The sequence below is a fragment of the Amycolatopsis acidicola genome (genome assembly GCF_007713735.2).
GTDB classification, from domain to species: Bacteria; Actinomycetota; Actinomycetes; order Mycobacteriales; family Pseudonocardiaceae; genus Amycolatopsis_E; species Amycolatopsis_E acidicola.
Window position 1 is genome coordinate 1 of record NZ_VMNW02000033.1, and the last position, 56130, is coordinate 56130.

A 56130-nucleotide genomic window follows, 5' to 3' on the forward strand; every position below is an offset into this window, starting at 1 on the left:
ACCCTCAACCCGAACAGCAAGACGTCAAAACCCCAGCCTCCCCGGTCACCACATAAACCTCCCAGGGCTCCTGCCCGGGACCATGCACCCAGACCTTGTCCTGCACGGCATAGCAACAAGCAACCCCCTCCTCGCGCGCAGTGTCCAGCCCCTCCCCGGCCAACTTCTCCGCCGCGGCCGACACCTCGGCAGCGGAACCCACCTCCACCCCAAGGTGGTCCAGCACGGTCGACTGCCCGGCCTCCCCCTCCAGCAACACCAGCTTCAACGCAGGATCCTCGAGCGCGAAATTCGCGTACCCGGGCCGCACCTTCGCCGGCTCGGCCCCGAAAAGCCGCCGGTAGAAGTCGATCGACCCGGCCAGATCCCCGACCCGCAGAGCGAGCTGCACGCGCGACATCAGCCACCTCCATATCTAGAAACCTATCTAAACAGCAGCTTGCGCCTCTGGATAGATGACTGTCAAGATAGACAGATGCCGAAACAACTGCCGATCACCGCGACCGGCGCGTGCTGCTCACCCCTGGCCCGGGAACCGCTGTCCGCCGATCAGGCCGTGGAGCTGTCCCAGTTGTTCAAGGCGATGTCCGATCCGGTGCGGCTCCGGCTGCTCTCGCTGATCGCCTCCCACGCCGGCGGCGAAGCGTGCGTGTGCGACCTGACCGACGCGTTCGACCTCACCGGCCCGACGATCTCCCACCACCTCAAGGTCCTCCGCGAGTCCGGCCTGATCACCGGCGAACGCCGGGGCACCTGGATCTACTACCGCGTGCACCCGGAGGTCCTGGCCCGCCTGTCGGCCGTACTGGTCCCCGGCAATACGGGCGTCCTGGCGTGACCACCACCGGAACCACGCCGGCACGGGTCGTCGCGCGACTGTCCACACTGGACCGTTTCCTGCCGCTGTGGATCGCCGCCGCGATGGTGCTCGGACTGCTCGCCGGGCGGGCGATTCCCGGCCTGGCGGGCGGGCTGGGCGCGGTGAGCGTGGCCGGGGTTTCGCTGCCGATCGCGCTCGGGCTGCTGGTGATGATGTACCCGGTGCTGGCGAAGGTCCGCTACGACCGTCTCGGCACCGTGACCAGGGACAGGCGGCTGCTGTGGCCTTCGCTGGTGCTGAACTGGGTCGTCGGCCCGGCACTGATGTTCGCGCTCGCGTGGCTGCTGCTGCCGGACCTGCCCGAGTACCGGACCGGGCTGATCATCGTGGGACTGGCCCGCTGCATCGCGATGGTGATCATCTGGAACGACCTGGCGTGCGGCGACCGCGAGGCGGCCGCGGTGCTGGTCGCGCTCAACTCGGTGTTCCAGGTCCTCGCGTTCGGCCTGCTCGGCTGGTTCTACCTCGCCGTCCTGCCCGGCTGGCTCGGCCTGGAGACGAGCACGCTGACCGTGCCGGGATGGCAGATCGCGAAAAGTGTCCTGATCTTCCTGGGCATCCCGCTCGCCGCCGGCTACCTCACTCGCCGCGCCGGCGAGCGGGCGCGGGGCCGCGCCTGGTACGAAACCTCGTTCCTGCCCCGGATCGGGCCGCTGGCGCTCTACGGGCTGCTGTTCACCATCGTGATCCTCTTTGCGCTGCAAGGGAATCAGATCACCGGCCACCCGCTCGAGGTCGCCAGGATCGCGCTGCCATTGCTGGTCTACTTCGCCGTGATGTGGGCGGGGTCGTACGCGCTGGGCCGCGCGCTCGGGCTGGGCTACGAACGCACCACGACGCTGGCGTTCACCGCCGCGGGCAACAACTTCGAGCTCGCCATCGCGGTCGCGATCGCCACTTTCGGCGCCACCAGCGGCCAGGCGCTCGCCGGGGTCGTCGGCCCGCTGATCGAAGTGCCGGTGCTCGTCGCGCTGGTCCACGTCTCGCTGGCGCTGCGCCGCCGGTCCCCGGAGGTCCCCCGATGACCACACCCGAAGTGCTGTTCGTCTGCGTGCACAACGCGGGCCGTTCCCAGATGGCCGCCGCGCTGCTCGATCACCACGCCCAGGGCCGGGTGACCGTCCGCTCGGCCGGGTCCGCGCCCGCCGCGGAGATCAACCCGGCCGTCGCCGAGGTCATGGCCGAGCTGGGTCTCGAAGTGGCCGGGGAGTTCCCCAAGCCCCTGACCACCGGTGCCGTCGAAGCCGCGGACGTCGTGATCACGATGGGCTGCGGCGACGCCTGCCCCGTGTTCCCGGGAAAGCGCTATCTGGACTGGCAGCTCGACGATCCGGCCGGACTGCCCGCCGCCAGGATCCGCCCGATCCGCGACGAGATCGACCGGCGCGTGCGCGCGCTGCTCGCCGAACTGGTCCGCGACGCCTGACCCGGGTCCCTTCCCCCCGCGACACTTCATCGTCTATCGTCGATGAACGATGGAGCTGATCGACCGGGCGACCGCGGAGACCTACGCCGGCTGGTTCCGCGCCCTCGCCGACCCCACCCGCGTGCAGATCCTGAACCTGCTCGCCGCCGCGGGCCGTCCGATGACCGTCGGGGAGATCGTCGAGGACGTCCCCATCGGGCAGTCCACGGTCTCCGCGCACCTGAAAGTGCTGACCGCGGCCCGTTTCGTGCTCGCCGAGCCACGAGGCACCGCACGGCTGTATCGCGTCAACCAGCGTTGCGTGTCCTGCTTCCCCACCGCGGCCGACGTCGTCATGGGACGCGCCGCGATGCCGTTCACGGAGGTCAGATGCCGGTGACGGACCCCGGCCACCACGCCGTCGACGGCCTGCCCGACGAGATACTCGCCGGTGCGGTCGCCATCACCGAACTGCGCCCGGAGCACGCGGAGGAAGTGCTCGCCATCTACCAGGCCGGGCTCGACACCGGTGACGCCAGCTTCGAAACCACCGCCCCCGGCTGGGCTGCCTGGGATCGCGCGCATCTGCCCGGGCACCGGTTCGTCGCCGTCGACGGGGGCGGCCGGGTCCTCGGCTGGACGGCGGTGGCGCCCGTTTCGGGCCGCTGCGTCTACGCCGGGGTGGTCGAGCACAGCGTCTACGTGCGCGCGGGGCTGCGCGGCCAGGGTGTCGGCACCGCGTTACTGGCCGCGCTCGTCGAATCCACTGAGCGTGCCGGGATCTGGACCATCCAAAGTGGACTCTTCGCCGAGAACGCCGCCAGCCGGGCGCTCCACCGCCGCGCGGGGTTCCGGGAGCTCGGCGTGCGCGAACGCATCGGCAGGCACCGCGGACGCTGGCGCGACGTGATCATGATCGAACGGCGCAGCGGCCGGGCCGGAACCGGCTGACGGCCCGCCGGGTGCCCGGCGGGCCGTCAGCCCGGTGTCACAGCTCGTTCCCCCAGTAGTACCGGGCGGTCATCTCCACCAGCTGCAGCTTCGCATGCTCCTGGTCTTCGGTCAGCGCGCCGGTGAAACCGCCGTTGGTGGACAGCGCGATGTCGTCGATGGGCACGATCTCGGCAGCCTTGTCCACGAGGTCCAGCAGCTCGTCCACCGATTCCGGCGCCGGGTCGGTGACGTCCACGATCCCCAGCGAGATCACCAGCCCGGCGGGCAGCAGCTCCAACGGGAACCCAGCGTTCAGGAACTCCACGCAGACCTTGCCGAAGGGCTGGCGCTCCAGGAAGGTCCGGACCGCTTCAGTGTCGTAGCCCTGGCTGAAGTCGGCCGCCGCCGAGGTGGTGATGTCCAGGCACACCCGGAAATCCTCCGGCACCTCCAGTCCGGCAAGGACGGCCGAGTCCGCCGCCAGCATCTCGTCGAGCAGGCTCGCCGGGTCCAGCCCCAGCTCCCGCGCCCGCGCGGCACCCGCCACCGACAGCAGGAAGCTGTATACCGGGTTGTGTAGCTGGATATACACGATCCCTTCGCCCGCCAGCGCCGCGATCTCGTCCCGGACGATCCCGGCCAGCGCCTCCCCCGCCGCGCGATCACCGCCGTCGACCGCCAGGACCCAGCCGGGCGCGGGCAGCGACAGCATCAGCGGGTGGCCGGTCACGCCGGACAGGAACCGGGCTTCGTCCTCCGCCAGGCGGTTTTTCCGCACCGGGACCGTCTTGAGTGGACGGACCTCGGCCGCCAGCCGCGGCCCCAGCAGCGAAGCGACGGCGCCGCCGTCCTCGGCCGGGCCGAAGCCCTCGACGTTGTCGTACACGACGGAAAGCGCGTGGCGGCGCCGGAACTGCCCGTCGCCGACCGCTTGCACGCCGACCCGCCGCTGCATCCGCACCGCGTTCTCGATCGCGGCGTCCTCCGCCGCGCGCAGGTCCGGCGAGGCCGGCGCGTGCACGGCCCTGGCCTCGGCCAGCTCCGCGGGCGGCGCGAGCGTCACGTGGTGGTCGATGTGGTACTTGAAATCGTCAGCCACGGCCGTTGGCCTCCTGCTTCGCTCCGGCCCACGCGGGGAAGTCCGTGGCGAACCCGGCGGCGGCGATGACCGACTCGCACACCGCCTGGTCCTCCTCCGGGCTCCCGCCGGAAACCCCGACCCCGCCGAGGATCTCGCCGTCCCGCTTCAACGTGTAGCCGCCCAGGGTGGCGACGATCGGCTGGTGCCCCATCCGCGCCACCTGGCTGAAGAACACCGGGTCGCTGCTCGACCAGTTCTTCAGCATCGCGGTCGGCCGCTGCATCACCGCCGCCGAGTACGCCTTCGCCAGCGCGATACTCGGGGTCATCGGGCGGGCGCCGTTCATCCGCTCGAGCGCCACCAGATAACCGCCGTAGTCGACCACCGCGATCGACAGCGCCTTGCCCAGGGCCAGCGCCTGGGCGCGCGCGTCCGCGATCAGCTGCTGGGCCTCTTCCAACGTGGGACCACTCATCCGTACACCCTTCCCAGAAAACGTTCCAGCGCCGCGTTGAACAACTCCGGGGCCTCCCAGTACATCGAGTGCGGGGCCCCCTCCACCAGCTCCAGCACCGAGCCGGTGACCTCCTTCGCCGCCGCGCGCACGGTTTCGGCGCTGAGCACGGCGTCCTTCTCGCCGGCGAGGAAACAGACCGGTATACCCGACCCGCTGACCTCGGCGGCCGTGGGCCCGTCCGCGTTGAGGTTGCGCAGATCCGCCATCTTCGCCGTGTTGAACGTGCCCATCTGGCGGAACAGGAACGTCAGGTCCGGGCGCGCGGCCCGGAACTCCGGCGACAGCAACCTGTCCAGCACCGGCAGCTGTTCCGCCTTCGCCCGGTCCGCTTTCACGCGCGCGGCCAGCTCCTCGTCGGCGATCCCGCCGAGCGAGTGCGCCAGCACGACACCGGCCGCGCGATCCGGCTCGCGCAGCGCCGCGCGCAACGCCGCCGCCGCGCCGATCGACTGGCCGACCAGCACCGCACGGTCCACATCGGACTCCCGCAGCACGGCGAGGATGTCGTCGGGGAACGCGCGGCTGTCGAACTCGTCCATCCCGGAATCCGATCGCCCGAACCCGCGCAGGTCCAGCGTCAGCACCGTGTACCGGGCCGCCAGCACCGGAACCTGCTGCCACCAGGCCGCGTGATGCCCGCCCGAACCGTGCACGAACGCGACGGCCGGGCCACTGCCGTGGCTTTCGTAGTAGACCCGGGTACCGTCCTCGGAAGTGGCGTAGGGCATCAGTTCTCCGTCCCGCTCTGGGCCCGCGCCGGCACGGGGCCGCTCAGCGGCGGGCGCCGGTGGTGGTAGACCAGCTCGATCATGGTGTGGTCGGGGTCGTGGATGTAGCAGAACTTCGACTGGTTCTCCGGCCGTTCGATCGGGCGGGTGTGCCGGATGCCGAGTTCCTTCAGATGGGCCAGGAACCCGTCCCAGTCCTCGACTTCGACCGCGAAGTGGTAGGGCGCCATCCGGTCCATCTCCTCCACCGGGGTGAAGTGGAGGTCGAAGTTCCCGCGCGTCATCAGCACGACGCGGGTGTTGCTCTTGGGCGTGATCGCCTTCATCCCGAACACCTCGGCGTACCACTTCTTGGTCCGCTCGGGATCCGTGGTCGGGAAGTTCACGTGGTGGATGTAGGCGGGGCGGTTGCTCATCGGTCCTCCTCCAGGACGATCGGGTTGCGCAGCGTCCCGATGCCGGTGATGGACACGGCGAGGGTGGTGCCCGGGACCATTTCCACGGTCGCGTCGGTGCCCATCCACAGCACGTCACCGGGACGCAGGGTGATGTAGCGGGAGATCTCGCGGATGTAGTCGTAGGGGTCGAAGATCATCGCGCCGGTGTCGAACCCGGCCACCTCCGTGCCGTCGACGGCCACGGTGGTCCGCGCGGTCAGCGGGTCGGTTCCGGTTTCGATCCACGGCCCCATCGGTTTGAACGTGTCGCTGTTCTTGGCGCGCCAGAAGGTCCGGTCGCCGTGCTGCCATTCGCGGGCGCTGACGTCGTTGCCGATGGTCCAGCCGAACACCGCGGCCGCGGCCTCGTCACGGGAGCAGCGCCGCACGCTCCGCCCGATCACCGCGACCAGTTCGGCCTCCGACTCGAACCGGCCCGTGCAGTCGGCGGGTTTGACCACGGCCTCGCCGTGGCCGATCAGCGCGCCCTGTGCCCGGTAACCGACCTCCGGCCGTTCGGGCAGGACCGCCTTCGACGACTCCCGCACGTGCGCGGTGTAGTTGAACCCGACGGCGAAGAACGTCGGCGGCAGCACCGGCGGCAGGAGGCGGGCGTCGTCCAGCGCCACCCGCTCCCCGGTCCGCCGGTACTCGCCGAACGGCGTGCCGTCGACGAGTTCGATCTTGTCCTCGGTGACGAGCCCGAACGGCTCGCGGCCACCGTGGGCGATCCGGCACCAGCGCATCAGAGCACCAGCTTGTGCGAGACGCGTTTGGTCACCAGGTACCCGTCGAGGCTCTCCGAACCGCCCTCGCGCCCGTACCCGCTTTCCTTCCAGCCGCCGGAAGGAGCCTGCGGCACCGAGCCGCCGGTGTGGTTGATCGACAGGATGCCGGCCTCGAACCCGCGCACCAGCGCGTCGGCGTGGTCGGCGCGGTGCGTGAACCCGTAGGCCGCGAGCCCGTACGGCAGCGCGTTCGCCCGCTCGATCACCTCGTCCAGCTCCTCGAAAGGCAGGATCGGCGCCAGCGGCCCGAACGGTTCCTCGCTGAGCAGGTCCGCCTCCGGTGGCACCTCGGCCAGCACCGTGGGCCGGTAGAAGAATCCAGGGCCGTCCACAAAGGACCCTCCGGTGAGGACTTTCGCGCCGCGGTCACGGGCATCGGTGACCAGCCGGTGCACGGCGTCCCGGCGGCGGGCGCTGATCAGCGGGCCCATCCCGGTGCCGGGTTCGAGCCCGTTGCCGACCTTGACCGCCTCGGCGGCCTCGACGAACGCGGACGTGAACTCATCGGCGATGCTGCCGTGCACGAAGAACCGGCTCGGCGAGGTGCACACCTGCCCGGTGTTGGCGAACTTCCCGCGCGCGCACGCCCGCGCCGCCGCCACCGGGTCGACGTCCGGGCAGACGATCACCGGGGCGTGCCCGCCCAGTTCCATCAGCGAAGGCTTCATCACGCGCGCCGCGAGCCCGGCCAGATGCTTGCCGACCGGCACGGATCCGGTGAACGCGACGAACCGGATCACCGGCGACGGGATCAGGTGCCCGGAGATCTCGGCGGGCACCCCGAACACGAGGTTCAGCACCCCGGCGGGCACCCCGGCGTCGGCGAGGCACTCGGTCAGCAGGCAGGCCGAACCCGGCGTCTCTTCGGACGCCTTGATCACGATCGAGCACCCGGCGGCGAGCGCGGGCGCGATCTTGCGCATCGGGCCGCCCGCCGGGAAGTTCCACGGGATGAACGCCGCGACCGGGCCCACCGGCGCCTTCACCACGCTCAGCGTCTCGCCGGGACCGGCCGGGATGATCCGGCCGTAGGCGCGGCGGGCCTCCTCGACGTGCCAGTCGAGCATGTCCGCCGCACGGTTGGCCTCGCCGGTGGATTCCCGCAGCGGTTTGCCCTGTTCGGCCGTCATCACGCGGCCGATTTCGGGGGCTCGTTCCCGGATCTTCTCCGCGGCCAGGTGCAGGATCTTGCCGCGCTCCTGCACGGAAGTGTCGCGCCAGAGCCGGAAACCGCGCTCCGCGGCGCCCAGCGCGCGGTCGAGGTCCTCGCGCCCGGCGAGCGGCACGGCGGCGATCACCTCGCCGGTCGCGGGGTCGAGCACGTCCTCGGTCCGGCCCGAGGTGCCCTGCGTCCAGGCGCCGTCGATGTACAGCCCGAGCCGCGGATAGGCCACGCCCGGCGCCGTGCCGGACGGTCGCGTCGTCGTTTCGGTCATGCTTGCTCACCGTCCCGGTTCGATTGCAGGGTCCACAGGTGGTGCGGCGGGGTCGTCTCGTGCACCCGGGTTTCGTAGGAGTCGTCGACGCGGTCCATGTCGGCGGCGTACTCGACCCGGCCGCCGCAGGGCGCGTGCAGGAAGCGGAACACGTTGGAGCCCACCGTGTGCCGCCCGAGTTTGCGGGCCTCCCGCCAGCCCGCGGCGATCATGTGGTTCGCGCCCACGACCACGTCGTCGAACGACGCGACCTCGTAGGCGGTGTGATTGGTGCCGGCCCGGTCCGGGCGGTGACACAGCAGCATCGTGTGCTGGTCGTCGTCCCCGGGCGCCTGCAGGAAGGTGCCCATCGGCAGCACCTGGTCGGTGATCCGGAAACCCAGCCGCCGCACGTAGAACTCCACGGCTTCTTCGCGGCCCTCCTTCGGGATGTTCCACGCGACGTGGCAGATCCGCAGCGGGCGCACCCGGCCCGGCGGGTCGAGCGGCGCGTTCCAGCGCCGCACCGCGCCGAGTGAGTTGGCTGGCGGGACGTGCTGCTCCGGCACGACGGGCGCGGCCACCGCGATGCCGAGGCCGAACCCGGTCTCGTCCACCGTGTGCAGTACGCCGTGCCCGTCGACGCGGACCTCCCGGTCACGGGACAGGTCCTCGTGCAGCCGGTCGAGATCGCGTTGTTCCCTTACGCCCCAGACTATTTCGCGGAGGGCAGGGCCGGGCTCCACCGGCGCGGGCAGCGCCGGGTCGTCCATCGGGCGCAGCTCGACGAGCTGGCCGGTCCGGGTGGCCAAAGTGGACGGTGTGACCAGCGTGAGCCCGAAGTCGCCGAAGAACCGGGCGCTCTCGGGGACGTCGTCCACGCCGTACACGGCGCGTTCGATGCGCAGAACTGTCACTGGGAATTCGCTCCCTGCGTCGAGGATGGGGTGGTGCCGTCGGTGAGGGGATGGCGGCGGAACCAGACGGTGATGTAGTCCAGGAACAGCCGGACCTTGCGCATGGTGTGCGAGCCCGGCGAATGCACCGCGTAAAGCGAGCGGGCCGGGCCGTCGTAGGCGGGCAGCACGCGTTCGAGGTCGCCGTTGTCGAGGTCCGCCATCACGGTCCGCTTCGGCATCAGCGCGAGCCCGCGCCCGCGCACGGCCGCCTTGCGCAGCGTCAGGTAGCTGTTCGAGGAGTACACAGTGGACAGGATCTTCAGCCGGGTCTCCTCGCCGTCGCGGCGCAGATGCCACACCGGGTCGTTGATGTGCACCAGGCAGTCGTGTTCCGCGATCGCCGCCGGGTCGGCGAGCGCGTCCGCCTCCTTGAGGTAGGACGGGGCCGCGCACAGCACGAAGTCGATGTCGGCGATCTTGCGCACCAGCAGGGTGGAGTCGCGCAGGTCGCGGGTGTGGAAGGCGATGTCGTAGCCCTTGTCCAGGAAGTCGAAGGTGCGGTCGGACATGCCGCCGACCTCGAATCGGACGTGGATCTTGGGGTGGTCCACCGCGAAGTCGGCGATGGCCTCACCGAGGTCGAGGTTCCCGATCCACTTCGGGCAGATCACCGCCAGCGGGCCCTCGGCCTTGTCGAAGACGCCGCGCAGCGCTTCGTCCTCGTGGTCGATCTCCTCGATGATCCGCCGCGAGAAGTCGTAATAGCGGCGGCCGACCGAGCTCAGCGTCACCGCCCTCGCGGTCCGGTTGACCAAGCGCACGCCCAACTGCTTCTCCAGTTCCGCGATGTGACGGGAGACCAGCGATCCCGAGATCCCGAGCCCGCGCGCCGCCCGGCTGAAACTGCCGTGCTCCCCGACGGCGACGAAACTCCGCATGACCGTGATCCGGTCCACCGGCACTCACCACTTTCCCTTCAAGCGCGCAGACGGCGTTTGCCGCCTGAATAGATGGCCTGCACGATGTCGTCCGCGCTCGGATGGTCGAGCGGGTCCGGCTGGGCGGCGCCGTCGCGGAAGATCACGACCCGGTCGCACAGCAGGGAAAGCTCGTTTTCGTCCGAACTGGACACCAGCACGGCGCACCCGGCGTCCGCCGCGGCGCGCACCGCGGCCACGATGGCGTGCCGGGCGCCGACGTCGACGGCCTGGGTCGGCTCGTGCAGCACGAGCAGGTCCGGGTTCGTCGCGAGCCACTTGGCCAGCAGCACTTTCTGCTGGTTGCCGCCGCTGAGCTTCCCGGCCGGCAGGTCCCCGGCGGGCGGCCGCACGTCGAGCCGTTCGATCCACTGCCCCACCAGCGCCCGCTCCGCCCGGCGCCGGCGGGGCGCCATCGCGCCGCGGCGGCAGCTGCGGTCGGCCAGCAGCACGTTCTCCGCCACGGTCATCTCCAGCGCGAGGCCCTCCCGCTCCCGGCCTTCCGGGACCAGCGCGACCCCCGCCGCGATGGCCGCCGCGGCGTCCATCTTGGACAGTGCGAGTTCCTTGCCGCCCAGCCACATCCGCCCGGCCGTCGCCTTGCGGACGCCGCTGACGAGGTACGGCACCTCGTCGTGCCCGGAACCGGCGATCCCGGTGACGCCGACGATCTCGCCCGGCGCCACGGACACGTCGACGTCGCGGGCGACCTGCCCGGACAGGCCCTCGATCCGCACCGGCTGCCCGGTTTCCGCGGGGGCGGTGTGCTTTTCCCGGGCCAGCCCGAGCAGCTCGCGGCCGAGCAGGGTGCGCACGAGGTCCGCCTCGCTCAGCCCCTTCGTCGGCAGCCCGCACTCGACGCTGACCCCGTCCCGCAGCACCGTGACCCGGTCCGTGGCGTCGAGCACCTCCTCCAGCCGGTGCGTGATCAGCAGCACCGACGTGCCGGTGGCGACGACGCTGTCGAGCAGTTTGTAGAAGTGCTCCAGCGACTCCCGGGTCAGCGACCGCGTCGACTCGTCGAAGATGATCACGCCGGTGCCGTCCTGGGCGTCCTGCAGCGCGCGGGCGATCGCGACGGTCGCGCGGTCTTCCTCGTTCAGCGCACCGACTTTCACCTCCAGCGGCACGTCGAGGCCGAGGCGTTCGAGCGCCGCCCGCGCGGCGTCCCGCTCCTCGCGCCAGTGGATCCGGCGCGACATGCGGCGGGCGCGGAACCGGCCCAGCCGCAGGTTTTCCACCACCGTGCGGTCGTTGACGAGCCCGAGGCTCTGGTGCACCACCGTCAGCCCGCGGGCGCGGGCTTCCAGCGGGCGCACCGGCAACCGCAGCGGCGCGCCGTCGACGAACACCCGGCCGCCGGGGTCCGGCCCGTGGTACCCGGTCAGCACTTTCGCCAGCGTGGACTTGCCCGATCCGTTCTGGCCGACGAGCCCGTGGATTTCGCCGGGGACGACGTCCAGCTCCACCTCGCGCAGCGCGCGGTTGCTGCCGAAGGTCTTGGAGACCGCTTCGACCCGCAGCCGCGGCTCCCCGTCGCCGGGAAGCCGCGGCACACTGCCCGTCATCCCTGGCTCACCCCCCACAGGGCCTTGAACTTGTCCGGGAAGTCGGCCGGCCCGTGCCAGCTGCCGGTGCCCTCGGCCGCGGCGTCCGTGGACACCGTCGAGACGTTGTCCCGGGTGAACAGCCGCTGCGGGATCGTGTAGGTCGGCAGCTGCTTGCCGAGCATCAGCCGGAAGATCGCGTCCGCGCTCGCCCAGCCCTGGTACGGCGACGCCTGCGAAGCGTCGACGTAGAGGAAGTTCTTGCCGCTCAGCATTTGCAGCCCGCTGACCTGCGCCGCGGTGGACGCGCCCTTGATCGACGTCTGCTTGCCGGACTGCTGCACACCCTGCAGGGTCGGCTGCAGGTACTGGTCGAACTCCGAGACCACGTAGTTCACGCCGGGCGTGCGCAGGATCGCCGAGCTCGTGGAGGAGGCGATCAGCGAGTAGTTCGCCGACGAGATCTCGTTGACCGTCACCTTGCAGCCAGGGCATTTCGCGGAGAACTCCTGCTTCGCCTGGTCCACATAGGACTTCGTGGACGGCGAGTCGGTGCTCCCGTTGATCAGCACGTTCGCGGTGCCGCCGGAGTCCACGATGATCCAGTCCGCGACGGCCTTCAGCATGTCGCCGCCGGCGCCCTGGATGTAGCCGAGGGTGGCGTCCGCGGGGTGCGCGGAGTCCGGGATCTGGTCGGTGATCAGCACCGGGATCTTCTTCGCCCGTGCCGCGTCGAGCGCGTTCGCGGCCATCCCGTAGGGAATGGAGTCGGTGATGATCCCGCCCGCGTTCGCCCCGGTGGCCTGGGAAACGCACGCGGAGATCTGCGAGGGGTTCGAACCGCCGTTGCACACCTGGAGGTTCACCCCGGCGGCCTTCAGCGCGTCGGTCAGCGCCGTGGCGGTGACGGCGAACTGGGGCGCCTGCTGGGTGATCGGGATGTAGTAGACGGTCTTGCCCCGCAAGGAGGACACCCCGTCCACCTTGTCCGTCGGGACCGGATACGCGGGCAGCGCCTGCGACATCTGATCGACCGACTTCTTGAGGTCGGACAGCGCGGCGTTGTCGGCGGCGGGGGTGGCCGACGTGCCGGCCGGGCCGGTCGCGCCGCAGGCGGCCAGCGCCGTCACCGCCAGCCCCGCCGCCACGGCCGTTGCCGTGCGGCGCAGGGAAAAGCTCCGAGATTGATACATCGTCGAACCTTTCACGGAGGGAGTGCTTCGGTGGGGAGGCGCGGTCAGCCGGAACGGCCGCGCAGGAGGGTGGAGAGGGTGACGGCGATGACGAGCACCCCGCCGTAGAACACGTCGGCGACCCAGCCGGCCACGCCCATCAGCTGCAGGCCGAGGATGCCGGTCGCCAGGAAGTACACCGCGATGAGCGTGCCCAGCGGGTTGAACCGCCCCGGCTCGAGGATGGCCGTGCCGAGGAACGTCGCCGCGAACGTGGGCAGCAGGTAGCTCTGCGACACCGTCGGGTCGAACCCGCCGGTGGCCGCCGCGGCCAGCACTCCCCCGACCCCGGCGATCACGCCCGCGGAGAGGAAGGCCCCGAAGCGGATCCGGTTGACGCGGATCCCGGCGAGCCTGCTCACTTCGCGGTTCGCGCCGACGAAGCGCATGTTGCGCCCGAGCGGGGTGCACGCCAGCACGTAGGCGAGCCCGAGCATCAGCACCAGGCCCTCGTAGAAGCCGACCGGGAGGCCGCCGAGCTGGAACAGGGAGATCTGCGCGAAGTCCGAGTCGAGCCCGCTGACCGGGGTCAGGTTCGAGATCCACAGCGCGACGCCGAGCAGCAGCGTGCTCATGCCGAGGGTGACGACGATCGTGTTCACCCCGAGGTACACGGTGAGGACCCCGTTGACCGCGCCGGCCGCGGTGCCGACGAGGACGGCGGCGAGCGAGGCGAGCCACACGTTCCAGCCGTGCTGCACGGCCAGTACCGGCACCACGATCGCGCACAGGCCGAGCACCGAGGGCACCGAAAGGTCCACGAACTCGCCGACGCAGATCGTGCACAGCAGCGCGGCGGTCAGGAAGACCAGCGCCTGCTGGCTGCCGAAAATGGTCTGGACGGTGCCCGAGGTGAGGAACGTGTCCGGCTCGGTGACGCCGTAGATCACCACGAGCAGGGCCCACACGCCGATCACCGAGAACCGGGACCCGGTGCGGCCGAGGAAATGCTTCAGGTCCGGCCGCGACTGTCCTTTGTGGCCGGAGGCGTTGCCCGGCGCCGCGGAGGTGACTGTCATGGCGTTACCGATCCGACCGGAGGTAGGCGGATGCGGAAGCGCGGCCCGCGTCCCCGGAGCGACCTGTTTCCGCCGTGGCTGGAGCCGGATCGGTCACCGAACGGCCCAAGTCGTCCCCGGGGTGCAGCCGGGTGAAGCCCCGGATGTCGGGATAGGGCGGCTCGCGGCCCTCCTGCAGGTCCACCTGGAAGGTGTTGAGCAGCATCGCGAGCATGGAGAAGTTGCCGAGCGCGCCGATCAGGTCCACCAGGCCACGCTCGCCGAACTCCTTCAGGCCGGCGGCGAAGGTCTCGTCGCTGACGAAGTGGTTCTCCAGCACCTCGGTGGAGAAGCGGTGCAGGATCCGCTCGTCCTCGGCGCCGAACGCGGGATTTTCCTTGCGCGCCAGCCGTTCCAGCGCGGCGCGGTCCACGCCCGCGTCGACCGCCTTATCGATGTGCGCGTTCCACGAGTACTGCGCGTCGAAGTGGCGCGCGGCGATCAGCAGGCTCAGTTCCCGCAGCCGCAACGGCAATGCCGACTCGAACCGGCAGTAGGCGCCGAGCGCTTCGACGTGCTCGCACAGCTGCGGGCTGCGCAGCCAGACGAGGAACGGGCCGCGGGTACCGCCACGGCGGGCGGTGATGCGGGCGCTGAGCTCGGCCTGTTCGGGGCTGAGCTCGGAAAGCGGTCCCAGACGCATGTACACCTCCTGGTCACGACCGGCCGGGTTTCGCACGGCCGGGTGGTGTAACCATGATGAAAGCGCGAGGTCTTGTCTACGTTCCGCCGCGAATCTCCGGGCCGTTCCGGTGCAACATTAGGATTCGCGATCGAGCGGCAGTGCTTCCGGCGGGAAAGCCCTAGGCTCGGTGCGGCAACCGTCCCGCGAGCACCAGGAGAGCCGGAGTGACCATCATCAAGGCAGCGGCCGTGCCACGGCTCGACCGTGGCGGCAGCGTCGCCACGATCCCGCTCATCACCAGGCACAGCGCCACCGAGAACATCACGATCACTTCGGGTATTTCCACTTATCCGCCTGGTTGCGGGGCGCCGCTGCACACGCACAACTGCGTGGAGCAGGTCACGATACTGGACGGGGCCGGCGAATGCGTGATCGACGGCGAGGTCACGGCATTGGAAAAATACGACACCACGTATGTGGAAGCCGGTATTCCGCACCTTTTCCGCAACACCGGGGATACGCCGATGACAATTCTCTGGGTTTACGACTCGGGATATGTCACCCGGACGTTCATGGCCACCGGACGCACCGTGGAACACCTTTCGCCGGACGACCGGATGGTCGCCGACTGAGGCCGCGGGGGCGCGCGGTCGCGCGGGGGTCTCATGCGTGTTTCCGTTCCGCGTCGTCCACCGCGTCGGCCGCCGCCTCCACCCGCGCCAGCAGGCGTTGCAGCGCGGACAGCGCGCCGGTGAGTCTTTTCCGGTCCGTGGCGGGGATTTCGGCGAACGCCCGCGCCAGCACCTCGGCCCGGCCGCGCGTGAACGTCTCGCGCACGTAACGCCCGCGCGCCGTCGGCTCCAGCAGCACGGACCGCTTGTCCACCGGCGACGGCCGGCGCTCGACGAGGCCCGCCGCCGCCATTTCCCGCACCAGGTTGCTCACCGTGGGGCGGGCCAGGTGCAGCTCGCCGGCGAGCTGGGCCGGGGTCAGCGGGCCCGTCTCCACGAGGGTGCGCAGTACCGCGACCTGCGCCTCCGGCAGGGAGGGCAGCGCCTCGACCGCGCGCGTCGCCCGGATGAGCGCCCGGCGCAGGGCGGGCAGCAGCCGCAGGAGCCCGACAGCTGGGTCCGGCTCCGCCCCGGTGTCCTCGGTCATGCCCCTTGCCTCCTCGCGACGGGCGACGTGGCACGACACTATCATTTTGTGGCAAAACCAGTTAGTCCCGGAATCCGGCGGCCTCCCCGGACGTCGTCGCTGGTCGCGGGCTGCGCGCGACCCGGGACTGTCCGCGACGGCGTGCGGATCCCGAATCCTTAGGTTCACCCCGGGGGTGCCTCGGCTGCGGGATGATCGACGCTGTCGTTGCCCGTCCTTCTGTTCGGAGCCGCCATGTCCCACGTCGTGATCGCCTGCTACCGCGTCCGCGCCGGCGCCGAGGAGCAAGTGGCGGAGGCGCTGCGCGAGATGGTCGAGCCGACGCGGGCCGAGCCGGGGAACCGGCGTTACGAGGTCTTCCGCTCCCCCGAGGACCCGGCGGTGTTCGTCCTCGTCGAGGAATACGACGACTCCGCCGCCTTCGACGCCCACCTGGCATCAGACCACTTCGGACAGTGGCTACGCGGGAAAGTACTGCCAGCACTGGAAGACCGGCAGCGCTACGACTTAGCCCCACTCACCTGACGCCCACACACTCCGCGCGAGTTGGCCGTCCCCGTCCACGAGTTGGCCGCCCCCGTACGTGCGTTGGCCCCTCCCGTCCACGAGTTGGCCGCCCCCGTCCACGAGTTGGCGGCTCCCGTCGCCGTATTGGCCATCCGCGCACGGGGTCTCCCGCCCGCAAACCCACGCACCGGCACCACGGGCAAACCCACGCACCGGAGCGGCCAACACGCCGACCCGGGCGGCAAACTCACGCACGGGGGTGGCAAACACGGCGGGGCCCCGCGCGAAGTCGTCCATAGTGGACTGGTCGCGCGGGGCCTGGGTCGCCGGGACGTTACTTCCCGCTCGCCTCGGAGATCTTCGGCACCAGCTGTCCCAGGGCCCATTCGAGGCTCACCGACGAAGGGAAAGCGATCGCCTGGGCCAGCGCGGGTTCCAGCGGCAAATACGCGCCGCGCTCGACTACCGGCAGGTTGTTAAAGCCGGTGTTGGACGTGGCCACCTTGAGCGAGCTCGGCGAACCGGTCGCGAACAGCACGTTCGCGTCCAGCTGGGCCACGTTCTCCCAGCTCACGAGCGTGCGGCCGGGGATCGACGACGTCGGCATCGACTGGACCTGCGAGCTCAGCGTCATCCCGAGCTGGTCGAGGAACCGCGCCGACACGTCCTGCGTCGAGTTGACCGCGTACACGCCGCTGGCCTGCGGCGTGACCAGGAAGTTGTACGTCTTCCCTGCCAGCTCGGGGTGCGCGGTCTTCGCCGCCGCGATGTCGGCGTTCGTCTTCGTGATGATCTGCTCGGCCTGGTCGCTCTTGCCCAGCGCCTTCGCGATGTTCCGGGTCGAGGTCTCCCACGAATCGCTGTTGGGCGCGTCGGTGTAGGTCACGACCGGGGCGATCTGCGACAGCTGCTGATAGCTCTCGCCCAGGTTGTAGTCCTTCGTGGCGACGATCAGGTCCGGCTTCAGCGCGGCCACCTGGTCGATCGGGTCGCTGCTGGAGGTGTCGAACAGCGTGGGCGTGTTCGAGCCCAGCGCCGGCTTCGTCCACGGCTCGATGCCGCCGTCGGCGGTGGCCACCTTCGCCATCCCGACCGGCGTCACGCCCAGGGACAGCGCGATGTCCGCGGACGTCCAGTCCATCGCCACCACGCGCTTCGGCTCGGCCGGGATGGTGGCGGTGCCGAGCTTGCCCTGCACGCTCACCGGGAACCCGGCCGACGCGGGTTGCGCGGTGCTGCTCTCGTCCAGGGAACTGTTGGTACACGCGGAAAGCGTCGCCACCAGCAGCCCGGCCAGCCCGGCCGTGACGATCTTGGTCAGTTTCACGGTCTACTCACTCTCGCTCCTGCTCACACTCGCCGGTGCCCGGCGAAGTCCGGAATCCGGGGTCACGCCACCCCCGCGGCCAGCCCCTCCTGCCAGCCGCGGATCGTCGGCACCCCCGCCAGCTGCACGAAGTTCACGTCCACGCCGAGCGCGCGCCACTGCTCGACCAGGTGGATGATCCGGATCGAGTCGAGCCCGTGCTCGCGCAGATCGTCATCGTCGGCCACCTCGTCTTCGGTCTCCAGGATCGCGAGCACGTCGGCGCGCAACCGCTCGGGCGTGAGCCCGCCCGACAGCTGCCCGAGCACGGTCGCGGTTTCGGTGACCGAGCCACACCTCCTTGCCGCGTAACGCAAAGCGAGCCGGTGCTCCTCCTCGGAGAAGTCCGCGACCGCGTCCGCGACGAGGAACGGCTGCACGTCCTGCATGAACGCGTCGCACGCGGTCAGCAGCACGCCGATGTGCGCGTAGACCCCGGTCACCAGCAGCTGGTCGCGGCCCCAGCCGTGCAGCCGCTCGCGCAGGTCGGTGCGCTGGAAAGCGCTGTAGCGCCACTTCGTCAGCACCACGTCGTCCGGCTGCGGGGCGAGGTCTTCGATCACGTCCTCGTGCTCGGGGATCGCCTTCAGCCCCGGGCCCCACAGCTCGGTCAGCAGCCGCCGGTCGGCAGGCTGCTGGTCGCCGGGCTGGGCGGAGAAGATCACCGGGATGCCCAGCCCCCGCGCCCGCGAGATGAGCCGCGCGATGTTGGGCACGACGGTCGCGAGCGGTTCGGCGTCGGCCTGGTAGGCGGCGAGGAAATACCGCTGCATGTCGTGCACCAGCAGCACGGCCCGGTCCGGCTCGGGCCGCCAGCGCACGGTGCTCGCCGGCAGCTCCGCCCCCGTCGGCACGGGATAGGGCGCGATGGTGGGCAATGACATGGTTCTACTGATCCTTTCGTTGCAACGCCTGGGAAATCGCCCGCCGGAGCGCGCTCCGGCCGACCTTGCCCACCGGCGTGTGCGGGAACTCGTCGACCACGCGGACGAGATCGGGCACCTTGTAGGCCGCGAGGCCGCGGGCGGTGAGGAACCGCTTCAGTTCGATCGGGCGCGGTTTGGTGTCCCCGGCCGGGATGACGAACGCGCAGGTGCGCTCGCCGAGGTATTCGTCGGGGATCGGGACGACCGCGGCGTCGTGCACGGATTCGTGTGCCAGCAGGTGGTTCTCGACCTCCTCGGCCGCGATCTTCTCGCCGCCGCGGTTGATCTGCTCCTTCGCGCGCCCCTCGACCACGAGATAGCCGTCCGCGGTACGGGAGACGATGTCGCCGGTGCGGTAGAACCCGTCTGCGGTGAACGCCTCTTCGTTGTGCTCGGGCGCGCGGTAGTAGCCGCGGATGGTGTACGGGCCACGGGTGAGCAGATGCCCGGGCCGACCTTCCGGGACCTCCTGGCCGGAGTCGTCGAGGATGCGGATCTCGTCCGCCTCCGAAATCGGCCTGCCCTGCGTTCCGGTCACGATGTCGTCCGGGTCGTCGTAGCGGGTGTAGTTGACCAGCCCCTCGGCCATGCCGAACACCTGCTGCAACCGCACACCCAGCTCCGGGCGCACGCGGCGCGCGGATTCCACGCCGAACTTCGCCCCGCCCACCTGGAGCACCCGCAGCGACGACAGGTCACGGCTGGTGGGCAACGCGGCGAGCCACGCCAGCGCCAGCGGCGGCACCGCGGCCGTGATCGTCACGCGCTCGCGCTCGATCAGCTCGAACACCGTGCCGGGGGTGGGATCCTTGGCCAGCACGACCGTACCGCCGGCGTAGAACACGCCGAGCGAACCGGGCGAGCTCATCGGGAAGTTGTGCGCGCACGGCAGCGCGACCAGGTAAACCGACTCCGGCGTCAGCTCACAGATCCGCGCGCTTTCCCTGACGCTGTAAAGGTAATCGTCGTGGGTGCGCGGGATCAGCTTGGGCGTGCCGGTGCTGCCGCCGGACAGCTGCAGGAAAGCCAGGTCCGAAGGCTCCGGCGCGGGCGGTTCCTCCCCCGGCGGCACGCGCAGGTCGTCGAACGGGACGAACCCGCCCGCTTCGCCGACCATGATCACCGTGCGCAGGGCGGGAACCGTTGCGCTCACCTGCTCGGCGAGTTCGGTGTAGTCGTAGCCCTCGTGCTCGCGCGCCACGATGTACGCGGTGGCCTCGGTGTGCCGGCAGAAGTAGCCGATCTCCGAGTAGCGGTGCGCGGGCAGCGCGAACACCGGGATGGCGCCGAGCCGGAACAGCGCGAACACGGTTTCGTAGAACTCCGCGATGTTCGGCAGCTGCAGGACCACCCGGTCGCCGCGCTCGATGCCCAGCCGCCGCAGCCCTTCGGCCACGCCGCGCGAGCGGAAGTCCAGTTCGGAGTAGGTCCAGCGCCGGTCACCGTCGACGACCGCGATCCGCCCGCCGTACGCGGCGACCGAAGCCGAAAGCATGTCCCCCAACGTCTGCCCGGTCCAGTACCCGGCGGCCCGGTAGCGCTCCGCGAACTCCTCGGGGAACCCGGGAAAGTCCGTCATGACCTGCCTCCCATCGCCCGCAGCAACGTCCCGAACTTCGCCTCGGTCTCGTCCAGCTCGGCGTCCGGCTCGGAGTCCGCCACGATCCCGCCGCCCGCGAACAGGCGCATCTTCGGCCCGGCGATCTCGGCGCAGCGGATGGCCACCGCCCATTCCCCGTCACCGTGTTCGTCGACCCAGCCGACCGCGCCCGCGTAGTAGCCGCGGTCGAAGCACTCCAGCTCGCCGATCACCTCGCGGGCGGCGGCGGTCGGTGTGCCGCAGACGGCGGGGGTCGGGTGCAATGCCTGCGCCAGCTCCAGCGCCGTCACGCCGGGGTCGCGCAGCCTGCCGGAGATCTCCGTCCCGATGTGCCACATGACGGGCGTGCCCACGACGGACGGCTCGGCGGGCACGTCGAGCTTCCGGCAGAACGGGCGCAGCGTCTCCACCACCTGCTCGACGACGATCGCGTGCTCGCCACGGTCCTTTTTGGACGAGAGCAGCCCCGCCGCGGCTTCCTTGTCCCGCACCGGGTCCGCGGAGCGGCGGGCCGACCCGGCGAGCGGGTGCGAGCGCACGAGCGTGCCGTTGCGGGAGACGAGCAGCTCGGGGCTGGCACCCACGAACGTCGCCCCGGGCAACTCGGTCGCGAAGTGGTACGCGAAGGGGTTGTCCCCCACCAGGTTCCGCAGGATCACCTCGGTCGGCACCGCGCCCGCGAACTCCGTCTCCAGTGTGCGGGCGAGCACCACCTTCCGCAGTTCCGGCGTCTCCCGGATCCGCCGCACCGCCTCGGCCACGGCGGCGCGATGCCCGTCCGGGCCCGGCACCGCGCCGGTGCGCAGCGCGACGGACATCGGCACCTGCACCGTGTCGGCCCGCAGCGGGCCCGCGGCACGCAGGGTTTTCGGGATGAGCACGGCGGCTTCCCCGCCGGTGAACGGGATCGCGCCCAGCGCCACCGGCACCTCGGACTCGGCGAGGCGCTCGGCGACGGAGCCCGCGAGCCCGTCCGCCTCGGTGAAGGTCTCGTCGGCGCCGTTGGCGAGCAGCGTGCGTTCCTTGCCCGCGAAGAAGACGTCCGGCTGGCGGTAGTCCCGCAGCAGCCCGTCGGCAGTGTGCATTCTCATCCTCCCAGCGCCGCCCCGCCGTCGACGAGCAGTTCCTGCATCGTGATGTGGCCGGCGGCCGGGGAGCCGAGGAACAGCACGGCGTCGGCGATGTCCCGCGGGGTGGCGATCTTGCGCAGCGGGATGCCCACCTTGTACGCCGCGGGCGCACCGTCCACGAAGGACTCCAGCGGGGTGTCCATCCCGCCCAGCATCGGGGTGTCGGTGGAGCCGGGGGCGACCACGTTGCAGCGGATGCCGTACCCGGCCAGCTCCAGCCCGAGCGATTTGGTGAACATCGTCGCGGCCGCCTTCGACGCGGCGTAGCCCGCCATGTCCTGGCGCGGCACGGCACCGGCGTTCGAGCTGACCGTGATGATCGCGCCCGCGCGGCGCGGGATCATCCGCCGCGCCACGGCGCGGGAAACCACGAACACGCCCGTGGTGTTGACCGCGAACAGCGCCGCCCAGTCCTCGTCACTCAGGTCCACGACCGGGCCCGTGCGGAGGATGCCCGCGACGTTGGCCAGCGTGTCGATCGGCCCGTGCCGGTCCTCGATCTCCGCCACCGCCCGCTCGACGGCGGCCGGGTCGGTCACGTCCAGCTCGACACCGTCCACAACGGACTCGCGGTCCGCGCGCACGACGACGTGCCCGGCCTTTTCGAAGGCTTCCGCGACCGCCGAGCCGATGCCGCCCGCGGCACCGGTGACCAGGACCGTCATCGGGCCAGCCTCTTCTCCAGCGCGCGCCCGATCAGGGCCAGCGGCCCGGTCTGGCACATGTCCTTGTGCTCACAGGCAATGTCCACGTTCTCGATCTCTCCCGCGATGTAGGGTGCCCAGTCCTTGGCGGACAGCGCCGGATCCACCGGGTTCACGGTGGCGGTGAAGAAGAACAGGTCGCCGCGGAACACCCGGTGCCGCACCGACTGCTGCAGCGGAGCAGAGTTGACGAAGGTGTTCATCACGGCGGTGATCGACGAACTGTCCAATTCGGACAGCACCCCGCCCTGGTCGGCGACGACGCGCTGCACGGTTTCGCGGTCCAGTGGCCCCTCCGGCAGCGTCTCGAGGTCGTAGTGCGACATGTAGAGCAGGGACCGCAGGGCCTGCTGTTCGTGGTCGTCGGCGAGCTTTTCCCACGGGTAGGCCGGATACGAGTCCAGCATCGCGAGCAGCCCGACCTCCTCGCCCGCGTCCTGCAGCAGGGTCGCCATCGTGTGCGCGACCACCCCGCCGAAGGACCAGCCCACCAGCCGGTACGGGCCGTGCGGCTGGATTTCCCGCACCCGCGTCAGATATTCGGCGGCCATCTCCTCCATCGACGACGCCACCGGACGGGACTCGTCCAGCCCGCGCGCCTGAAGCGCGTACACCGGTGTGTCGGTGTCGAGGTGCTTGCGCAGCCCGGCGAACGGCCAGCCGAGCCCGGATGCCGGGTGCAGGCAGAACACCGGCGGCCGGGTGCCTTCGGTGCGGAACGGCAGCAGCATGCCGAGCGCGTTCTTGCCCGTGGTCGCCGACTCGCTGGCCAGGTGCGCGGCGAGGGTTTCGACCGTGGGTTTGAGGAACAGGTCCAGCATCGGCACGCCGTGGCCCAGCTCGCGCTGCAACGCCGTCTGCACACGGGCCAGCACGAGCGAATGCCCGCCGAGGTCGAAGAAGTTGTCGCGCACGCCGATGTCCGGTACGCCGAGGGTGTCCGACCAGATGCTCGCGATCAGCTTTTCGGCTTCCGTGCGAGGCGCCACGTGCTCGTCGGCCCGGCGCGGTTGCACCGCGATGTCCGGCAACGCCTTGCGATCCACCTTGCCCGAGGGCATCAGCGGGTACTCGTCGAGGAACACCAGCGCCGCCGGGACCATGTGCGCGGGCAGCTGCGTCCCGAGCCACTGCCGCACTTCTTCCGGCTCCACGGCTTCGCCCTCGCCGATGCAGTACGCGGCCAGCTCGCCCGAGCGGACCACGACCACGGCCTGGCGCACGCCGGGATGCCGGGCGAGCGTCGCCTCGATCTCCTCCGGTTCCAGCCGCATCCCGTGGATCTTGACCTGGTTGTCGATCCGGCCGAGGAACTCGATGTTGCCGTCCGGCCGGTAGCGGGCGAGGTCGCCGGTGGCGTAAAGCCGCGCGCCCGGCTTGCCGGAGAACGGGTCCGGAATGAACTTTTCGGCCGTGCGCTCGGGATCCCCAAGGTAGCCGCGAGCGAGCTGCACGCCCCCGATGTGCAGCTGGCCCGCGACGCCGATGGGAACCGGGTTGCCCGCCGCGTCGAGGATGTAGACGCTGTTGTTGGGGTTGGGCCGGCCGATCGTGATCCCCTGGCTGGGGTCCTGCCCGCGGTAGACCTGGCAGGTGACCCCGATGGTGGCTTCGGCGGGGCCGTAGCCGTGGTACATCGTGGCGTCGATGCGCTCGGTGAAGCGCCGGTACAGCTGGGGCGTAAGGACTTCCCCGCCGCACCAGACGTGCCGCAGCGAACGGCCGGCGTCCACCACCTCGTCGCGCTCGAGCATCAGCTCCAGCATCGTGGACACGAGGTAGACGAAACTGACGCGCTGCTCGGCGATGAGGTCGAGCAGGTACGAGACATCGCGCTCGCCGCCCTGCACCGCGACCACGAGCCGCGCGCCGGAAACCAGCGGCAGGAAGATCTCGTTGACGGAGATGTCGAAACTCAGCGGCGCCTTGTACAGCACGGCGTCGTCGTGCTTCAGGCCGAGCAGGCCGACCTGCCAGGGCAGCCGGTTGCTGACCGGGAGGTGCTCGATCATCGCGCCCTTGGGGGCACCGGTCGAGCCCGAGGTGTAGATGACGTAGGCGAGATTGTCCATTCCGGCCTGGCGCGGCAGGTCCTCGCCCGGATAGCCGTCCAGCTCCACCCGGTCGACCTCGACGACGGGCCTGCCGAGTTCGGGCAGGCTCGCGGAAACCTCGCTGTCGGAGACGATCGCGGCGAGGTCCGCGCCGGTGGCGATGCCGGTGATGCGGTCGGCGGGCCAGGCGGACTCCAGCGGTACGAAGGCGCCGCCCGCCTTCAGCACGGCGAGCAGGCCGACCACCTGGTGCGCCGAGCGCGGCAGGTGGATGCCGACTGTCCTTTCCGGACCGACGCCGAGTTCCATCAGGTGCCGGGCCAGCCGGTTCGCGCGGGTGTTCAGCTCGGCGTAGGTGAGTTCCCCGCCCTCGAACACCACCGCGACCGCTTCGGGGGTCTTGCGGACCTGGTCCTCGATCATCTCCGGCAGGGTGCGGGGAGTGATCGGCGCGCCGGTGTCGTTCCAGGTGTGCACGATCAGCTCGCGCTCTTCGTCGCCGAGAACGTCCACTGTGCTCAGCCGGCGGCCCGGGTCCTCGGCGAATCCGCGCAGGACACGGAGGAACTGGTCGCTGAACCGCCGGACCGTCCGTTCGTCGAACAGATCGGTGGCGTACTCCAGCGCGCCCGCGATCCCGGCTTCGCCCTCGGCCAGGTTCAGCGTGAGGTCGAACTTTTCGGTCCCGGTGTGCACGGGCCGCGGGTCCGCGGTGAGGTCCGGCGTCCACTGCTGCTCGCCGCGCGCGGTGCCGAAGGAGAGCATGACCTGGAACAACGGATGCCGGTCCGGGGTACGCACCGGGTTGCACGCCTCCACCACGCGGTCGAACGGCGTCTCCTGATGCGCGTACGCCGCGAGGTCGGTCTCCGCCACGCGGGCCAGCAGCTCGGTGAACGCCGGGTCGCCGGAGGTGTCGGTGCGCAGCACCAGGGTGTTGACGAAGAAGCCGACGAGGTCGTGCAAAGCGGCGTCGGTGCGGGCCGCGACCGGGGTGCCGATCGGGATGTCCGTCCCGGCGCCGAGCCTGGTCAGCAGCGCCGCGAAAGCCGCGTGCAGCACCATGAACACGCTGACCCCGCGCTCGGCGGCCAGCTCGCGCAGCCGCGCGTGCAACTCCGTGCCGAGCGCCAGCGGGACCTGGCCGCCCCGGTTGCTCGCCTCGGCCGGGCGGGGCCGGTCGGTGGGGAGGTCTAGCCGTTCCGGCAGCCCGGAAAGCGCTTCCCGCCAGTAGGCGAGGTCGCGTTCGGACACCTGGTCGAGCAGTTCCCGTTGCCAGAGCGTGTAATCGGCGTACTGCACCGGCAGCGGCCGCCAGTCCGGCGCCGCGTCCTTCAGGCGGGCCGTGTAGGCGGCGGCGAGGTCGTCGGTCAGCGGCCGCAACGACCAGTCGTCCCCGGCGATGTGGTGCAGGCACAGCACGAGCACATGCCGCTCCGGCGTCACGCGGAACAGCTTGGCGCGGATCGGGGCCTCGTTGGCGAGGTCGAAGCCCTGCCTTGCGGCCGCGCCGATCGCTTCGGGCAGCGCGGCTTCCTCGATGTCCACAAGGGACAGTTCCGGGTCCGCCCCGGCCGCGATCGACTGGTACGGCTTGCCCTGGCGCGCGGGGAACGTGGTGCGCAGTGCTTCGTGCCTGCCGACGACGTCGCGCAGCGCCTCGATGAGCGCGCCGACGTCGACCGGGCCGGACAGCTCGACCGACAGGGGCAGGTTGTAGGTGGCGCTCGGCCCCTCCATCCGGTTCAGGAACCAGAGTCGTTGCTGCGCGGCGGAAGGCTCCAGCCGCTCGGGCCGCTCCATGCTCCGCAGTGCCGGGCGCCGGACCGGGTCGAGGCGGCGGGCCAGCCGGGCGGGCGTCGACTCGGTGAACACGGTCCGGATGTCGAGTTCGGCGTTCAGCACCGCGCGGACCCGGCTGATCAGCCTGGTCGCCAGGAGGGAATGGCCGCCGAGGGCGAAGAAGTCGTCGTCCGCGCCGACACGGGGCACGCCGAGGATCTCCTCGAACACCCCGCACAGCGCCTGCTCGGCCGGGGTGAGGCCGCGGCGGGGCCCTTGCCCCTCCGGCGCCGGGAGCGCGGCGCGGTCGAGCTTTCCGTTGGGGGTCAACGGAAGATGGGGCACCACGAGAGCGGCGGCGGGCAGCATGTGGTCGGGCAGCAGGCCCGCGAGCCCGGCCCGCAGCGACTCCGGAGTCAGCTCCGCGCCCGCGCGCGGCACGGCGTAGCAGAGCAGCCGCGGGCCGTCGTCGACCACGACGGCGGCGTCGGCGACGTCCGGCAGCGAGAGGGCGGCGGCGGTCACTTCGCCCGGCTCGATGCGGTAGCCGCGGATCTTGACCTGGTCGTCGCCGCGCCCGCGGTATTCGAGCCGGCCTTCGGCGGTCCACCGGGCGAGGTCGCCGGTCACGTACATCCGCGCACCGGCGGGCCCGAACGGGTCCGGCACGAATCGTTCGGCGGTCAGCTCCGGTTTGTTCAGGTAGCCCAGGCTGAGCCCGGCGCCGCCGACGTGCAGCTCACCGGTAACCCCGGGTGGGACCGGGTGGCCGAACCGGTCGAGCACGTACACGCGCAGGTCCGGGATCGGCTCGCCGATGATGCTCTCGGGCCCGTCGGACGCGCTCAGCTCGTGGTAGGTGACGTGCACCGTGGTTTCGGTGATGCCGTACATGTTGACCAGCCGCGGCTTGCGGTCGCCGTGCACGCGGAACCATTCGCGCAGCCGCGCGGGCTCCAGCGCCTCGCCGCCGAAGATCACCGTGCGCAGCGCCGGCAGGTCCGCCGGTTGCTCGGCCAGCTGGTAGAACGCGGACGGGGTCTGGTTGAGCACCGTTACGCCCTCGCGCGCCAGTAGCGCTCGCAGCTCCCCCGGCGCGCGGGCGACGTCGTGCGGCACCACGACAAGGCGCCCGCCGTGCCCGAGCGCGCCCCACAGTTCCCACACGGAGAAGTCGAAGGCGTAGGAGTGCAGCAGGGCCCACACGTCCTCGTTCCCGAATTCGAACCAGTGCCGGGTGGAGTCGAGCAGGCGCACGACGTTCGAATGCGGCACCACCACGCCCTTGGGCTTCCCGGTGGAACCCGAGGTGTAGATCACGTACGCGGGATCGCCGGGGGCGATGGACACTTCCGGCGCGCTCGCCGGGAATCCGTCCAGGTCGCCGAGTTCGTTGAGCACGAGTACCGGCTCGGCGTCCTCGATCATGTACGCGAGGCGCTCGGCCGGATAGCCGGGATCGAGCGGCAGGTACGCGGCGCCCGCCTTGAGTACGCCGAGGATCGCCACCACGAGGTCGGCCGAACGCGGCAGGCTGAGCGCCACGATCGCGCCCGGGCCCGCGCCGTCCCGGCGCAGCCGGTGGGCCAGCCGGTTGGCCCGCGCGTCCAGCTCGGCGTAGGTGAGGGTGTCGTCGCCGGTCGAAACGGCAATCCGGGCTGCCGATCCGGCAACCACCTCGGCGAAGCGGCCGGTCAGCGTGCGTTCGGCGGGCTCGACGCTCGCCCCCGCCGTGAGCTTCTCCCGCTCACCGGGCAGCAGAACGTCCAAATCGGACAGACGCGGATCCCCGGTGGCGAATGCGTCCAGGAAGACCGAAAACCGCTTCGCCATGTCTTGCAAGGACTCTTCGTCATAGACGTCCGGATTGGCGTGGAAGGTGAGCACGATGCTGCCGCCGCTGTCCCGGTGCGCCGTCACCGAAAGCTCGTCGACCGGCCCCGAGGACACGTAGCGCGTCTCCCCGCGGCAATCACCGAACCTGAGCGAGGGCACCGGCGGCCGGATGTTGACCAGCGGGCCGCACAACCGGTTCCCACTCCCTGAGAGGCCGAGTTCGCGGCGCAGCTCTTCGCCGCGGAACCGTTGGTGCGCCCGGTACTGCCGCATCTCCTCCTGGGTCGCTTCGATCAGCGCCGAGGCCGTGGCGTCCGGACCGGGCTCGATCGCGAGCGGCAGTACGTTGACCGCCGTGGTCGGGGTGCGGGCCGCCGTGCGGGTCGGCCGCGCGAGGGTGGGCAGGCCGAGTGTGACCGCGCTCTCCCCCGTGAACCGGTACCAGAAGGCGCCGAAGCCCGTGATCAATGTCTCCGGCCAGCGCGGCAGGCCTGCCACCGACGAAGGGGCCGTTTCCCGCACGGTCACCGGGAATTTCAGCCCCGACGTTTCCAGCGGCCGCGGACGGGCCCGGTTTTCCCAGGCTCGCACCCAGAACGCGCGATCGGCGTCGTGCTCGGCGGATTCGTGGTACTCCTGCTCCTCGGCCAGGAAATCGGCGACCGAAGCGAAGGGCGTGGGACCGGGCTCGCCGCCACGCGCCAGCCGCGAGTAGATCTCCGCGACCCGCTGCTGCACCAGGGAAAATCCGTAACCGTCGAGCAGCAGGTGATGGCAGCGCAGGTACCAGAACGCGCGGCCGGGCCCGACGGTCAGCAGGGCCTGCGCGGCGAGCGGGCCGGTGGCCAGGTCGGACGGCTTCGCCAGGTCCTCGCGCATCCACGCCAGCGCCGCGTCCGCGTCGCCCGCGGCCACCACCGGGATCTCCGCCGTGGCCGCGGAACCCGTTTCCTGCCAGGGAGTTCCGTCCTCGTCCTGGCCGAAAACGGTGCCGAAGCACTCGGCCTCCCCTGCCGCCTGCCGGGCGGCGGTCACGAACAGCCCGGTGTCGAGCTCGCCGGTGATTTCGACGTATTCGGCCGTGTGGTACGCCGGGCTGCCGGGGTCCGCTCCTTGGGCGTACCAGATTCCGCTCTGTGAAGCGGAAAGCGGCAGACGGCGGCGTTCCGGGGACATCCGGCTCCTTCGATCCGACAACAGGCGGGCTCAGGTTAGGCTAACCTAGCTTGTACTGTCCAGTCCCACCGCTCTTTTGCCGCGATTCCTTCACCAACAAGCAAACTACTCGGACTTACGCCACACTCGCGGCCTATTGCAAGGTAAGCCTCACCTAATTATGGTCGGTCCGCCGGACGCGCCGCGCGAGCAGGCGGGCGCGGCGCGCACCCATGGACCACCGAGTAGGGAGATGACCCCAGCATGAGCCCGGATTCCTTCGATCTGACCAGCCTTCCCGCGCTCACCGACGCCAACGACGTGGTCAAGGCGTTCGCTGCGAACCCCGCGTTCCGGGCCGCGGAGTGGGAGGAGCTCACCACCGAGGACGACCCGTGGCGCCGCCCCGTCCGCCCGGACGACCTGGAGTGGCTCGACTACAGCAAGCCGATGCCCGCGCACAAGAAGCTGAAGCTCTCGGCGCTGCTCGGGCACCGGATGCTGCGCAACGTCTACGACGCGGGCAACGTCCACCTCCCGCCCCGTTCCACCGAGGTCAACGCCACCTCCGCGAAGCAGTTCCACTCGGAGACCAGCCGCGTGCTCGGCGCGCTGGCGAAGCCGATCCTGGAGCGGCATCTGTTCACCCTGCTGGAAGAACAGCGCCCGGAACTGTCCACTGTGGATGTGAAAACGATCACGGAAACGGTGCGCGGCTATCACGAGCAGCGCGTGGCGCGGCCCGGCGAACTGTTCGACGTGGCGCTGCGCACCCGCGGCCGCAAGGAGGCCGCGACCTTCGTCCTGTTGCAGCTGAGCGCTTTCCGCCCCGCCGCGCACACCGCGATCGGCCGCGCCGCCATCGGTGAGTACGACACGGCGCACCCGGCGCTGCGCGGGCTGCTGCTCGACGACTACCGCGCCTGGGTGGACGCCTCCGCCGCCTACCGCGAGCTGCTCTCCGCCGCCTCCCTGGTCCCCACCGCCGGCGCGTACTGGCAGCTCTACCTCGGCACCTCGCTCGGGCGCGGGAACCTGCTGCAGCACTACGCTTCCGACCCGTCGAAGGTCTTCGAGCTGGCCGGCGCGTACGTGCACGAGAAGATCGACCGCGCCGCCACCGGAAAGCGCTTCACCGAGGTGTTCGCCGACGGCTTCGGCTACTCCGGGAACTTCTTCGGCCCGGACACCGGGCTCAGCTCCGCCGGGCTCGACGAACTGCTCGGGAAGCTCCTGCCGCCACTGGCGGAGAACTTCGGCACCGACGCGCTCGCCGCCTTCCACCGCGGCTTCTCCGACGCCCGCTGGTTCGCCGAGACCTGGGACGCCGATCTGGCCACCCAGCTCGACTGGGCGGACAAGATCGAGGAATACCAGGAAAAGGCCGAGAAGATCGACCAGCACCTGACGAACGAGAACATCGAGGTGGACCTCGACACGTTCGTCGAGACGAACGAGGAGACCTCGACCACCCACGTGCACAACGAGCACCGGCTGGTGATGATCGAGACCGGCCAGATGCACTTCTGGAACAACGTGACCCACAAGATCCAGCTCAACGAGGGCGACAAGCTGCTGATCCCGGTGTCGCGCCTGCACGGGTCGACGGTGCTGTCCGGTTCGTGCACCTACCACCAGCCGATCATCCCGGACGAGATGCTCCAGCAGCTGCTCTGAGTCACCGGGCCCGCCGGGCGCGCGTCCGGCGCAGCGGACGCGCGCCCGAGCCGGCCTGTCCTCCTCCAGCACACCCTCGAATCGTGGAGTTCTCATCGTGTCCGTGGAACAGCCGGGGAAGCCCGGCGACGAACTGGCGAAGTGCGTCATCGGAGACGTTCCGGAGTGGGGCCGGGACTGTCTGGACGAACTGGTCTCCACCCTGCTCTCCCGGGAATCCCCTTTCCCGTGCACCTTCGCGGTCGCCGCGGCGAAGAAGAACTCGCTGCGGTTCGGTTTCGTGGACGATCTCGACGACGAAGCGGCCTGGAAACCCCTGATCCGCATTCTGGCCACCTACCTTTCGGAATACCAGCAGCTGTCGAGGGACACCTCGCTCGCGGTGTTCTTCCCGCCGGACAAGGAGATCCGGTCGCTGGAGGAGTACAACGCGAAGTTCTGGTCGGTACTGCAGTACCTGCACGACAACGATCCCGGCCGGTGGCCCGCGGAACTGCCCGCCCATCCGGAGCACCCGATGTGGGAGTTCGCCTTCGGGGACACGGAGATCTTCGTCGTGTGCAACACCCCGGCGCATGGCACGCGGCACAGCCGGTTCGCCTCGGGCTTCCTGATCACCTTCCAGCCGCGCTGGGTGTTCGAGGGCCTGGAGCCCGGCAGCGCCCGCGGGACCGCGGCCCGGCGGGTGATCCGCAAGCGGCTGCGCGCCTTCGACGGGATGGAGCCCTCGCGCTACCTCGGCGACTACGGGGACGAACAGAACCGCGAGTGGCGCCAGTACTTCCTGCCCGACACCAACGACACCGAGATGCCTGCCTGCCCGTTTCACAACACCAAGGTGGACTGACCGGGGGCCGGTGCCCCGCGGCGAGCCTCGTGCCCGCCGCGGGGCACTGCGCTGTCCAGGCGTGGTAAGGAAAAACCCCGGCCCGGCCGGAGTTCCCGGCCGGGCCTTCGCGTATGGGGTCAGCGGTTGGCGGACCACGCGGCCCACAACCGGGCGTAGCCGCCGCCCGCGGCCACCAACTCCGCGTGCGTCCCGATCTCGGTCACCCGGCCCCGGTCCAGTACGACGACGCGGTCCGCGCGGGCGGCCTGCGTGAGCCGGTGCGCGACGATCAGCGCGGTGCGGCCGGTAAGCGCTTTCTCCGCCGCCGCTTCGAGCACCTTCGCCCCCGCGCTGCCGGCTTCGGCCGTCGCCTCGTCGAGGATCGCGATCGGCGGATCCGCCAGGACCAGGCGTGCCAGCGCGAGCTGCTGCGCCTGGGTCGGGGTGAGCTGGTGGCCACCGCGTCCGAGCACAGTGGACAGTCCATCCGGGAGCGCCGCCAGCCAGCCGGAGGCGCCGACGGTGGCCAGCGCGGCGGTCATCTCGTCCTCCGCCGCGTCCGCGCGCGCCAGCTGGAGGTTGGCCGCCAGCGTGTCGGCGAACACGTGCACTTCCTGGCTCAGCAGCACGCATTTGCGGCGCAGGTCCACCGGGTCGTACTCGCCCACTTCGATGCCGCCCAGCTCGATCCGGCCGGTGCCGGTCTCGACGATGCCGGCGATCGCCTTCACCAGGGTGGTCTTCCCCGCTCCGGACGCGCCGACCACCGCCACCCGCTCGCCGTCCGCGACCGTCAGATCCACATCGGACAGGACGGGAGAGCCGTCATGGTAAGCGAAATCGAGCCCGCGCACGGTCACCGAGCTGTCGGTGCCCGCGTGCCGCCGTTCCCGCTCCGGCGGGTCCGGCAGGTCGGCGACGCCGATCAGCCGGGCGAACGCGGCCGTGGCCGCCTGCGCGTTGTCGAAGCTGCCGAGGATCGCGTTGAACTGGTCGAACAGCCGGTGGAAGTACAGTGCCGCGGCCGAAGCGGCGCCGAGGGTCACCGCGTCCGCCCGGACGAGGAAGAACCCGACGACGAGGATCAGGCCCAGCCCGGCGAGCTCGCCGTAGTTGAGCTGCCCGAAGAAACGCCGCTGCACCGCGGCCATCCGGATGGACAGCCGCCGCGCGCGATCCGAGGCCGCCGTGACGCGCCGGAGGTGGTCTTCCTCCAGCCGGAGCGCGCGAACCGTGGTGGCACCGTCGATCGAGTCGAGCAGCTGCTGGGCGCGGGCGCCTTCGGCCACCCGCTCGTCCCGGATCACCGGCACCGCGTTGCGCAGATACCAGCGCACGGCGGCGAGCTGGAACGGCACCGCGACGAGCGCGGCGACGGCGAACCGCCAGTCCAGCAGGACCAGCCCGATCGCGGTGAACACGATCGTCAGCCCGGCGTCGATCAGCGTCGGCAGCACCCCGGCGACGGCCTCGTTCACGGCCTCCACATCCCCGGAAAGCCGCGCCAGCACGTCCCCGCTGCCCGCGCGCTCGATCCGTTCCGCCGGGATCCGCAACACCTTGCGCACCACGGTTTCCCGGATCGTCGCGATCGCGGTCTGGCCGAGCCGCGCGACCATCGCCGCGCCCTGTGCCTGGAACGCGGCCTGCACGAGGGCGACCAGCGCGAGCGCGACGGCCACCGGCAGCACGGCGCCGCCGTCGCCGTCCACCACGAGGTCGACGATGTGGCCGAGCAGCCGGGGCGCGATCAGGCCCGCGACGGTGGCCAGCACCAGCATCAGCAGCGTGGCGGCCACGAGCCGCTTGTGCGGGCGCAGCACGCGCAGGGCCGCGCCGCGGGTTTCCTTCGGACTCGCCGTGGGGAGCAGGAGTTCCGTCATGCCGTCACCAGCTCCCGGTAGTCGTCGTCGGCGGCGAGCAGGTCGGCGTGGCTGCCAGTGGCGGCGACGGAACCGCCGCGCACCACCACGATCCGGTCGGCCGCGGCCAGCAGGGCCGGGCTGGTCCCGATGACGATCGTGGTGCGGCCCTCCCGCAGCGAGCGCAGGTTCGCCGCGATCTCCGCCTCGGTCACGGCGTCCACCGCCGTGGTCGGTTCTTGCAGCACCAGCACCGGGGATTCGGCGGCGAGCGCCCTCGCGAGCGCCACGCGCTGCCGTTGCCCGCCGGACAGCGAACGCCCGCGTTCGGTCACCAGCGTCTCGACGCCGTCGGGCAGCGTACCCGCGACGTCCACGCAGTCCAGCGCGCGTTCGGCGGCGGCCTTATCCCCCACCGCGACGACGTTCTCCCAGACCGTGCCGCGGAACAACACGGCGTCGTGCGCGGCGACGAGCACCACCGAACGCACGGTGTCGGGATCGAGCTCCCGCAAGGGAACCCCGGACAGCAGGATCGCGCCCGAGTCCGGATCGGCCTGCCTGCCGAGACAGCGCACGAGCGTGTCGGCGCCGGTGAGGTCTTCGAGCACGACCCCGACGAACTCGCCTTCGCCCACTTCGAGGTCCAGGCCGCCCAGCCCGGGCCCGGTGACCCCGCGCAGGCTCAGGCTCGCGCCGCCGACCGGGCCCTGCTCTCCCCCGTCGACGACCGGCGGCTCCGCCAGCACCTTCGCGATGCGCTCGGCCGAGGCGCGGGCGCGCGCGAACTGCGTGCCCACCATGGCGATCCGGGTGAACGGCCCGATCAGGAACTGGGTCAGGGTGAACGCGGTGACGAACTGGCCGACGGTGATCGTGCCCTCCGCGGCGAGGCGCCCGCCGAGCCAGGCCACCACCGCGAGGAAGACGCCGGTCAGCAGGATGATCACGCCGGAGCGCAGGGCGACCAGCCGCGCGGCCTTGATCCCCGCCGTGCGGGCGTCGCCGCTGGCGTGGCCGTAGCGGCGGAACATCACCAGCTCGGCGCCGAGCCCCTTGATCGCGCGCAGCCCTTCGACGAGATCGGCGGCCACCCCGGCCGCGTGGGCCGCGGCCGCCTGCTCCGTTCCGCTGCGGCGGACGAGCGGGGCGGAGATCGTCCGTGTCAGCAGCACAACGGGAATCAGCCCGAGCAGAACCACCAGCCCCAGCAACAAAGAAGCCTGCAACAGGATCACAGCCGCGACGACGAGCGCGCCCACGGCCCCGACCGACGTCCACACCGCGGCGTTGACCATGCCCACGCGCCCGGCGTCGGACGTCGCGGTGGACAGCAGCACGCCGCTGCGCGCGCCGGCCTGGCCGAAGCCGCCGGTGTCGAGCACCCGGCCCGCCAGGCGGACCCGCAGTTCGTGCGCCGCGCCTTGAGTGGCGTGCCGGACGAGACGGCCGCCGAGGCGCATGGAGACGGTCAGCAGCGCGAACAACAGCACCAGCAGGACGAGTGTCCACAAGAGACCCGAGCCGCTCGAGGGCGCGATGGCGTGGTCGACGATCAGGCCGATCAGCAGCGGCACCGCGGCTTCGCAGCCCTGGTGCACCGCCGCCAGCAGCGAAGCGGGCACCAGATAGCGGGCCTGGCCCCGGATGGCGTGGCGGATCAGTTCCCGTGGTTCGTTCACAGCTTGCCCGACCTCCATTGCGTGCACAGCAGCCAGCCGAGGTACACCCCGCCGACCGCGCCGGTCGTGATCCCCGTCGGCAGCTCGACCGGGAAGGCCTCCCGCGCCAGCAGATCGCCCAGTACCAGGATCAGCGCGCCCATCAACGCCGCCGTCCCGGTGCCCGCGCCGGGCGCGCGCGTCAGCCTGCGGGCCAGCTGCGGCGCCGCCAGCGCGACGAACGAGACCGGCCCTGCCGTCGCGGTCGCCGTGGCGACCAGGACGACTCCGAGCGCCAGCCCGCCGAGCCGGGTCGTCGCCGCGTTCACGCCGAGCGCGGTCGCGGCCTCGTCCCCGATCTCCAGCACCGACAGGCGGCGGCCGTACGCGATGAGCAGCGGCAGGAAGATCGCGACCACGATCAGCGCGGGCCAGAAGTGCTCCCAGCCGCGGCCGTTGAGGTTGCCGGTGAGCCAGATCTGGGCGGCCATCGCGGATTCGAGGTTCGCCCGCGTCAGCAGGTAGTGCGTGACCACCTGGAGCATCGCGTTGGCGCCGATGCCGACCAGCACGAGCTGATAGCCGCGCGCCTTGCGGTGGATGGTCAGCGCGTAGACGATCGTGCCGGTCACCAGCCCGCCGACGAGCGCGCCGCCCGCGATGGCCGCCATCCCGCCGCCGAGCACGGTCAGCACGAACACGGCGCCGACCGAGGAGCCGGTGGTGAAGCCGATGAGGTCCGGGCTGCCGAGCGGATTCCTCGTCAGGTTCTGGAAAACCGAGCCGCTCGCGCCCAGCGCGGCGCCGACGAGCAGCGCGCACAGCAGCCGTGGCACGGCCAGGGTGTAGAGCAGGAACTCGTCGGACCGGTCGCCGTGCCCGGCCAGGGTCCGGAAGACGTCGCCGAAACCCAGCTGCCCGAACAAAAGCGACACGATCGCCGCGATCAGGATCGCCAGCACGAGACCGGCCGCCACCACGCAGGCCCGCCGGTGCACTCGCACCGAGACGCGGTCCCCGACGCGGACCGCATGCGGCCCGGTGTCCAGCACTCCCGTCATGCCGCCGCCACCTTCCGGCGCAGCACGAGCGCGATGAACACCGGCGCGCCGACGAACGCGACGACCAGCCCGACGGCCAGTTCGCCGGGCGGCGCGATCACGCGGCCCAGGATGTCGGCCGCCAGCAACAGGATCGGGGAGAGCACGGCCGCGTAGGGCAGCAGCCACCGGTGGTCCGGGCCGACGATCGCCCTTGCCACGTAAGGCATCGCGAGCCCGATGAACGTCAGCGGCCCGGCGGCCGCGGTGGCCGCCCCGCAGAGCAGGGTGATCGCCAGCGCGCCCCACGCCCGGGTGCGGCCCAGATGCGCGCCGAGCGCCCGGCCCGCGTCGTCGCCGAGCACGACGGCGTTGAGCGGGCGGGCGAGGGTGAAGGCGATCAGCGCGCCCAGCGCGAGGAACGGCACGACCGAGCCGAGGACGTTCAGGTCACGGCCGGCGAGCGAACCCAGCTGCCAGAACCGGAACTGGTCGAACGTGGTCGGCGAGACGAGCAACATGGCCTGCACGAACGCCAGCAACGCGGCGGCCACGGCGGTTCCCGCCAGCACGAGCCGCACCGGGGTCGCCCCGCCGCTGCCCCCCGAGCCGAGCAGGTACACCACCACTGCGGCGACCGCCGCGCCCAGCAGGCCGAACCAGACGTACTCGCTCGCCGAGCCGAGGCCGAAAAAGCTGATTCCCACGACGATCGCGGCCGCGGCGCCGGAGTTGATCCCGAGCAGACCGGGGTCCGCCAAGGGATTCCGCGTGAGGCCCTGCATCAGCACCCCGGCGAGGCCCAGCGCCGCGCCGACGCAGATGCCGAGCAGCGTGCGAGGCACGCGCAGGCTGCGGATCACGATCTCGTCCGGCGTTCCGGTGTTGTGCAGCAACGCGTCCACGACCGTGCCGGGGCCGATCGACTTCGCCCCGACGGCCACGCTCACCAGAGCCACCAGGACCAGTGCCGCCAGCGCGAGCACGAGTCCACCCGCCCGCAGGGCATGGCCACGCCGCACCGCTCGCCCCGTTTCCACCTGTTCCGCTGCCGTCACCGGCCATGACCATCGCAGAACCCGGAGGATTAGGCAAGGCTTAGCTAAGAGTGATCTTCGCCCCGCCCGGCCACCGACTCCAGCAGCCGCCGCAGGGCGCCGAGCTCGCCGGAGCCGAGTACACCCAGCTCACGGCTCAGCACGTCGTGCACCACCGGCGTCGCCTCGGCCAGCAGCCGCCGCCCTTCCGGGGTCAGCCGGTGACCGACGACATTCGCCGGACCGGAGCAACGCTCGATCAGGCCGCGGTCGGCCAGCCGCATCGCGAGCCTGCCCAGCGCCTGCTCCGTCTGGTACGTGACGCGGGCCAGCGCGCGGGCCGAAACGTCGGGCCGCGAGGCGATCTGCTCCAGCACCACCCATTGCGACAGGCTCGAACCACGCGGGGCCAGCGCGGCGTCCACGGCGGCCTTGCTGCTCTGGTACGCCCGCTTGAGCAGCAGGCCCACCGTGAGGATCTCCGGTTCGGCCACTTCCCTCCCCCCGCGCCGCTGAGGCAACCCTAACCTGATACCACGGATCAGCTCCCGGATCCAGAGCGCGGGTCCGCTCTGTCCGGTTCCCCGGGTTCGTCCACAAAGGACCCGGCTTGGGTGCCGGAGCGGGCTTTCGTCACGGCCAGGCGAGATCTCCGCTTTCGATCCGGCCCGCGAGCCGGTTCAGCCACGTCGCGTCGTGACGCAGGCGCGACGCGAGGAAGTGCCCCTCGATCATGTGCAGCTCCGCCACCCCGGACTCTCGCAGCACTTCGTCGGCCGCACGGGCGTCGGCTTTCAGCGCCTGGGCGCGTTCCCGCAGGAGCGCGGCGGCGTCGCCGGGCGGGAGGATCCCGAGGTAGGCCAGCGCGATCGCGAACTTCGGGTCGGCGTTCGGGTCGGCCTCGCGCAGGTGCGCTTCCACGCGGCGGCGGAGCTCCGCGATGCCTTCCCGCGTCAGGGAAACCTCCTGTTCGCCGTCGAGCGCGGCGAGGCCGTTGCGTTCCAGCGAGCCGACGAGCGTGTAGACGGTGGAGGTCTTCACCCGGAGGAACGCGTACCGGTCACGCAGCTCCGCGAACAGGGCGTACTGCTGGCGCGGGCTTTCCGCGAGCAGGCCGAGCATCGGGAGCACCAGCGGGTTGTCCATCGCGTTCTGCGGCACGGCCCCATCCTAGCGCCGGTGTTCGTATACGAGTACCGTCACCGATAAGTTGTTCGTATACGAATAGGAGGAGACCTGTGCTGACCTTCGGTGCCTGGCCCGGGGTGGTCGACCGCGATCTGGTGACGCTGAAGACGTTCATCGACGCCCCACCCGAGGACACCGCCCGCACGGCCGCCGCGCTGCGCGAGCTCGCGGGCGGCGCGGAGCGGTTCTACGTGCGCTGCTACCGCAACTACCGCGGAGACCAGCAGCCCACGCCGCAGCGCCTTGAGCCGTACGTCGGCGAAGGGCGGGTGGCCGACCTCGTCGCCGGATACAGCAGTCCCGAAGCCGATCCCCTGGGCTACGCGCATTGGGTTGTTTCGCGCGTGCGTGAGGTCGCGGAACTGGGCGGCGGGAAGGTCCAGGTGTGCGAGGAGCCCAACGTCGGCCTCCCCCTCGACGGCGGCCGCCCCGGCTGCTTCGACGCGCTCGCGGCCGGACTCACCGCCGCCCTCGACGAACGTGACCGGCTCGGCGCGGACGTGCTGATCGGGTTCAACGCGGCGTTCTCCCCGCCCGGCGACGCCTTCTGGACCACCGTGCCCGGGCACGTCGACGCGGAAACCCTGGCGCGGATCGACTTCCTCGGGCTGGACTTCTTCCCGGACGTCTTCCGCCCGGTCCCCGCGGGCAAACTCCGGGACGCGGTCGCGTTCGTGCTGCGCTCGTTCCGCGAGTCGGCGACCGGGATCGGCGTGCCCGCGCGGGTTCCCTTGCACATCACCGAAACCGGCTGGCCCACCGGCCCTGAGCACACCGAGGCGGAGCAGGCGCGCGTGCTCGGCGAAGTGGCCGGGACGGCGATGGGCCTGGCCGAGGAGCTGGGCATCGAGGCGTACGAACTGTTCGGGCTGCGGGACGGGCTGAGCAGCGGACCGCGGATGAACCGGTTCGGCCTGCTGCGCGACGACTACTCGCCCAAGCCCGCGTTCGACGTGGTGCGGCGCCTGATCAGCCTGCCATCCATGCCAGCGGATCGTCGATGAGCCGGGCGATCACCGTGCCCGCCGCGCCGCGCACCGCCGCGTCCGGCTCGAGTTTCGCCGGGCGCAGGGTGAGCCCGGGCCCGGTCCGGTCCTGCACACGCCGCCGGAAGGACTCGCCCAGACCGCCGAGGCGCCCGCCGAGCACGATCGTCTCCGGCGCCAGCAGGGCCCGCACGGGCAGGAGCGCTTCGGCCAGCGCGTCCGCGCCACGGTCCAGCGCCCGCAACGCCGCCTTGTCCCCCTGCCGGATCCGGGCGGCGAGCGCGTCTTCGTCACCGAGCAGGCGCGACGGGCCGGGGCCCGGCAGGCCCGCCGCGGCGGCCATCGCGGACCGCCCGGCGTAAAGCTCCAGGCAGCCGTGCCCGCCGCACGGGCACGGCTCGCCCCGGCGCCGCACCGGGACGTGCCCGAGGTCCCCGGCGATGGGCGCCGCCGGGTCCAGCGACGCCAGCCCGATCACCTCTTCCCCGCCGAGATACAGCCAATCCCCCGCCGCTCCGGCCTGGTACTCGGCCAGCGCGGCACACGGCACTTCGCCCGCCACGAAGACGTCCACGCCGAACAGATCGACCGCCCGCAGCTCGGCGTTCACGAGCGCCCGCAGGTCCACCTCGCGCCAGCCGAGCGCCGGGGCCCAGCTCACCACCGGCTCCCGCACGAGACCCCCGACCGTCACCCCGACCCCGGCGATCAGCCGCCCGGCCGCCGTCGCGTCCTCGAACAACCGGCGCAGCACCGGCGCCGCCGCGCGGCTCGCCGCCGCCGGCTCCAGCGCCGCGACGTCCAGCCGCCGCACCTGCCGCGCCACCGGGCGGCCCGAGAGATCCACGACCACGCCCGCGATGTGGTCGGCGGCGAACTGCAGCCCGACCGACGCGGGCCCGTACGGATCGAGCACCAGCCGCCCGGCCGGGCGCCCCGGCCCGCCACCGGGCCCTGGCCCGAGATCGCGGACCAGCTCGGCGTCGATCAGGTCGCCGACCAGCGAGGACACCGTGGCCTTGGTGAGCCCGCAGCGCCGCGCCAGCTCCACCCGCGAGACCGGGGCCGAACGCGCGATCAGCCGCATCAGCAGGGCGACGTTGTGCCGGTGCATCGCGGCGGGCCCGGCACCGCCGGCGGGAGTGCTCATAATTAGTAAGTTTACTGAACTGACGAATCCTGGTGGTGGCGGCACCGGCACCGGTAGACAGGGCCCGGACCAGAAAGGCGGACATCCCATGGCAGAAGTCAGCTACCGGCAGGCCACCCGGCTCTACCCCGGCAACCCGCCGGTGCGCGCGGTCGACGGCCTCGACCTCGACATCGCCGACGGCGAGTTCCTCGTGCTCGTCGGGCCCTCGGGCTCGGGCAAGTCGACGGCGCTGCGGATGCTGGCCGGGCTCGAGGACGTGGACGAGGGCTCGATCCACATCGACGGGCGCGACGTCACCAACGTCCCGCCGAAGGACCGCGACATCGCGATGGTGTTCCAGTCCTACGCGCTCTACCCGCACATGACGGTCGCGGAGAACATGGGTTTCGCGCTGAAACTCAAGCGCACCAGCAAGAGCGAGATCAACCGCCGGGTGCGGGAGGCGGCCGAGATGCTCGACCTGACCCCGTATCTCGACCGCAAGCCCAAGGCGCTCTCCGGCGGCCAGCGGCAGCGCGTCGCGATGGGCCGGGCGATCGTGCGTGAGCCCGCGGTGTTCCTGATGGACGAGCCGCTGTCCAACCTCGACGCCAAACTCCGCGTGGAGACCCGCGCGAACATCGCCGCGCTGCAGAAGCGGCTGGCCACCACCACCATCTACGTCACCCACGACCAGGTCGAGGCCATGACGATGGGGCACCGGGTCGCCGTGCTCAAGGGCGGCGAGCTGCAGCAGTGCGACACCCCGCGGAACCTTTACGAGCGGCCGAAGAACGCGTTCGTGGCCGGGTTCATCGGCTCCCCCGCGATGAACCTCAAGACGGTCACGCTGTCGGCAGGCGGCGCGCAGCTGGACGGGCTGACGGTGGCGCTCCCCCGCGCGACGATGACCGCGGCGCAGGAAGCGAACGTGGACACGATCACCCTCGGCCTGCGGCCGGAGTCGCTGCGCCTGGCCGGTGAAGGCGAGCCGGCGGCGAAGCTGACCGTGGAGCTGGTGGAAGAACTGGGCGCCGACGCGTACGTGCACGGTTCGATCCGGGTCAACGGCCAGGACGAACGCTTCGTCGTCCGCGGCGACGCCCGCCGCCCGCCGCGCCTCGGCGAGACGGTCCCTGTGGCCATCGCCGACGGCGACGAGGTGCACGCCTTCCACCCGGAGACCGGGGAACGGCTCTAGGTTTTCGGGGTTTGCGGGTTTCGGGGTGCCCGGCCGTCGTGGCCGGGCACCCCTCAGACGTCCGCCACCGTGCGGAAACCCAGGTTCCCGCTGGAGGAATCGGGCGTGTTCGCGGTGCGGGCGGCCACGCGGTAGCGGTTGCAGTACGAGTCGTGGCACAGGTACGAGCCGCCGCGCATCGAGCGGTGCGTGCCGGTGTCGTCGAACGGGTCCGCGCACCATTCCCACACGTTGCCGGACACGTTGTACAGCCCGAAACCGTTGGGCTGGAAGGCATCCACGGGCGCCGTCCCGGCGTAGCCGTCGTCCTCGGTGTTGCGCACCGGGAACCTGCCCTGCCAGATGTTGCACCGGTGCTCGCCGCCCGGGGTCAGCTCGTCGCCCCACGGGTAGCGGGCCTGGTCGAGCCCGCCGCGCGCGGCGTACTCCCACTCGGCCTCCGTCGGCAGCCGTGAACCCGCCCAGGCGCAGTAGGCGTTCGCGTCGTTCCAGGAGACGTGCACCACGGGGTGGTCCCAGCGTTCGTCCACCGAGGAGCCCGGTCCCTCCGGCGCGGCCCAGTAGGCGCCGGAAACCCCGCACCACCAAGGCGTCTGCTCCGGCCGCGCGGAGGTCTTCCGCAGCGGGCCGGGCACGAACTTCGCGAACACGAACGTCCAGCCGAACTTCTCCGCCTCGGTCCGGTAGCCGGTGGCGTCGGCGAACTCGGCGAACCGGGCGTTCGACACCGCGAAGGCATCGATCGCGAACGGGCGGACGGTCACCTCACGGACGGGCCCCTCGTGGTCGTCGGGGAACCCGTCCGGATCCTCGGTGCCCATCCGGAAGGTGCCGCCGGGCAGCACGAGCTTCCCCTCGGCGCGCCCGGCGGAGCCGGACGGCGCGGCAACGGTGGATTCCCCGCCGGAGCGGGACGGCGGACAGCAACTGGACACGGGCATTCCTCCTCGCCCCAGCACAGTAGCCGCCCGGCGCGCCCAGCCCCGGCCCGCGGGCGGCCACCACACCCACCCGAGCGGCCAACACACCCGCGCGAGCGGCCAAGACATCGACGTGGGCGGCCAAGACGCCGGGGTCCACTTCGGACAGATCACCGGCCGCTACCTCCGTCAGCCCCGCACCCCCGACCCGCACCCCGCGCCGGGACGGAGTCTCACTCGTTCGTGTGATCCGCGTCGCCGTGACGAGACAACGGGGATAATTCGGGCACGATGGTGACAACCGGGAACACGAACGAGTCCGTGAACGACTGACGACATCGGGGGTGCCGTGGCCGGACGTTCGAAGGCCGCCGTCGTGCTGCTCGCCCTCGCGTTCGCCTTCCTGTTCGCGTCCCCCGCTGGCGGAGCCGTCCTCGAGTCGCCGGCGCCGGTCACGAGCACCGACTCCGAAACCCGCGGCCACGAACCGGCCGCCCCGGAGATCCGCGTCCGGCCGAACCCCGCGGCCCGCGAGGACCTCACCCCGCCGCCACCCGCGCCGACGCACTGGCCCGAGCCGCGCCCCACCGCGAACCCGGCACCCGCCGACCCCGTTCCCCCGATACCGGGGCCGGGCCCCGAACGCCTCTGCGTGCACCGCTGCTGAGCACAAGTCCTTTCCCCGCGCCCTTTTCCACTCTCCACAAAGGACTTGTCTTGTCTGCCGAACGTCTCGTCGACGCTGCCCGCACTTTCCGTTCCCGCATCTCGGGCGAGCGCACCGACTACGCCGCGCTCGCCGGAGGACAGCGGCCCGCCATGCTCTTCATCAGCTGCTCGGACTCCCGCGTGATGCCCGCGCAGCTCACCGACGCCGGCCCGGGGCAGCTTTTCGAGCTGCGCACCGCCGGCGCCATCGTCCCGCCCTACCCCGCCGGGAACGCCTGCGGCGTCAGCGCCACGATCGAATTCGCGCTGACCCAGCTGGGCATCCGGCACGTCGTCGTGTGCGGGCATTCGCACTGCGGCGCCGTGGCGGGCCTGCTCGCCGACGGCACCGGCGCCGGGCCCGCGCTCGCCCGCTGGTTGCGCCAGCAGCACCTCACCGGGGTGCGCGACGCTCGCGGCGACCACACTCTGCGGGAGGCCGTCGAGGACCACATCACCAACCAGCTGGCCACTTTGGACAGTCATCCCCGGGTGCGCGAACTGGGCGGCGAACTCACCGTCGAGGGCTGGTACTACGAGGTGCACACCGGCGCCGTCACCCGGTTCGACCCCGCCGCCCGGGCTTTCCGCCCGCTCTGAACGATCCCGCTCCCCGTGCCGGCAGTGCCGCCGCACACAGGCGACAACGAGGAGTCCTCATGCCTGCTTTCACCTTGCCCCGCAAGGAAAAACTCTTCCCTTCCGTGCGCCAGGACGTGACCGCGTCGCTCGTGGTGTTCCTGGTCGCGCTGCCGTTGTGCGTCGGCGTGGCCGTCGCCTCCGGCGTCCCCGCCGAGCTCGGCCTGGTCACCGGCATCGTCGGCGGGCTCGTGGCCGGGCTGCTGCCGGGCAGCAGCCTGCAGGTCAGCGGGCCCGCCGCCGGGCTGACCGTGCTCACCCTGGATCTCGTGCAGCACCACGGGCTCGCCAGCCTCGGCGCGGTCGTGCTCGGCGCGGGTCTGCTGCAGATCCTGTTCGGCGTGCTGCGCGTCGGCCGCTGGTTCCAGGCCATCTCCAGCGGCGTCGTCCAGGGCATGCTCGCCGGGATCGGCGCCGTGCTCATCCTCGGGCAGCTCTTCGCCGCGCTCGACCGTTCCGCCCCCGGCGGCGCATGGGCGAACCTGACCGGCCTGCCTTCGCTGCTGGGCGGCGGCGCTTCGCTCGCGGCGGGCGGCATCGCGGTACTGACCTTGCTGGTGATCGCCGTGTGGCCGCGGGTTCCCGTGGTTTCCCGGTACGTGCCCGCGCCGCTGGCGGCGGTGCTCGTCGCCGTGCTGGCGACGGCCGGGCTCGGCCTGCCGATCACCCGCCTGGAGGTGGGTTCGCTGGCCGACGTCCTGCAGCCGCCGGGCGCCGCGCAGCTCACCGGGCTGGTCAACGGGACGCTGATCGGCAGCGTGCTGGTGTTCGCGCTGATCGCGTCCGCGGAAAGCCTGTTCAGCGCCGCGGCCGTGGACCGGATGCACACCGGCCCGCGCACCGCGTACAACAAGGAACTGGTCGCGCAGGGCGTCGGGAACACCGTGTGCGGGGCGCTCGGCGCGCTCCCGATGACCGCGGTGATCGTGCGCAGTTCCGCCAACGTCAACGCGGGCGCCCGCACCCGGCTTTCCCGGGTCCTGCACGGGTTCTGGCTGCTGGTGTTCGTGGTCGCCGTGCCGGGCGTGCTCGATCTGGTGCCGGTCGCGGCGCTCGCCGCGCTGCTGCTCCAGGCCGGGTGGAAACTCGTGTCCCCGGCCAAGGTCGCCTTGGTGTGGAAGGAGAATCGCGGCGAGGCCGTCGTCCTGCTGCTGACCGCCGCCGCGATCGTGGCCACCACCCTGTTCGAGGGCGTGCTGATCGGCGTGCTCGCGGCGCTGGTCAAGACCGCGTGGGAGCTGTCGCATCTGCACGTCTCGGTCGTCACGGGGCCGGACGGCACCCGGCTGCGGCTGAGCGGGCACGCCACTTTCCTGCGCGTGCCGCGGCTCAACCGGGCACTGGACGAGCTCCCGGCCGACGGCGAGGCGGTGATCGACTGCGGTGGGCTCGGCCATTACGACCACGCCTGCCAGGAGACCGTCCGGGAGTGGATCCAGCGGCAGCGCGCCGTCGGGCGCACCATCACGCTCATCCCGCCGGCGCCCGCGCACCCGTGAGGACACGCGCCGCACGACGAGCCCGACGAGACCGGTGAGCACGCACAAACAGCACGCTGCCAGCAGCGCCGGCAACGGCCCCGGCGCCAGCGTGCCGCCGGTGTAGCCGAGGGTCACGTACGTCCCGGTCCACGCCGCCTCGGCGATGATCGCCGCGCCGAGGCAGCGTGCGGCCGGGAACCGGCTCAGCCCGGCGGCCGCCGCCCCGGTGGCGCGCCCGCCGGGCACGAACCGCAACGCGATGAGCACCGCGGGACCGTGCCGGCCGATCCGGTCCGCGGTGGCCTCCGCGAGGCGCCGGAACCGGCCACGGCCCGTACGGCGCCACAGCCAGCGCGCCACCAGATACGCCCCCGCGTCCCCCGCCACCGTGCCGGCGAGTACCGCGGCCACGAGCGCCGGAAGCGACACTTGTCCTTGTGCCGCAAGGGCTCCCGAGCCCGCGACGATCGCGGAGTTCGGCACGAACGGCGCCGCCGTGATCAGCACCAGGAACAGGTACAGCCACAGCGGAGCCGGTCCGCCGGCGGACAACAGCTGGTGCAGGCCCACCGGCGTACCCCCTTCTTTCGATCTTCTCCGACCAGGCTGCCGGGTGCGGAGCGCCGGCGGAATGCGGAAAACCCCACCATCCGGGGTGGGGTTCTTCCCGTGCCCTTCTGGCACAGTTGGGCGGGTGAGCACGCGATCGGCCGAAGAGTTCGAGGCGTACCGGGGCCGGCTGTTCGGGCTGGCCTACCGGATGCTGGGCTCCGCGCACGAAGCGGAGGACATCGTGCAGGAAACCTTCCTGCGCTGGGAAAAGGCGGATCGCGCCTCCATCGCGGCACCGGCCGGATGGCTGGTGAAGGTCGCCACCAACCTCTGCCTCAACCAGCTCGACTCCGCGCGGGTGCGCCGCGAGGCCTATCGGGGGCCGTGGCTGCCCGAGCCGGTGCTGACCGCCGACGGCGCGCTCGGCCCGCTCGAACTGGCGGAGCAGCGCGACTCCGTCTCCTTCGCGCTGCTGGTGCTCGCCGAAAGGCTGTCCCCCGCCGAGCGTGCGGTGTTCGTGTTGCGGGAGGCTTTTTCCTACAGCCACGGCGAAATCGCCGCGATCCTCGACCGGTCCGAAGCGAGCTGCCGTCAGCTGTATCACCGCGCCCGCGCCCGCCTCGCCGAGCTGCCCGAAACCGTGCCGCCGCCGGACAACGAGATCCGCGAGCTCGTCGAACGGTTCCTCGCCGCGGCCCGCGAAGGCGATGTGGCCGGTCTGGAGGAGTTGCTGACCGAGGACGTCACGTCGTGGGCCGACGGCGGCGGCCAGGTGCCGGTCGCCGGGCGGCCGGTGTCGGGACGGCTCGCCGTCGCCCGGTACCTGGCGGGCACGATCACGAAGTACGGCGCGTCGCTCGAAACGTCGTTCGCGGAGGTCAACGGGACGACGGCGGTGCTGGCGTGGGCCGGGCCGGAGCTGTCCGGGGTGCTCGTGCCCGAGTTCGACGGCGGCCGGATCCGCGCGCTGCGGATCGTGGCGGGGCCGGGCAAACTCGCCTTCGCCCGCGCCCAGGCCGGGGGCCTGTCACATCCGGGCGGCCCATCCGGTTCCTAGCGGTGTACCCCGAACCACCGGAGGAACGATGACGAACCCGATCCTGGTCACCGGCGGCACCGGCCACCTCGGCCGCGTGCTCACCGCGCGGCTGCGCGACGAAGGCCGTGAAGTGCGTGTGCTCAGCCGCCGGCCCGGCACCGGGTACACCGGCGACCTGCTCACCGGCGCGGGCCTGGACGCCGCGCTCGACGGCGCCGGTGTCGTCGTGCACTGCGCCAGCACGCTGGGGAAGAAGGACGTCCCGGCCGCCCGTACCCTGCTGGCCGCCGCGCGGCGGGCCGGTGTCCCGCACCTCGTGTACATCTCGATCGTCGGCATCGACGACTTCCCGTTCGCCTACTACCGCACGAAAAAGGCCGTGGAAGAGCTGATCGCGGAGTCCGGGATCCCGTACACCACGCTGCGCGCGACCCAGTTCCACGATCTCGTCGGCACCGTGTTCTCGGCGCAGCGGTGGCTGCCGGTCATGCTGGTGCCCGCCGGGATGCGGCTGCAGCCGGTCGGCCTGCCCGACGTCGCCGCGCGGCTCACCGCGATCGTGCAAGGCGAACCGGCCGGGCGGGTGCCGGACCTGGGCGGGCCGGAGATCAAGACCGTCACCGAGCTGGCCCGGATGTACCTGGCGGCCACCGGGAGCCGCCGCCCGGTGCTGCCGCTTCGCTTGCCCGGCAAGGCTTTCCGCGCCTTCCGCGAGGGCAGGCACCTCGCCCCGGACCACGCCGACGGGCGGATGATTTTCGCGGAGTTCCTCGCGGAGCGGACCGGCCATGCGAAGTCGTAGCCTCCGTGCCGGAGTGTGGTTCTGCGCGGCACTGGAGCTCGGCCTCGGGGCGTTCATCGTGTTGTTCCCGACTCGCTTCTTCGCGCTGAGCTGGGTCCACCTGCACCTGCCCTACAACGAGCACCTGCTGCTGGACTTCGGCGTTTCCAGCCTCGCGATCGGCGTCTTCCTCGCGACCGCCGCGGTGCTGCGGGACCGCCGCCTGACCCGCACGGCGCTCGCCGCGTTCCTCGTGTTCGCGGCCGGGCACGCGCTGATCCACCTGCGCTACCTGCACCACCTGCCGATGACGCGGTCCGTGCTGCTGGTTTCCGCGCTGACCGTGGTGGCGCTGATCCCGGCCGGCCTGCTTTTCCTGACCAGGGCCGGAAAAACCTGACCCGCTCACGCCACCCGCACCACGCGGCCGGGCACTTCGGCCGGGAAGCGGTCCAGCACGACGGGATCGTGCCCCGGCAGGTACCTCCCGCCGGGGCCGGCCAGCTCCTTGACGCGGTCGAAGGCGCCGTACATCCCGGTCATCGTGTGCACCAGCGGGGCGGGCCGGTCGTCCTCGAGGTTCTCCGCGAAATGCGCGGCGTCCGAGGCCAGCACCACCGGCCCTGCCGCGGTGGCGACCCGCACGACCTGCATCCCGGCCGTGTGCCCGCCCACGAGGTGGACGCTCAGCCCCGGCAGGATCTCCAGGTCCCCGTCGACGAAGTCCAGCCGCTGCCCCGCGTTTCCGAGGAACTCCAGCGCTTCCCCGTCGAGCAGCCACTGCTCCCGCGTGATCCGCCGGGCCCACGGCCCGGTCCAGTACTCGTACTCCTGGCGCTGCACCACGTACCGGGCGTGCGGGAAGTCCGCGACGGTTCCGGCGTGGTCGTAGTGCAGATGCGTCAGCACCAGCCGGTTCACCGCGGTCGCCGGGACCCCGAACTCGGACAGCACCTTCGCCGGTGGCTCGTAGGAGTCCAGCTCGCCGGCCCGCTCCGGCCGGATCCCGGCGTCGACGAGCACGGTGTGGTTGTCCGAAACCGCCAGCCACACGTAGTAAGCCGTGGGGTGCGGCTGGTTCCACTCGTGCTCGTCGCAGCCGAGGAAATGCTGCCCGCGCGTGCCGGTGCGGTGGCCATAGCACAGCGCGTACACGCGATACTCCGTCACGGCGCGACGGCCTCCTGCGGCACGCGCGCCTTAGGGTCCTTGAGGCCGAGCTTCGCGGTCGGCACGCGGAAGGTCTCACGGCCGCTGGCCACCGCGATCACGTTCACCAGGCAGAGCGCGGCGGTGAAGATCGAGACGCCGAGCCACGCGCCCTTGCCGTCCCCGGCGATCCCGGCCGCGAGCGTCGGCAGGAACCCGCTGATCGCGAACCCGATCTGGGTGCCGATCGCGGTGCCGGAAAGCCGCACCCGCGCCGGGAACATCTCGCCGTAGAACGCGGGCCAGACCGCGCTCGTCGCGGTGTACACGACGCCGAACATCAGCACGCCTACCACGAAGATCCACGTCCAGCTCCCGGCGGCGATGGCGCCGAGGTACGCGAAGATCAGCACCGCGCAGCCCAGCGAGCCCGCGATGAACAGCCGCTTGCGGCCCAGCCGGTCGGAAAGCTTCGCCCACAACGGGATCGTGACCACCGCGGCGATGTTGGCGAGCACCCCGACCCACAGCATCGGCGTCTTGCTCAGGCCGACGGTGTTGACCGCGTAGCTCAGCGCGTAGACGGTGAAGATCGTGCTCACCGAAGCGATCAGCGCGGCGACGATGACGCGCAGCACGTCCGCCCAGTGGTCGCGCAGCAGGACCGCGAGCGGCATCTTCGCCACCTCACCCGAGCGCACCTCGCGCTCGAACACCGGGGTTTCCTCCAGCGTGCGCCGGATCAGGTAGCCGGCGAGAACCATCAGCGCGCTCGCGAAAAACGGGATGCGCCAGCCCCAGGCCAGCAGGTCGGCCTGCGGCAACGCGGCCACCGGCAGGAACACCGCGGTGGCGATGATCTGCCCGGCCTGCGTGCCGCTGAGGGTGAAGCTGGTGTAGTACGCGCGCCGGTTCTCCGGCGCGTGCTCCAGCGACATCGAGTTCGCGCTCGCCTGCTCGCCGCCCGCCGACAGCCCCTGCAGCAGGCGAAGCGCCACCAGGAGGATCGGCGCGGTGATGCCCGCGGTGTGGTAGCTCGGCAGGCAGCCGACGAGCACCGTGGACGCGCCCATCAGCAGCAGCGTCAGCACCAGCACCCGCTTGCGGCCGAAGCGGTCGCCCATGTGCCCCAGCAGGATCGCGCCCAGCGGCCTGGTCACGTACCCGACGCCGAAGGTCGAGAGCGCGAGCAGCGTGCCCGCGGCCGGGGACGAGGACGGGAAGAAGATCTTGCCGAAGACGAGCGCCGCGGCCGTCCCGTAGATGAAGAAGTCGTAGTACTCGAGCGCGCTGCCGATCCACGCGGCCAAGGCCGCCTTGCGTGGTCGTGCTCGCTGGACGTCGGGCTGACCGGCCACGTCGTGCTCCCTTGCTATGCGCCGTTGCAGAAGGCCCCGGCCCACCGGGGGCCGTCGGACCAGTTATGTACCGCGCGGTTAATTAGGCATCTTCGGACGCCCGTCCGCCGCTGTCAAAGTGACGGCCGTCACATATGACCCAGTAGACAGCCTCAGGTGCGCAGTTTTAATTGCGCAGTTAAGACTGTAGATCTACGGTGAAGCCATGACCGACGGCGAACCGCTCTCCCCCACCGCCGCGCAGGCCGCGAGCGACACCTGGGTCGTCGTCGGGCGGCTGCTGCGCAAGCTCCGGTCGCTCGGCGGCGACGGCGACATCACCCCCGCGCAGACCTCGGTGCTGGTGCGGCTCGGCAAACAGAGCCCGGCCTCGGCCAGCGAACTCGCCGCCGTCGAGCAGGTCCGCCCGCAGTCGATGGCCAAGATCGTCGCGGCGCTGGAGGAATCCGGTCTGGTGCAGCGGAATCCGGATCCCGATGACGGCCGCCGCCAGCTCGTCACGCTCACCGCGCTGGGCCGGGAACGGCGTCAGGGCGTCAAACGCGCCCGCGAAGCCTGGCTCGCCCGCGCGCTGCAGGAGCAGGGCACGGAAGAAGAACTGCAGGCCCTCATCGTCGCGATGGGAGTCCTGGACAAGGTGGCCGGATCATGACCGCGGTCGAGGACCGTGCCCCCGCGTTCGACCGGCGGCTGATCGCCCCGATGATGCTGGGCTCGATCCTGAACCCGGTCAACTCCTCGATGCTCGCGGTCGCCCTGATCCCGATCGGGCAGGCGTTCGGCGCCCCGCCGGCGCAGACCGCGTGGCTGGTGTCCGCGCTGTACCTCGCGACCGCGGTCGGGCAGCCGGTGATCGGCAGGCTGGTGGACACCTTCGGCCCGCGCCCGCTGTACCTGGCGGGCACCGCGCTGGTCGGGGTCGCCGGGGTGCTCGGGATCTTCGCGCCGGATCTGTGGGTGCTGGTGCTTTCCCGGGTACTGCTGGGTTTCGGCACCTCCGCCGCGTACCCGGCGTCGATGTACCTGCTGCGCGCCGAGGCCGACCGCACGGGGATGAAGAGCCCGAGCGGGATCCTCGCGGCGCTGTCGGTGTCGAACCAGGTGATCTCGGCGATCGGGCCCACGGTGGGCGGTCTGCTGATCGGGCTCGGCGGCTGGCAGCTGATCTTCGGCGTCAACATCCCGCTCTCGGTGGCCTGCCTGATCCTGGGCACGCTCACCCTGCCGCGCGCGCTGAAGGGCCAGGGCGAGCGGCAAAGCGTGGACCCGCTGGGCATGCTGCTGTTCGCGGCGATGCTCACCGCGTTCCTGTTCTTCCTGATGGACCCACGGCGGTGGTACCTCATGGTGGTCGCCGTCGCGGCCGGGATCGCTTTCACACTGCGGGAAAACCGCGCGGACACGCCGTTCGTCGACCTGCGCGTGCTGCGCGGCAACGGTCCCCTGCTCGCGACCTACTTGCGGCAGCTGCTCGCTTACACCACCGCGTACGCATTCCTCTACGGCTACACGCAATGGCTGGAGGAAGGCCGTTCGCTCAGTGCGTCCGCCGCGGGATTGCTGCTGCTGCCGCTTTCGCTGGCGGCGATGGGCATCACGGCGCTCGTCGGCCGGACCCCGCAGGTGTGGGGCAAGCTCGTGGGCGGCGCGCTGGCACAGGTGGTCGCCTCCGTCGCGCTGCTTTTCCTCGGGACGGACAGCCTCGTCTGGTTGCTGGCGGCGGTCGGCGCTGTCGCCGGGATCGCGCAGGGCCTCAACGGGCTGGCGAACCAGAACGCCCTTTACGCGCAAGCGGATCCGGCCCGGATGGGCTCCTCCGCCGGGCTGCTGCGCACCTTCACCTACGTCGGCGCGCTGCTGGCTTCCGCCGCGAGCGCCGCCTTCTACGGCCACGGCGCCGACACCTCCGGCCTGCACGGCATGGCCGTGCTGCTGGTGTGTGTCTCCAGCCTGCTCTTCGTGGTCACGCTCGTCGACCGCCCCCTGCGCCGCGTCGGCCACGACGCGGCGGAAACCGTTTGACCGAAAGGAAAACCCCTTGCCCGTCACCACTTTGGACCCGAAGACCGCGCTGGTCGTGATCGACCTGCAGCAGGGCATCATGGGCATCCCCGGCGCCCCTTACGGCGTCACGGACGTCCTGGCCCGCACGGTCGAGCTGGCCGACGCGTTCCGCGCCCGCGACCTCCCGGTCGTACTGGTACGCGTCACCTTCGCCGCGGACGGCGCCGACGCCGTTCCCGGCCGCACCGACGCGAAGCAGCAGAGGCAGGCCCCGCCGCCGGGCTGGGACGAGGTCGTCCCCGAACTGGCCGGGCGCGGCGACGTCGTCGTCACCAAACGGAACTGGTCGGCGTTCTTCGGCACGGACCTCGAGCTGCAGCTGCGGCGCCGGGGCGTCACGCAGATCGTGCTGACCGGCGTGGCCACCAGCATCGGCGTCGAGTCGACGGCGCGGGCCGCGCACGAGCACGGCCACCACGTCACCATCGCGACCGACGCGGTGACCGACTCCGACGCGGACGCGCACCGCAACAGCGTGGAGAAGATCTTCCCCCGCCTCGCCGAGACCGGCACGACGGCGGAAATCCTGGCGCTGCTGGAGAAAACGCACGGCTGAGCCCGGCGGACGGGGCGGTGCCGGTTCGCCGGCGCCGCCCCCTTTTTCCTTCAGAGGCGCTGTTAGGAGGCGCTGTTCAGAGGCGGCGCAGTCCTTCGAGCACGCGGGTCATCACGTACAGGTGCGTGTCGGCCTGGTCGTCGCCGGTGAGGGTGCGGTGCACCAGCACCAGGTTCGCGTCGGCCGCGTCGCTGACGAGCACCTTCGCCACGCCCACCGGGACCCGCAGGCGGGAGGCCAGCTCGGCGATCGACCGCGGGCTGCGGCAGGCTTCGAGGATCGCGATCTGCTCCATGGTCTGCGGCGGGGCGCAGTCCTCCACCGTCGTGACCAGGGTTTCCAGCTCCAGCACGTAGTTCACGGCGGTGCGGCCGCTGGTCAGCGCGTAGGGCCGGACGAACGAGGTGTCCTCGAAGGGGTCCGGCTCGCGCGGCTCGGGTTTCGCGCGCGGCACCGGCGAAGGCTTCCGGTCCCGCGCCGCGGGCTTCCCGCCCGTGGCCCGGTGCTTGCCCGCCCCGGGGTTTTCGCCGGCGGCCTCCTCCGGCGCGTCGTTCCCGCGGTGCTCCGGGGACCGTCGCTCGCGGCGGGACCTTCGGTACATCAGCGGGGCCACTCCACCTCGCCGGCGTCGGGCATCGACATCGCGCCCTGCAGCTGGGCCCGCAGCTCGGGGGTCATGATCTGGCCGACGCGCTCGACCAGCATGGTCATCTCGAAGGCGACCTGCCCGATGTCGCAGCTCGGCGCGGCCAGCGCGACGAGACAGGACCCGTCGCTGATGGACATCAGGATCATGATGCCCAGTTCCATCTCGACCACGGTCTCGGTGACCCGGCCGGCCTGGAAGCACCGCGCCGCGCCCTGGGTGAGGCTCATCAGCCCGGACGCGGCCGCGGCCAGCTGGTCCGCGCGCTCGACCGGCAGCCGGTCCGAGGCGGCGAGCAGCAGTCCGTCGGCGGACACCACCACGGCGTGCGCCACCCCGGGCACGCGGAGCGCGAAGTCGTTGACCAGCCAGTTGAAATCAACTGTGTGGCGCTGCGCCGAGGTCACTTGTTCCTCCATGGATCCGGCGGCTTCCCCAGCATCCGCTCCCACCACCGCGTCGGCGGGTCCGGGCGGCATGCCGGGTGAGCGTAGCGGGAGCGAAAACGCAGCTTGCGACCGCCGTGATCTTCCGCGGGGCCGTCACGGGCCGACGACCTGCCATGATGCGGATAGCGAGCAAAGTCGCTACCCAGGGTGAGCGTCTTCGGCCGCTAGCCGCAGCAAGATCCACCCGAATGGAGCAATCCTTCCGGCGGCCCCTGGCGCTCTTGGTAGGGATTCCCCCGGTCAGGCCCCCACGACCGAGGGAGGTCGGACGAGTGCCGGTTTTGCCGGGTTCGGCCCGCGTGAAAGTGCCGCGGGCACCCCTGCCCGCGGCACTCCGCGTCCTTTGTGGACGGTCAGGCCGAGGCCCGGTCGCGGCCGGGCGAAGCGGCGGCGTCCTCCTCGCCGTCTTCGCCGTCTTCGGACCAGTCGATCTCGTAGGCGTCCGGGCGGTCCACGACGATCTGCGGCCGGGTGCGCGTGCAGTAGTCCCACAGCCAGCTGATCACCGCGCCGATCCGCTCCCGGATCCCGGACATCAGCACCACGTGCACGGCCAGCCAGGCCAGGAACGCGGGCGGCCCGGTGAAGCGCCGGTGCTTGCTGCCCAGCTCGGCGATCGCGGCGCCGCGGCCGATCATCGCCATGATCCCCTTGTCCCGGTAGACGAACGGGGCGCGCCGGCCGCCGCGCAGGTCGGCCAGGACGTTCCGCACCACGTGGTGCCCGGCCTGCTGCGCCACCGAACCGAGCTGCGGCAGCCGCTGCCCGGCCCCGTCGACGATGTTCGCGGTGTCGCCCAGCGCGTACACGCCTTCGAGCCCCGGCACGGACAGATCCGGGTCCACGTCGACCCAGCCGCCCTTGCCCTGCGGCAGGCCGGAGCCCGCCAGCAGCGAGCGGCCCTTGAGCCCGCCGGCCCAGACGACCGTGCGCGAGGAGATGAACGAGCCGTCCTTCAGCTTGACGCCGTCCTTGCGCACCTCGGTCACGCTGGCGCCCAGCCGCAGCTCCACACCCCCGGCCCGCAGCCGCTCCGCCGCGTAGGCGCGCGACTTCTCGCTGAAGGGCATCAGCACCTCGGGCAGCATGTCCACCAGGTAGACCCGCCCGGCCCGGGCCAGCTCCGGGGACAGGTAGGACGGGACGACGCCGGTCATGCTCTCGGCCACGGCGCCCGCGGTCTCGACCCCGGTCGGGCCCGCGCCGACGACCACCACGTTCAGCGCGCCGCGGTCGATGTAGCGGCTGTCGCGGTCGGCGGCGTCGAGCGCGCCGAGGAACCGGGACCGCAGGCGGGCGGCGTCGTCGAGGGAGTACAGCGGGAAGGCGTGCTCCGCGGCGCCGGGGATGCCGAAGAAGTTGACCTCCGCGCCCGCCGCCACGACGAGCACCTTGCCCTGGTAGCTGAGCCCGTCCGAGGTGGTCACGGTGCGGGTCTTCGCGTCGATCGCGGTCACCTCGGCCGTGACGACGCGCACCCGGCGGTCGCGGCGGAAGATCGCGCGCAGCGGGCGCGCGACGTCCTTGCTGGCTATCTGCGAGGTGGCGACCTGGTAGATCAGCGGCTGGAACTGGTGGTAGTTGTTCCGGTCCAGCAGCAGCACGTCGACCCCGCGCGCGGCCAGCCCGCGCGCCGCGTTCAGCCCGGCGAACCCGGCGCCGACGATCACGACCTCATGCGACGCGGCCTGCGTCATGTCCCACCATCTCCGATTGCTCGACAACACAGTTCTCACGCCCGGTTACCCGCCACCGCCGGAACCGACACCCACCCGGACCGGTGACGGCGGGGTCCACAAAGGACACCCCGGGTCACTGTCGACGGATTGTCGACGGCTGCTGCGACCGTGGAGCGCACTGGAGAGGACGCAGCCGGGACGGCCGGCCGGGGAGGGACGGCGGTCCGGGCAGGTCGAGGGGAGGCTCGCGATGCGAAGGCCGGTGCTCAGATCCAACGGGCTCGGGGATGAGCGAAACGGCGGCAGCGCGGCCACACCGGGCGCGCTCTCTCCGTCCGCCGAGGCGGCGGCGATCGTGGGGGACGACCACGCCGCCGCCCGGCACCTTTCGACACGGCGCAACCGAGAGCTGGCCGCACGGCGTGCGGGGCAGGGGCACCGCCGGTGCGGACGCCGGGACCTTCCGCCTCCCCGGCCCCGGTAGCCGCACCGGCGGATCCGCCACGATTCCGTATCTGGCCCCGGTGCCCCGGCTCCTCTCGGTGTGAACGAAGTTCCGCGGGGCGTGGACTTCCGCGTGCTCGGCGCGCTGGAGGTCCACGCCGACGGCAGGCGCCTCGACCTCGGCGGGCCGCGGCTGCGCGCGCTCCTGGCACTGCTGCTCGCCGCGCGCGGGCGATCGGTCAGCGTATCCGCGCTGGTCGACGAATTATGGGGGCCCGCGGCGCCCGACGACGCCGGCCGCACCGTGCGCAC

Annotated in this window: 54 protein-coding genes and 1 pseudogene (1 of these 55 only partly in view); 21 read left to right on the top strand and 34 right to left on the bottom strand. The window is 71.4% G+C overall.

Features of this window, described 5'->3' with window-relative positions; translation table 11 throughout:
* Window positions 1-4: 4 nt before the first annotated feature.
* Entirely contained in the window at window positions 5-400 is a 396-nt protein-coding gene (locus FPZ12_RS21805) for an ArsI/CadI family heavy metal resistance metalloenzyme (protein WP_150980442.1), read from the bottom strand.
* Window positions 401-475: 75 nt separating this feature from the next.
* Between FPZ12_RS21805 and FPZ12_RS21810 the strand changes: the two genes are divergently transcribed.
* Genes FPZ12_RS21810 through FPZ12_RS21830 form a run of 5 tightly spaced genes read left to right on the top strand, consistent with a single transcriptional unit; the run spans window position 476 to window position 3236 of the window.
* On the top strand, window positions 476-838 hold the full coding sequence (locus FPZ12_RS21810) for an ArsR/SmtB family transcription factor (protein WP_144750925.1): 363 nt from the start codon (window positions 476-478) through the stop codon (window positions 836-838).
* Window positions 835-1905, top strand: coding sequence for an ACR3 family arsenite efflux transporter (gene arsB, locus FPZ12_RS21815; protein WP_144750927.1), 1071 nt, complete (start codon window positions 835-837; stop codon window positions 1903-1905). Before FPZ12_RS21810 ends, arsB begins: the two co-directional genes overlap by 4 nt.
* Complete coding sequence (locus FPZ12_RS21820; protein ID WP_144750930.1) at window positions 1902-2306, top strand: arsenate reductase ArsC; 405 nt, start codon at window positions 1902-1904, stop codon at window positions 2304-2306. Before arsB ends, FPZ12_RS21820 begins: the two co-directional genes overlap by 4 nt.
* A 49-nt stretch (window positions 2307-2355) precedes the next feature.
* Complete coding sequence (locus FPZ12_RS21825) at window positions 2356-2685, top strand: ArsR/SmtB family transcription factor (RefSeq protein WP_243769961.1); 330 nt, start codon at window positions 2356-2358, stop codon at window positions 2683-2685.
* Window positions 2676-3236, top strand: coding sequence for a GNAT family N-acetyltransferase (locus tag FPZ12_RS21830; RefSeq protein ID WP_144750932.1), 561 nt, complete (start codon window positions 2676-2678; stop codon window positions 3234-3236). Before FPZ12_RS21825 ends, FPZ12_RS21830 begins: the two co-directional genes overlap by 10 nt.
* A gap of 37 nt (window positions 3237-3273) precedes the next feature.
* On the opposite strand, the gene FPZ12_RS21835 is transcribed toward FPZ12_RS21830, so the two are convergent.
* From FPZ12_RS21835 to FPZ12_RS21890, 12 genes are read right to left on the bottom strand one after another with little or no spacing between them, the layout of a single operon-like run.
* On the bottom strand, window positions 3274-4317 hold the full coding sequence (locus tag FPZ12_RS21835; protein ID WP_144750934.1) for a uroporphyrinogen decarboxylase/cobalamine-independent methonine synthase family protein: 1044 nt from the start codon (window positions 4315-4317) through the stop codon (window positions 3274-3276).
* Window positions 4310-4774 (bottom strand): GlcG/HbpS family heme-binding protein, encoded by a 465-nt coding sequence (locus FPZ12_RS21840; protein ID WP_144750936.1) that lies wholly within the window; start codon window positions 4772-4774, stop codon window positions 4310-4312. The genes FPZ12_RS21835 and FPZ12_RS21840 overlap by 8 nt, the downstream gene beginning before the upstream one ends.
* Window positions 4771-5544 (bottom strand): alpha/beta fold hydrolase, encoded by a 774-nt coding sequence (locus FPZ12_RS21845; RefSeq protein ID WP_144750938.1) that lies wholly within the window; start codon window positions 5542-5544, stop codon window positions 4771-4773. The genes FPZ12_RS21840 and FPZ12_RS21845 overlap by 4 nt, the downstream gene beginning before the upstream one ends.
* Entirely contained in the window at window positions 5544-5960 is a 417-nt protein-coding gene (locus tag FPZ12_RS21850; protein WP_144750940.1) for a VOC family protein, read from the bottom strand. The genes FPZ12_RS21845 and FPZ12_RS21850 overlap by 1 nt, the downstream gene beginning before the upstream one ends.
* Window positions 5957-6727 (bottom strand): fumarylacetoacetate hydrolase family protein, encoded by a 771-nt coding sequence (locus FPZ12_RS21855; protein WP_144750942.1) that lies wholly within the window; start codon window positions 6725-6727, stop codon window positions 5957-5959. Before FPZ12_RS21855 ends, FPZ12_RS21850 begins: the two co-directional genes overlap by 4 nt.
* Window positions 6727-8205, bottom strand: a complete 1479-nt coding sequence (locus tag FPZ12_RS21860; protein ID WP_144750945.1) for an NAD-dependent succinate-semialdehyde dehydrogenase — start codon at window positions 8203-8205, stop codon at window positions 6727-6729. The genes FPZ12_RS21855 and FPZ12_RS21860 overlap by 1 nt, the downstream gene beginning before the upstream one ends.
* Window positions 8202-9101, bottom strand: coding sequence for a VOC family protein (locus tag FPZ12_RS21865; protein ID WP_144750947.1), 900 nt, complete (start codon window positions 9099-9101; stop codon window positions 8202-8204). The genes FPZ12_RS21860 and FPZ12_RS21865 overlap by 4 nt, the downstream gene beginning before the upstream one ends.
* Window positions 9098-10039, bottom strand: a complete 942-nt coding sequence (locus FPZ12_RS21870) for a LysR family transcriptional regulator (protein ID WP_144750950.1) — start codon at window positions 10037-10039, stop codon at window positions 9098-9100. The genes FPZ12_RS21865 and FPZ12_RS21870 overlap by 4 nt, the downstream gene beginning before the upstream one ends.
* 20 nt (window positions 10040-10059) lie before the next feature.
* Window positions 10060-11628 (bottom strand): sugar ABC transporter ATP-binding protein, encoded by a 1569-nt coding sequence (locus tag FPZ12_RS21875; protein WP_144750952.1) that lies wholly within the window; start codon window positions 11626-11628, stop codon window positions 10060-10062.
* The gene (locus tag FPZ12_RS21880) at window positions 11625-12800 is read right to left on the bottom strand and encodes a sugar ABC transporter substrate-binding protein (protein ID WP_144750954.1); all 1176 of its coding nucleotides are present in this window, start codon (window positions 12798-12800) and stop codon (window positions 11625-11627) included. Before FPZ12_RS21880 ends, FPZ12_RS21875 begins: the two co-directional genes overlap by 4 nt.
* Before the next feature lie 44 nt (window positions 12801-12844).
* A complete protein-coding gene (locus tag FPZ12_RS21885) occupies window positions 12845-13858 on the bottom strand; it encodes an ABC transporter permease (protein WP_144750956.1) in 1014 nt (337 codons plus the stop codon).
* A 4-nt stretch (window positions 13859-13862) separates the two neighbouring features.
* Window positions 13863-14540, bottom strand: a complete 678-nt coding sequence (locus FPZ12_RS21890; RefSeq protein ID WP_208025947.1) for a carboxymuconolactone decarboxylase family protein — start codon at window positions 14538-14540, stop codon at window positions 13863-13865.
* A 206-nt stretch (window positions 14541-14746) separates the two neighbouring features.
* On the opposite strand from FPZ12_RS21890, the gene FPZ12_RS21895 reads away from it, so the two are divergent.
* A complete protein-coding gene (locus FPZ12_RS21895) occupies window positions 14747-15154 on the top strand; it encodes a cupin domain-containing protein (RefSeq protein ID WP_144750958.1) in 408 nt (135 codons plus the stop codon).
* Between the two features lie 31 nt (window positions 15155-15185).
* Here FPZ12_RS21895 and FPZ12_RS21900 read toward each other — a convergent pair whose 3' ends face one another.
* On the bottom strand, window positions 15186-15680 hold the full coding sequence (locus FPZ12_RS21900) for a MarR family winged helix-turn-helix transcriptional regulator (protein ID WP_144750960.1): 495 nt from the start codon (window positions 15678-15680) through the stop codon (window positions 15186-15188).
* Between the two features lie 234 nt (window positions 15681-15914).
* On the opposite strand from FPZ12_RS21900, the gene FPZ12_RS21905 reads away from it, so the two are divergent.
* Window positions 15915-16205 (top strand): putative quinol monooxygenase, encoded by a 291-nt coding sequence (locus FPZ12_RS21905; protein ID WP_144750962.1) that lies wholly within the window; start codon window positions 15915-15917, stop codon window positions 16203-16205.
* 316 nt (window positions 16206-16521) lie between these two features.
* On the opposite strand, the gene FPZ12_RS21910 is transcribed toward FPZ12_RS21905, so the two are convergent.
* From FPZ12_RS21910 to FPZ12_RS21935, 6 genes are all read right to left on the bottom strand, one after another.
* The gene (locus tag FPZ12_RS21910) at window positions 16522-17514 is read right to left on the bottom strand and encodes an iron-siderophore ABC transporter substrate-binding protein (protein ID WP_144750964.1); all 993 of its coding nucleotides are present in this window, start codon (window positions 17512-17514) and stop codon (window positions 16522-16524) included.
* Window positions 17515-17576: 62 nt separating this feature from the next.
* Complete coding sequence (locus FPZ12_RS21915; RefSeq protein WP_144750966.1) at window positions 17577-18437, bottom strand: isochorismatase family protein; 861 nt, start codon at window positions 18435-18437, stop codon at window positions 17577-17579.
* Window positions 18438-18441: 4 nt separating this feature from the next.
* Window positions 18442-20058: a (2,3-dihydroxybenzoyl)adenylate synthase gene (locus tag FPZ12_RS21920; RefSeq protein ID WP_208025948.1), complete on the bottom strand. Its 1617-nt coding sequence runs from the start codon at window positions 20056-20058 to the stop codon at window positions 18442-18444.
* Window positions 20055-21164, bottom strand: a complete 1110-nt coding sequence (locus FPZ12_RS46050) for an isochorismate synthase (protein ID WP_243769962.1) — start codon at window positions 21162-21164, stop codon at window positions 20055-20057. Before FPZ12_RS46050 ends, FPZ12_RS21920 begins: the two co-directional genes overlap by 4 nt.
* Before the next feature lie 2 nt (window positions 21165-21166).
* On the bottom strand, window positions 21167-21874 hold the full coding sequence (locus tag FPZ12_RS21930; RefSeq protein ID WP_144750972.1) for an SDR family oxidoreductase: 708 nt from the start codon (window positions 21872-21874) through the stop codon (window positions 21167-21169).
* A complete protein-coding gene (locus tag FPZ12_RS21935; protein ID WP_144750974.1) occupies window positions 21871-28761 on the bottom strand; it encodes an amino acid adenylation domain-containing protein in 6891 nt (2296 codons plus the stop codon). Before FPZ12_RS21935 ends, FPZ12_RS21930 begins: the two co-directional genes overlap by 4 nt.
* A 243-nt stretch (window positions 28762-29004) precedes the next feature.
* Between FPZ12_RS21935 and FPZ12_RS21940 the strand changes: the two genes are divergently transcribed.
* Window positions 29005-30417 carry a cupin domain-containing protein gene (locus tag FPZ12_RS21940; protein ID WP_144750976.1) on the top strand — a complete coding sequence of 471 codons (1413 nt, stop codon included), beginning with the start codon at window positions 29005-29007 and terminating at the stop codon, window positions 30415-30417.
* Between the two features lie 97 nt (window positions 30418-30514).
* Window positions 30515-31264: a YqcI/YcgG family protein gene (locus tag FPZ12_RS21945; RefSeq protein ID WP_166462860.1), complete on the top strand. Its 750-nt coding sequence runs from the start codon at window positions 30515-30517 to the stop codon at window positions 31262-31264.
* A 119-nt stretch (window positions 31265-31383) separates the two neighbouring features.
* Here FPZ12_RS21945 and FPZ12_RS21950 read toward each other — a convergent pair whose 3' ends face one another.
* The 6 genes from FPZ12_RS21950 to FPZ12_RS21975 form a co-directional block, all read right to left on the bottom strand.
* Window positions 31384-33129, bottom strand: a complete 1746-nt coding sequence (locus FPZ12_RS21950; protein WP_144750980.1) for an ABC transporter ATP-binding protein — start codon at window positions 33127-33129, stop codon at window positions 31384-31386.
* Entirely contained in the window at window positions 33126-34790 is a 1665-nt protein-coding gene (locus FPZ12_RS21955) for an ABC transporter ATP-binding protein (RefSeq protein ID WP_243769963.1), read from the bottom strand. Before FPZ12_RS21955 ends, FPZ12_RS21950 begins: the two co-directional genes overlap by 4 nt.
* On the bottom strand, window positions 34787-35830 hold the full coding sequence (locus FPZ12_RS21960; protein ID WP_144750985.1) for a FecCD family ABC transporter permease: 1044 nt from the start codon (window positions 35828-35830) through the stop codon (window positions 34787-34789). Before FPZ12_RS21960 ends, FPZ12_RS21955 begins: the two co-directional genes overlap by 4 nt.
* Complete coding sequence (locus tag FPZ12_RS21965) at window positions 35827-36867, bottom strand: FecCD family ABC transporter permease (RefSeq protein WP_144750987.1); 1041 nt, start codon at window positions 36865-36867, stop codon at window positions 35827-35829. The genes FPZ12_RS21960 and FPZ12_RS21965 overlap by 4 nt, the downstream gene beginning before the upstream one ends.
* Before the next feature lie 44 nt (window positions 36868-36911).
* Window positions 36912-37340, bottom strand: coding sequence for a MarR family winged helix-turn-helix transcriptional regulator (locus tag FPZ12_RS21970; RefSeq protein WP_166462861.1), 429 nt, complete (start codon window positions 37338-37340; stop codon window positions 36912-36914).
* A gap of 139 nt (window positions 37341-37479) precedes the next feature.
* Window positions 37480-38007, bottom strand: a complete 528-nt coding sequence (locus FPZ12_RS21975; RefSeq protein ID WP_144750990.1) for a PadR family transcriptional regulator — start codon at window positions 38005-38007, stop codon at window positions 37480-37482.
* Window positions 38008-38084: 77 nt separating this feature from the next.
* On the opposite strand from FPZ12_RS21975, the gene FPZ12_RS21980 reads away from it, so the two are divergent.
* The gene (locus tag FPZ12_RS21980; protein WP_144750992.1) at window positions 38085-39038 is read left to right on the top strand and encodes a hypothetical protein; all 954 of its coding nucleotides are present in this window, start codon (window positions 38085-38087) and stop codon (window positions 39036-39038) included.
* Here the strand turns inward: FPZ12_RS21980 and FPZ12_RS21985 are convergent.
* The gene (locus FPZ12_RS21985) at window positions 39004-40170 is read right to left on the bottom strand and encodes an ROK family transcriptional regulator (protein WP_243769964.1); all 1167 of its coding nucleotides are present in this window, start codon (window positions 40168-40170) and stop codon (window positions 39004-39006) included. The two genes, FPZ12_RS21980 and FPZ12_RS21985, sit on opposite strands and share 35 nt — an antisense overlap.
* A gap of 88 nt (window positions 40171-40258) precedes the next feature.
* Between FPZ12_RS21985 and FPZ12_RS21990 the strand changes: the two genes are divergently transcribed.
* The gene (locus FPZ12_RS21990; RefSeq protein WP_144750994.1) at window positions 40259-41353 is read left to right on the top strand and encodes an ABC transporter ATP-binding protein; all 1095 of its coding nucleotides are present in this window, start codon (window positions 40259-40261) and stop codon (window positions 41351-41353) included.
* A 53-nt stretch (window positions 41354-41406) separates the two neighbouring features.
* Here the strand turns inward: FPZ12_RS21990 and FPZ12_RS21995 are convergent, their stop codons facing one another.
* Window positions 41407-42294, bottom strand: a complete 888-nt coding sequence (locus FPZ12_RS21995) for a formylglycine-generating enzyme family protein (protein WP_144750996.1) — start codon at window positions 42292-42294, stop codon at window positions 41407-41409.
* A 328-nt stretch (window positions 42295-42622) separates the two neighbouring features.
* Here FPZ12_RS21995 and FPZ12_RS22000 point away from each other — a divergent pair, with 328 nt between their 5' ends.
* From FPZ12_RS22000 to FPZ12_RS22010, 3 genes are read left to right on the top strand one after another with little or no spacing between them, the layout of a single operon-like run.
* On the top strand, window positions 42623-42940 hold the full coding sequence (locus tag FPZ12_RS22000; protein ID WP_150980446.1) for a hypothetical protein: 318 nt from the start codon (window positions 42623-42625) through the stop codon (window positions 42938-42940).
* 50 nt (window positions 42941-42990) lie between these two features.
* Complete coding sequence (locus FPZ12_RS22005; RefSeq protein ID WP_208025949.1) at window positions 42991-43581, top strand: carbonic anhydrase; 591 nt, start codon at window positions 42991-42993, stop codon at window positions 43579-43581.
* Window positions 43582-43640: 59 nt separating this feature from the next.
* Complete coding sequence (locus tag FPZ12_RS22010) at window positions 43641-45119, top strand: SulP family inorganic anion transporter (protein WP_144752144.1); 1479 nt, start codon at window positions 43641-43643, stop codon at window positions 45117-45119.
* Between the two features lie 114 nt (window positions 45120-45233).
* Here the strand turns inward: FPZ12_RS22010 and FPZ12_RS47115 are convergent.
* Window positions 45234-45803 (bottom strand): annotated as a pseudogene (locus FPZ12_RS47115) (DedA family protein); the annotation flags it as partial.
* Between FPZ12_RS47115 and FPZ12_RS22020 the strand changes: the two are divergent.
* Genes FPZ12_RS22020 through FPZ12_RS22030 form a run of 3 tightly spaced genes read left to right on the top strand, consistent with a single transcriptional unit; the run spans window position 45796 to window position 47873 of the window.
* Window positions 45796-46710 (top strand): RNA polymerase sigma-70 factor, encoded by a 915-nt coding sequence (locus FPZ12_RS22020; RefSeq protein WP_279537829.1) that lies wholly within the window; start codon window positions 45796-45798, stop codon window positions 46708-46710. The pseudogene FPZ12_RS47115 and the gene FPZ12_RS22020 sit on opposite strands and share 8 nt — an antisense overlap.
* A gap of 28 nt (window positions 46711-46738) precedes the next feature.
* Window positions 46739-47494, top strand: coding sequence for an SDR family oxidoreductase (locus tag FPZ12_RS22025; protein ID WP_144752148.1), 756 nt, complete (start codon window positions 46739-46741; stop codon window positions 47492-47494).
* Window positions 47481-47873: a hypothetical protein gene (locus FPZ12_RS22030; protein WP_144752152.1), complete on the top strand. Its 393-nt coding sequence runs from the start codon at window positions 47481-47483 to the stop codon at window positions 47871-47873. Before FPZ12_RS22025 ends, FPZ12_RS22030 begins: the two co-directional genes overlap by 14 nt.
* 5 nt (window positions 47874-47878) lie before the next feature.
* Here the strand turns inward: FPZ12_RS22030 and FPZ12_RS22035 are convergent, their stop codons facing one another.
* A complete protein-coding gene (locus FPZ12_RS22035; protein WP_144752155.1) occupies window positions 47879-48643 on the bottom strand; it encodes an N-acyl homoserine lactonase family protein in 765 nt (254 codons plus the stop codon).
* Complete coding sequence (locus FPZ12_RS22040; RefSeq protein WP_144752158.1) at window positions 48640-49980, bottom strand: MFS transporter; 1341 nt, start codon at window positions 49978-49980, stop codon at window positions 48640-48642. The genes FPZ12_RS22035 and FPZ12_RS22040 overlap by 4 nt, the downstream gene beginning before the upstream one ends.
* A gap of 205 nt (window positions 49981-50185) precedes the next feature.
* Between FPZ12_RS22040 and FPZ12_RS22045 the strand changes: the two genes are divergently transcribed.
* Genes FPZ12_RS22045 through FPZ12_RS22055 form a run of 3 tightly spaced genes read left to right on the top strand, consistent with a single transcriptional unit; the run spans window position 50186 to window position 52600 of the window.
* Complete coding sequence (locus tag FPZ12_RS22045; protein WP_144752162.1) at window positions 50186-50632, top strand: MarR family winged helix-turn-helix transcriptional regulator; 447 nt, start codon at window positions 50186-50188, stop codon at window positions 50630-50632.
* The gene (locus FPZ12_RS22050) at window positions 50629-52002 is read left to right on the top strand and encodes an MFS transporter (protein WP_243769965.1); all 1374 of its coding nucleotides are present in this window, start codon (window positions 50629-50631) and stop codon (window positions 52000-52002) included. Before FPZ12_RS22045 ends, FPZ12_RS22050 begins: the two co-directional genes overlap by 4 nt.
* Window positions 52003-52018: 16 nt before the next feature.
* The gene (locus tag FPZ12_RS22055; RefSeq protein WP_144752165.1) at window positions 52019-52600 is read left to right on the top strand and encodes a hydrolase; all 582 of its coding nucleotides are present in this window, start codon (window positions 52019-52021) and stop codon (window positions 52598-52600) included.
* 76 nt (window positions 52601-52676) lie between these two features.
* Here the strand turns inward: FPZ12_RS22055 and FPZ12_RS22060 are convergent, their stop codons facing one another.
* The 3 genes from FPZ12_RS22060 to FPZ12_RS22070 form a co-directional block, all read right to left on the bottom strand.
* Window positions 52677-53201 (bottom strand): DUF742 domain-containing protein, encoded by a 525-nt coding sequence (locus tag FPZ12_RS22060; RefSeq protein ID WP_144752168.1) that lies wholly within the window; start codon window positions 53199-53201, stop codon window positions 52677-52679.
* Window positions 53201-53665 carry a roadblock/LC7 domain-containing protein gene (locus FPZ12_RS22065; protein WP_144752243.1) on the bottom strand — a complete coding sequence of 155 codons (465 nt, stop codon included), beginning with the start codon at window positions 53663-53665 and terminating at the stop codon, window positions 53201-53203. Before FPZ12_RS22065 ends, FPZ12_RS22060 begins: the two co-directional genes overlap by 1 nt.
* Before the next feature lie 383 nt (window positions 53666-54048).
* Window positions 54049-55392, bottom strand: coding sequence for an NAD(P)/FAD-dependent oxidoreductase (locus FPZ12_RS22070; RefSeq protein WP_144752172.1), 1344 nt, complete (start codon window positions 55390-55392; stop codon window positions 54049-54051).
* A 526-nt stretch (window positions 55393-55918) separates the two neighbouring features.
* Here FPZ12_RS22070 and FPZ12_RS22075 point away from each other — a divergent pair.
* Window positions 55919-56130, top strand: partial view of an AfsR/SARP family transcriptional regulator gene (locus FPZ12_RS22075; protein WP_144752175.1) — the 5' end (the start) only. Its footprint extends 1909 nt past the window's final position; the window shows 212 of its 2121 coding nt (coding positions 1-212); the start codon lies at window positions 55919-55921; its stop codon lies off the right edge, out of view.

Bases quoted from the DNA above. Each gene is read 5' to 3' on its own strand.
- FPZ12_RS21930 (WP_144750972.1), bottom strand. From the start codon at position 21,874: ATGACGGTCCTGGTCACCGGTGCCGCGGGCGGCATCGGCTCGGCGGTC.
- FPZ12_RS21950 (WP_144750980.1), bottom strand. From the start codon at position 33,129: ATGACGGAACTCCTGCTCCCCACGGCGAGTCCGAAGGAAACCCGCGGC.
- FPZ12_RS21915 (WP_144750966.1), bottom strand. From the start codon at position 18,437: ATGTCATTGCCCACCATCGCGCCCTATCCCGTGCCGACGGGGGCGGAG.
- FPZ12_RS21840 (WP_144750936.1), bottom strand. From the start codon at position 4,774: ATGAGTGGTCCCACGTTGGAAGAGGCCCAGCAGCTGATCGCGGACGCG.
- FPZ12_RS21850 (WP_144750940.1), bottom strand. From the start codon at position 5,960: ATGAGCAACCGCCCCGCCTACATCCACCACGTGAACTTCCCGACCACG.
- FPZ12_RS21990 (WP_144750994.1), top strand. From the start codon at position 40,259: ATGGCAGAAGTCAGCTACCGGCAGGCCACCCGGCTCTACCCCGGCAAC.
- FPZ12_RS21995 (WP_144750996.1), bottom strand. From the start codon at position 42,294: ATGCCCGTGTCCAGTTGCTGTCCGCCGTCCCGCTCCGGCGGGGAATCC.
- FPZ12_RS21825 (WP_243769961.1), top strand. From the start codon at position 2,356: ATGGAGCTGATCGACCGGGCGACCGCGGAGACCTACGCCGGCTGGTTC.
- FPZ12_RS22025 (WP_144752148.1), top strand. From the start codon at position 46,739: ATGACGAACCCGATCCTGGTCACCGGCGGCACCGGCCACCTCGGCCGC.
- FPZ12_RS22010 (WP_144752144.1), top strand. From the start codon at position 43,641: ATGCCTGCTTTCACCTTGCCCCGCAAGGAAAAACTCTTCCCTTCCGTG.
- FPZ12_RS21845 (WP_144750938.1), bottom strand. From the start codon at position 5,544: ATGCCCTACGCCACTTCCGAGGACGGTACCCGGGTCTACTACGAAAGC.
- FPZ12_RS21875 (WP_144750952.1), bottom strand. From the start codon at position 11,628: ATGACGGGCAGTGTGCCGCGGCTTCCCGGCGACGGGGAGCCGCGGCTG.
- FPZ12_RS21905 (WP_144750962.1), top strand. From the start codon at position 15,915: ATGTCCCACGTCGTGATCGCCTGCTACCGCGTCCGCGCCGGCGCCGAG.
- FPZ12_RS21880 (WP_144750954.1), bottom strand. From the start codon at position 12,800: ATGTATCAATCTCGGAGCTTTTCCCTGCGCCGCACGGCAACGGCCGTG.
- FPZ12_RS21920 (WP_208025948.1), bottom strand. From the start codon at position 20,058: ATGACGGACTTTCCCGGGTTCCCCGAGGAGTTCGCGGAGCGCTACCGG.
- FPZ12_RS21820 (WP_144750930.1), top strand. From the start codon at position 1,902: ATGACCACACCCGAAGTGCTGTTCGTCTGCGTGCACAACGCGGGCCGT.
- FPZ12_RS46050 (WP_243769962.1), bottom strand. From the start codon at position 21,164: ATGCACACTGCCGACGGGCTGCTGCGGGACTACCGCCAGCCGGACGTC.
- FPZ12_RS21890 (WP_208025947.1), bottom strand. From the start codon at position 14,540: ATGCGTCTGGGACCGCTTTCCGAGCTCAGCCCCGAACAGGCCGAGCTC.
- FPZ12_RS22030 (WP_144752152.1), top strand. From the start codon at position 47,481: ATGCGAAGTCGTAGCCTCCGTGCCGGAGTGTGGTTCTGCGCGGCACTG.
- FPZ12_RS21960 (WP_144750985.1), bottom strand. From the start codon at position 35,830: ATGACGGGAGTGCTGGACACCGGGCCGCATGCGGTCCGCGTCGGGGAC.
- FPZ12_RS21810 (WP_144750925.1), top strand. From the start codon at position 476: ATGCCGAAACAACTGCCGATCACCGCGACCGGCGCGTGCTGCTCACCC.
- FPZ12_RS21985 (WP_243769964.1), bottom strand. From the start codon at position 40,170: ATGAGCACTCCCGCCGGCGGTGCCGGGCCCGCCGCGATGCACCGGCAC.
- FPZ12_RS22045 (WP_144752162.1), top strand. From the start codon at position 50,186: ATGACCGACGGCGAACCGCTCTCCCCCACCGCCGCGCAGGCCGCGAGC.
- FPZ12_RS22065 (WP_144752243.1), bottom strand. From the start codon at position 53,665: ATGGAGGAACAAGTGACCTCGGCGCAGCGCCACACAGTTGATTTCAAC.
- FPZ12_RS22050 (WP_243769965.1), top strand. From the start codon at position 50,629: ATGACCGCGGTCGAGGACCGTGCCCCCGCGTTCGACCGGCGGCTGATC.
- FPZ12_RS21855 (WP_144750942.1), bottom strand. From the start codon at position 6,727: ATGCGCTGGTGCCGGATCGCCCACGGTGGCCGCGAGCCGTTCGGGCTC.
- FPZ12_RS22060 (WP_144752168.1), bottom strand. From the start codon at position 53,201: ATGTACCGAAGGTCCCGCCGCGAGCGACGGTCCCCGGAGCACCGCGGG.
- FPZ12_RS21885 (WP_144750956.1), bottom strand. From the start codon at position 13,858: ATGACAGTCACCTCCGCGGCGCCGGGCAACGCCTCCGGCCACAAAGGA.
- FPZ12_RS21940 (WP_144750976.1), top strand. From the start codon at position 29,005: ATGAGCCCGGATTCCTTCGATCTGACCAGCCTTCCCGCGCTCACCGAC.
- FPZ12_RS22070 (WP_144752172.1), bottom strand. From the start codon at position 55,392: ATGACGCAGGCCGCGTCGCATGAGGTCGTGATCGTCGGCGCCGGGTTC.
- FPZ12_RS21830 (WP_144750932.1), top strand. From the start codon at position 2,676: ATGCCGGTGACGGACCCCGGCCACCACGCCGTCGACGGCCTGCCCGAC.
- FPZ12_RS21900 (WP_144750960.1), bottom strand. From the start codon at position 15,680: ATGACCGAGGACACCGGGGCGGAGCCGGACCCAGCTGTCGGGCTCCTG.
- FPZ12_RS21805 (WP_150980442.1), bottom strand. From the start codon at position 400: ATGTCGCGCGTGCAGCTCGCTCTGCGGGTCGGGGATCTGGCCGGGTCG.
- FPZ12_RS21935 (WP_144750974.1), bottom strand. From the start codon at position 28,761: ATGTCCCCGGAACGCCGCCGTCTGCCGCTTTCCGCTTCACAGAGCGGA.
- FPZ12_RS21860 (WP_144750945.1), bottom strand. From the start codon at position 8,205: ATGACCGAAACGACGACGCGACCGTCCGGCACGGCGCCGGGCGTGGCC.